The 57671-nt window shown below is 37.2% G+C and carries 54 protein-coding genes, 1 pseudogene and 1 other annotated feature (2 of these 56 cut by a window edge); of the genes and pseudogenes, 43 read left to right on the forward strand and 12 right to left on the reverse strand.

From position 1 onward, the window contains the following. The 4 genes from CZ490_RS01850 to CZ490_RS01865 form a co-directional block, all read left to right on the forward strand. A protein-coding gene (locus tag CZ490_RS01850) for a carbamoyl phosphate synthase small subunit (RefSeq protein WP_077617284.1) crosses the window boundary here: on the forward strand, positions 1–1014 show its 3' portion. Its footprint begins 63 nt before the window's first position; the window shows 1014 of its 1077 coding nt (coding positions 64–1077); the start codon falls outside the window, past its left edge; its stop codon occupies positions 1012–1014. After that, positions 1007–4129, forward strand: a complete 3123-nt coding sequence (locus tag CZ490_RS01855) for a carbamoyl phosphate synthase large subunit (RefSeq protein WP_077617285.1) — start codon at positions 1007–1009, stop codon at positions 4127–4129. Before CZ490_RS01850 ends, CZ490_RS01855 begins: the two co-directional genes overlap by 8 nt. Next, positions 4126–5076 (forward strand): ornithine carbamoyltransferase, encoded by a 951-nt coding sequence (argF, locus tag CZ490_RS01860; protein ID WP_077617286.1) that lies wholly within the window; start codon positions 4126–4128, stop codon positions 5074–5076. Before CZ490_RS01855 ends, argF begins: the two co-directional genes overlap by 4 nt. A 115-nt stretch (positions 5077–5191) precedes the next feature. Further along, on the forward strand, positions 5192–5371 hold the full coding sequence (locus CZ490_RS01865) for a YjzC family protein (RefSeq protein WP_077617287.1): 180 nt from the start codon (positions 5192–5194) through the stop codon (positions 5369–5371). Positions 5372–5433: 62 nt separating this feature from the next. Here CZ490_RS01865 and CZ490_RS01870 read toward each other — a convergent pair whose 3' ends face one another. Beyond that, entirely contained in the window at positions 5434–5622 is a 189-nt protein-coding gene (locus CZ490_RS01870) for a YjzD family protein (RefSeq protein WP_077617288.1), read from the reverse strand. A 151-nt stretch (positions 5623–5773) separates the two neighbouring features. Between CZ490_RS01870 and CZ490_RS01875 the strand changes: the two genes are divergently transcribed. The 3 genes from CZ490_RS01875 (at position 5774) to CZ490_RS01885 (ending at position 8227) form a co-directional block, all read left to right on the forward strand. Next, complete coding sequence (locus tag CZ490_RS01875) at positions 5774–6502, forward strand: alpha/beta hydrolase (protein ID WP_077617289.1); 729 nt, start codon at positions 5774–5776, stop codon at positions 6500–6502. Positions 6503–6592: 90 nt separating this feature from the next. Continuing rightward, positions 6593–7153 carry a hypothetical protein gene (locus CZ490_RS01880; protein ID WP_077617290.1) on the forward strand — a complete coding sequence of 187 codons (561 nt, stop codon included), beginning with the start codon at positions 6593–6595 and terminating at the stop codon, positions 7151–7153. A 117-nt stretch (positions 7154–7270) separates the two neighbouring features. Further along, positions 7271–8227 (forward strand): BMP family ABC transporter substrate-binding protein, encoded by a 957-nt coding sequence (locus CZ490_RS01885; RefSeq protein ID WP_077617291.1) that lies wholly within the window; start codon positions 7271–7273, stop codon positions 8225–8227. A gap of 28 nt (positions 8228–8255) precedes the next feature. Here the strand turns inward: CZ490_RS01885 and CZ490_RS01890 are convergent, their stop codons facing one another. Continuing rightward, positions 8256–8525, reverse strand: a complete 270-nt coding sequence (locus CZ490_RS01890) for a hypothetical protein (RefSeq protein WP_077617292.1) — start codon at positions 8523–8525, stop codon at positions 8256–8258. 269 nt (positions 8526–8794) lie between these two features. Between CZ490_RS01890 and CZ490_RS01895 the strand changes: the two genes are divergently transcribed. The 14 genes from CZ490_RS01895 to CZ490_RS01960 all read left to right on the forward strand — a co-directional run bounded on the left by CZ490_RS01895 (position 8795) and on the right by CZ490_RS01960 (position 25666). Further along, positions 8795–9727, forward strand: coding sequence for a beta-ketoacyl-ACP synthase III (locus CZ490_RS01895; RefSeq protein WP_077617293.1), 933 nt, complete (start codon positions 8795–8797; stop codon positions 9725–9727). 69 nt (positions 9728–9796) lie between these two features. Next, a complete protein-coding gene (gene fabF, locus CZ490_RS01900) occupies positions 9797–11035 on the forward strand; it encodes a beta-ketoacyl-ACP synthase II (protein WP_077617294.1) in 1239 nt (412 codons plus the stop codon). A 228-nt stretch (positions 11036–11263) separates the two neighbouring features. After that, a complete protein-coding gene (locus CZ490_RS01905) occupies positions 11264–11902 on the forward strand; it encodes a DUF2268 domain-containing putative Zn-dependent protease (protein ID WP_234987152.1) in 639 nt (212 codons plus the stop codon). Positions 11903–12700: 798 nt separating this feature from the next. Next, positions 12701–13714, forward strand: a complete 1014-nt coding sequence (locus CZ490_RS01910) for an ABC transporter ATP-binding protein (protein WP_077617295.1) — start codon at positions 12701–12703, stop codon at positions 13712–13714. 3 nt (positions 13715–13717) lie between these two features. After that, positions 13718–14713, forward strand: a complete 996-nt coding sequence (locus CZ490_RS01915) for an ABC transporter ATP-binding protein (RefSeq protein WP_077617296.1) — start codon at positions 13718–13720, stop codon at positions 14711–14713. Between the two features lie 53 nt (positions 14714–14766). After that, a complete protein-coding gene (gene opp4A, locus CZ490_RS01920) occupies positions 14767–16482 on the forward strand; it encodes an oligopeptide ABC transporter substrate-binding protein (protein WP_077617297.1) in 1716 nt (571 codons plus the stop codon). 36 nt (positions 16483–16518) lie between these two features. Further along, a complete protein-coding gene (gene opp4B / locus CZ490_RS01925; protein WP_077617298.1) occupies positions 16519–17484 on the forward strand; it encodes an oligopeptide ABC transporter permease in 966 nt (321 codons plus the stop codon). 12 nt (positions 17485–17496) lie between these two features. Continuing rightward, positions 17497–18405: an oligopeptide ABC transporter permease gene (opp4C, locus tag CZ490_RS01930; RefSeq protein ID WP_077617299.1), complete on the forward strand. Its 909-nt coding sequence runs from the start codon at positions 17497–17499 to the stop codon at positions 18403–18405. Positions 18406–18894: 489 nt separating this feature from the next. Further along, positions 18895–19875 (forward strand): ABC transporter ATP-binding protein, encoded by a 981-nt coding sequence (locus tag CZ490_RS01935; RefSeq protein WP_077617300.1) that lies wholly within the window; start codon positions 18895–18897, stop codon positions 19873–19875. Then, a complete protein-coding gene (locus CZ490_RS01940; protein ID WP_077617301.1) occupies positions 19872–20891 on the forward strand; it encodes an ABC transporter ATP-binding protein in 1020 nt (339 codons plus the stop codon). Before CZ490_RS01935 ends, CZ490_RS01940 begins: the two co-directional genes overlap by 4 nt. A gap of 103 nt (positions 20892–20994) precedes the next feature. Then, complete coding sequence (locus CZ490_RS01945; RefSeq protein ID WP_077617302.1) at positions 20995–22671, forward strand: peptide-binding protein; 1677 nt, start codon at positions 20995–20997, stop codon at positions 22669–22671. Between the two features lie 197 nt (positions 22672–22868). After that, the gene (locus CZ490_RS01950) at positions 22869–23819 is read left to right on the forward strand and encodes an ABC transporter permease (RefSeq protein ID WP_077617303.1); all 951 of its coding nucleotides are present in this window, start codon (positions 22869–22871) and stop codon (positions 23817–23819) included. Between the two features lie 12 nt (positions 23820–23831). Then, positions 23832–24746, forward strand: a complete 915-nt coding sequence (gene opp4C / locus CZ490_RS01955; RefSeq protein ID WP_077617304.1) for an oligopeptide ABC transporter permease — start codon at positions 23832–23834, stop codon at positions 24744–24746. Positions 24747–24916: 170 nt separating this feature from the next. Further along, positions 24917–25666: a YjbA family protein gene (locus CZ490_RS01960; RefSeq protein WP_077617305.1), complete on the forward strand. Its 750-nt coding sequence runs from the start codon at positions 24917–24919 to the stop codon at positions 25664–25666. 59 nt (positions 25667–25725) lie between these two features. On the opposite strand, the gene trpS is transcribed toward CZ490_RS01960, so the two are convergent. Beyond that, positions 25726–26715 (reverse strand): tryptophan--tRNA ligase, encoded by a 990-nt coding sequence (gene trpS, locus CZ490_RS01965; protein WP_077617306.1) that lies wholly within the window; start codon positions 26713–26715, stop codon positions 25726–25728. 83 nt (positions 26716–26798) lie between these two features. Continuing rightward, positions 26799–27047 (reverse strand) — a binding site (T-box leader). Positions 27048–27218: 171 nt separating this feature from the next. Here trpS and CZ490_RS01970 point away from each other — a divergent pair. The 6 genes from CZ490_RS01970 (at position 27219) to CZ490_RS01995 (ending at position 34523) form a co-directional block, all read left to right on the forward strand. Next, positions 27219–28856: a peptide ABC transporter substrate-binding protein gene (locus CZ490_RS01970; protein ID WP_077617307.1), complete on the forward strand. Its 1638-nt coding sequence runs from the start codon at positions 27219–27221 to the stop codon at positions 28854–28856. Between the two features lie 103 nt (positions 28857–28959). Next, positions 28960–29895 (forward strand): ABC transporter permease, encoded by a 936-nt coding sequence (locus tag CZ490_RS01975; RefSeq protein WP_077617308.1) that lies wholly within the window; start codon positions 28960–28962, stop codon positions 29893–29895. Positions 29896–29898: 3 nt separating this feature from the next. Then, complete coding sequence (locus tag CZ490_RS01980; RefSeq protein ID WP_077617309.1) at positions 29899–30816, forward strand: ABC transporter permease; 918 nt, start codon at positions 29899–29901, stop codon at positions 30814–30816. 12 nt (positions 30817–30828) lie between these two features. Further along, positions 30829–31896 (forward strand): ABC transporter ATP-binding protein, encoded by a 1068-nt coding sequence (locus tag CZ490_RS01985; protein WP_077617310.1) that lies wholly within the window; start codon positions 30829–30831, stop codon positions 31894–31896. Then, entirely contained in the window at positions 31889–32827 is a 939-nt protein-coding gene (locus CZ490_RS01990) for an ABC transporter ATP-binding protein (RefSeq protein WP_077617311.1), read from the forward strand. The genes CZ490_RS01985 and CZ490_RS01990 overlap by 8 nt, the downstream gene beginning before the upstream one ends. A 496-nt stretch (positions 32828–33323) precedes the next feature. Next, positions 33324–34523, forward strand: a complete 1200-nt coding sequence (locus CZ490_RS01995; RefSeq protein ID WP_077617312.1) for a putative glycoside hydrolase — start codon at positions 33324–33326, stop codon at positions 34521–34523. Between the two features lie 47 nt (positions 34524–34570). Here the strand turns inward: CZ490_RS01995 and CZ490_RS02000 are convergent, their stop codons facing one another. Continuing rightward, entirely contained in the window at positions 34571–34756 is a 186-nt protein-coding gene (locus CZ490_RS02000) for a hypothetical protein (protein WP_077617313.1), read from the reverse strand. 130 nt (positions 34757–34886) lie between these two features. On the opposite strand from CZ490_RS02000, the gene CZ490_RS02005 reads away from it, so the two are divergent. The 5 genes from CZ490_RS02005 to pepF all read left to right on the forward strand — a co-directional run bounded on the left by CZ490_RS02005 (position 34887) and on the right by pepF (position 40384). Then, positions 34887–35462, forward strand: coding sequence for a GNAT family N-acetyltransferase (locus CZ490_RS02005; protein ID WP_077617314.1), 576 nt, complete (start codon positions 34887–34889; stop codon positions 35460–35462). A gap of 243 nt (positions 35463–35705) precedes the next feature. Beyond that, entirely contained in the window at positions 35706–36101 is a 396-nt protein-coding gene (spxA, locus tag CZ490_RS02010) for a transcriptional regulator SpxA (protein WP_077617315.1), read from the forward strand. 328 nt (positions 36102–36429) lie between these two features. Continuing rightward, the gene (gene mecA, locus CZ490_RS02015; protein WP_077617316.1) at positions 36430–37098 is read left to right on the forward strand and encodes an adaptor protein MecA; all 669 of its coding nucleotides are present in this window, start codon (positions 36430–36432) and stop codon (positions 37096–37098) included. 133 nt (positions 37099–37231) lie between these two features. Then, the gene (locus CZ490_RS02020; protein ID WP_077617317.1) at positions 37232–38422 is read left to right on the forward strand and encodes a competence protein CoiA; all 1191 of its coding nucleotides are present in this window, start codon (positions 37232–37234) and stop codon (positions 38420–38422) included. Between the two features lie 138 nt (positions 38423–38560). Next, a complete protein-coding gene (gene pepF, locus CZ490_RS02025) occupies positions 38561–40384 on the forward strand; it encodes an oligoendopeptidase F (RefSeq protein ID WP_077617318.1) in 1824 nt (607 codons plus the stop codon). A gap of 36 nt (positions 40385–40420) precedes the next feature. On the opposite strand, the gene CZ490_RS02030 is transcribed toward pepF, so the two are convergent. From CZ490_RS02030 to CZ490_RS02045, 4 genes are all read right to left on the reverse strand, one after another. Next, positions 40421–40600, reverse strand: coding sequence for a hypothetical protein (locus CZ490_RS02030; RefSeq protein ID WP_077617319.1), 180 nt, complete (start codon positions 40598–40600; stop codon positions 40421–40423). 281 nt (positions 40601–40881) lie between these two features. Beyond that, positions 40882–41718, reverse strand: coding sequence for a ClpXP adapter SpxH family protein (locus CZ490_RS02035; protein ID WP_077620906.1), 837 nt, complete (start codon positions 41716–41718; stop codon positions 40882–40884). Positions 41719–41901: 183 nt separating this feature from the next. Further along, positions 41902–42516: a lytic transglycosylase domain-containing protein gene (locus CZ490_RS02040; RefSeq protein ID WP_077617320.1), complete on the reverse strand. Its 615-nt coding sequence runs from the start codon at positions 42514–42516 to the stop codon at positions 41902–41904. Beyond that, positions 42513–43112: a CYTH domain-containing protein gene (locus tag CZ490_RS02045; protein ID WP_077617321.1), complete on the reverse strand. Its 600-nt coding sequence runs from the start codon at positions 43110–43112 to the stop codon at positions 42513–42515. Before CZ490_RS02045 ends, CZ490_RS02040 begins: the two co-directional genes overlap by 4 nt. Before the next feature lie 164 nt (positions 43113–43276). Here CZ490_RS02045 and CZ490_RS02050 point away from each other — a divergent pair, with 164 nt between their 5' ends. The 4 genes from CZ490_RS02050 to CZ490_RS02065 all read left to right on the forward strand — a co-directional run bounded on the left by CZ490_RS02050 (position 43277) and on the right by CZ490_RS02065 (position 46244). Next, the gene (locus CZ490_RS02050) at positions 43277–43654 is read left to right on the forward strand and encodes a UPF0738 family protein (RefSeq protein ID WP_077617322.1); all 378 of its coding nucleotides are present in this window, start codon (positions 43277–43279) and stop codon (positions 43652–43654) included. 23 nt (positions 43655–43677) lie between these two features. Further along, positions 43678–44313 carry a GTP diphosphokinase gene (gene yjbM, locus CZ490_RS02055; protein WP_077617323.1) on the forward strand — a complete coding sequence of 212 codons (636 nt, stop codon included), beginning with the start codon at positions 43678–43680 and terminating at the stop codon, positions 44311–44313. A gap of 14 nt (positions 44314–44327) precedes the next feature. Next, positions 44328–45122, forward strand: a complete 795-nt coding sequence (locus tag CZ490_RS02060; protein WP_077617324.1) for an NAD kinase — start codon at positions 44328–44330, stop codon at positions 45120–45122. Between the two features lie 222 nt (positions 45123–45344). Then, on the forward strand, positions 45345–46244 hold the full coding sequence (locus tag CZ490_RS02065) for an RluA family pseudouridine synthase (RefSeq protein ID WP_142255322.1): 900 nt from the start codon (positions 45345–45347) through the stop codon (positions 46242–46244). A gap of 212 nt (positions 46245–46456) precedes the next feature. Here the strand turns inward: CZ490_RS02065 and prpE are convergent, their stop codons facing one another. Together prpE and CZ490_RS02075 are read right to left on the reverse strand one after the other, a co-directional pair. Next, positions 46457–47194, reverse strand: a complete 738-nt coding sequence (gene prpE, locus CZ490_RS02070; protein WP_077617326.1) for a bis(5'-nucleosyl)-tetraphosphatase PrpE — start codon at positions 47192–47194, stop codon at positions 46457–46459. Between the two features lie 172 nt (positions 47195–47366). Next, positions 47367–48545, reverse strand: coding sequence for an FtsW/RodA/SpoVE family cell cycle protein (locus CZ490_RS02075; RefSeq protein ID WP_077617327.1), 1179 nt, complete (start codon positions 48543–48545; stop codon positions 47367–47369). 249 nt (positions 48546–48794) lie between these two features. On the opposite strand from CZ490_RS02075, the gene mgtE reads away from it, so the two are divergent. Further along, positions 48795–50177 (forward strand): magnesium transporter, encoded by a 1383-nt coding sequence (gene mgtE / locus CZ490_RS02080; protein WP_077617328.1) that lies wholly within the window; start codon positions 48795–48797, stop codon positions 50175–50177. Between the two features lie 24 nt (positions 50178–50201). After that, positions 50202–52049 (forward strand): monovalent cation:proton antiporter family protein, encoded by a 1848-nt coding sequence (locus CZ490_RS02085; protein ID WP_077617329.1) that lies wholly within the window; start codon positions 50202–50204, stop codon positions 52047–52049. A 113-nt stretch (positions 52050–52162) separates the two neighbouring features. On the opposite strand, the gene fabI is transcribed toward CZ490_RS02085, so the two are convergent. After that, entirely contained in the window at positions 52163–52942 is a 780-nt protein-coding gene (gene fabI / locus CZ490_RS02090) for an enoyl-ACP reductase FabI (RefSeq protein ID WP_077617330.1), read from the reverse strand. 270 nt (positions 52943–53212) lie between these two features. On the opposite strand from fabI, the gene CZ490_RS02095 reads away from it, so the two are divergent. From CZ490_RS02095 to CZ490_RS02110, 4 genes and pseudogenes are all read left to right on the forward strand, one after another. Continuing rightward, complete coding sequence (locus CZ490_RS02095) at positions 53213–53419, forward strand: helix-turn-helix transcriptional regulator (protein ID WP_077617331.1); 207 nt, start codon at positions 53213–53215, stop codon at positions 53417–53419. Positions 53420–53440: 21 nt separating this feature from the next. After that, positions 53441–53818 carry a permease gene (locus tag CZ490_RS02100; protein ID WP_142255323.1) on the forward strand — a complete coding sequence of 126 codons (378 nt, stop codon included), beginning with the start codon at positions 53441–53443 and terminating at the stop codon, positions 53816–53818. 457 nt (positions 53819–54275) lie between these two features. Then, a complete protein-coding gene (locus tag CZ490_RS02105) occupies positions 54276–55508 on the forward strand; it encodes a bacillibactin exporter BcbE (RefSeq protein ID WP_077617333.1) in 1233 nt (410 codons plus the stop codon). Positions 55509–55514: 6 nt separating this feature from the next. Further along, a pseudogene (locus tag CZ490_RS02110) lies at positions 55515–56857 on the forward strand (amino acid permease). On the opposite strand, the gene CZ490_RS02115 reads toward CZ490_RS02110, so the two are convergent. Beyond that, positions 56854–57483 carry a LysE family transporter gene (locus CZ490_RS02115; protein WP_077617334.1) on the reverse strand — a complete coding sequence of 210 codons (630 nt, stop codon included), beginning with the start codon at positions 57481–57483 and terminating at the stop codon, positions 56854–56856. The pseudogene CZ490_RS02110 and the gene CZ490_RS02115 overlap by 4 nt on opposite strands. Before the next feature lie 86 nt (positions 57484–57569). On the opposite strand from CZ490_RS02115, the gene CZ490_RS02120 reads away from it, so the two are divergent. Beyond that, positions 57570–57671, forward strand: the 5' portion of a protein-coding gene (locus CZ490_RS02120; protein WP_077617335.1) for a hypothetical protein. The gene runs 147 nt beyond the window's last position; 102 of the gene's 249 nt are visible here — the first part of the coding sequence; it begins with the start codon at positions 57570–57572; its stop codon lies beyond the right edge, outside the window.

The raw sequence follows: 57671 nt of genomic DNA on the forward strand, positions 1-57671 counted from the left end.
CAGGAGACCTTTGCGAAAGGGGAGGTAGTGTTCTTTACCGGAATGACTGGATATCAAGAGGTTTTGACGGACCCATCCTATAAAAATCAAATCATTGTTTTCACTTATCCACTAATCGGAAACTATGGAATAAACGAATTCGACTTTGAAAGTAAAAAGCCGCATGTTGCGGGTGTCATCATATATGAAACAAAGGATTCCCATTCTCACTATAACGGTAAGCACTCGTTAAAACAGTATTTAGCAAAATGGAATGTACCTTTACTTACCCATGTAGATACTCGAGCCGTCGTAAAAAGAATTAGAGTGGAAGGTACCATGCAGGCAGTAATCAGTAATGAACCTTTCGTTAAGGTAGAAGCTCAAACCACTGTCCTCAATCCGGTTAAGGATGTAACGTGTACCCAGATTGAAACATTTGGCTCAGGAGACATGCATATAGTCTTGGTGGATCTTGGCTATAAAAAATCAATTCTACAATCACTTCTTGATAGAGGATGTAAAGTTACAATCGTACCGTATACTACTTCCCATAAAGTAATTGAGGAGCTACATCCAAATGGTGTTGTCTTATCAAACGGACCTGGTGATCCAAAGGCAGTTCAAGACTATCTACCGACAATTCGAAAGATACTTGAACAATTTCCCACACTTGCAATTTGTTTAGGTCATCAGCTAGTCGCTTTAAGTCTAGGTGGAGATACAAAGAAATTGAAGTTTGGGCACAGAGGAGCAAATCAACCAGTTACAGATCTTGTAAGTAATAAGGTGTTTATCACATCCCAAAATCATAGCTATGTGGTTGATGAAGATAGCCTTACAGGAACAGGATTACAAGCGCGTTTCAAAAACAGCAATGATGGATCAATTGAAGGAATGGCGCACTGTGAGTATCCAATCTTATCTGTTCAATTCCATCCAGAGGCCCACCCAGGGCCGGCAGAGAGTAGTTGGATCTTTGATGAATTTATCGGTAAAAATTGTAATAGTAGGAGAGAAAAGATATATGCCTAAGGATCATTCTATAAAATCTATTTTAGTAATTGGCTCTGGTCCAATTGTAATTGGGCAGGCAGCAGAATTTGATTACTCAGGAACACAGGGCTGTCGAGCATTACGAGAAGAAGGCTATAAGGTCATCTTAGTAAATAATAATCCCGCAACCATCATGACTGATGAAGTAAACGCAGATCTTGTGTATTTTGAACCGTTAACTGTTGAAAGTATAGAGAAAATCATCGAGAAAGAACGACCAGACGGTTTGCTTGCTTCACTTGGTGGTCAGACGGGGTTGAATTTGGCCTTCAGTCTAAGTGAAGAAGGAATCCTGGATAAATACAATGTAAAAGTACTCGGAACTCCAATAGAATCGATTAAAAAAGGCGAAGACAGAGAAGCTTTTCGTAATCTAATGAATGAATTAAGTGAACCTGTTCCAGATAGTGTAATTGTTACAACCGTCGAAGAAGCAATTTCGTTCGTTGAGCAGGTTGGATTACCAGTTATCATTCGACCAGCCTATACATTGGGGGGAACAGGAGGAGGCATTGCGTTAGAACACCAACAACTAATTGAACTGACGAAAAATGGTTTGTCCGAAAGCCCGATTACTCAATGTCTAATCGAAAAAAGTATTGCAGGCTACAAAGAAATCGAATATGAGGTGATGAGGGATAAGAAGGGTACCTGCATTACCATCTGTAACATGGAAAACATCGACCCAGTTGGAATCCATACCGGTGATTCAATTGTTGTTGCGCCCTCACAAACACTTACCGATGAAGAGTATCAAATGCTTAGAGCTGCTTCCATAAAAATCATTTCTGCTTTAGGAATTATTGGAGGTTGTAATATCCAATTTGCATTAGATCCTTTCAGTAAAAACTATTATTTAATCGAAGTAAATCCACGTGTTAGTCGTTCTTCTGCACTAGCATCAAAAGCCACTGGCTACCCAATTGCTAAAATGGCGGCAAAACTTGCGGTCGGCTATACATTAGACGAATTAGTGAACCCTGTAACAGGAAAGACGTTTGCGAGCTTTGAACCAGCCTTAGATTACGTTGTAGTGAAATTCCCGCGCTTTCCATTTGATAAGTTCATTGATGTGCCAAATACACTTGGAACACAAATGAAAGCGACAGGCGAGGTAATGGCTATTGACCGTAATTTAGAAAGTGCCATTCAAAAGGCAATTCACTCATTGGAAGGTGATAATAAGAGCTTACGTTTACCTAAGGTAGAAAGTTACTCAAGTGAAGACCTCCTTCAATTAGTCGGAAAAGGAAGTGAAAACCGATTCTTTGCGGTGCTTGAACTTCTAAGAAGAGGAGTGACAGTTGAAGAAATTCATACAATATCCAAAATTGATCTGTTTTTCTTACACATCTTTAAATCACTTGTTGAATATGAAGGTCAGGTTGTTCAAAAATCACTAGACGGTATGTCAGTTGACTTCTTACAGGAGTTAAAAGAAAAGGGGTATTCCGATCAACATATTGCTTATCTCCTAGGAGAAGAAGAAGCCACGGTTCGAGCAAAACGCAAGGAACTTGGTATTATTCCGAGTTATAAATGTGTAGATACATGTGCAGGTGAGTTCGCAGCTCAAACCGCTTATTATTACTCAAGTTATTTTGGTGAAAATGAGATAGAGGTTTCAGAAAAACCAAAGGTATTAATATTAGGATCGGGACCAATTCGAATCGGTCAAGGAATTGAATTTGATTACAGCTCAGTTCATGGAATATTCGCATTGCAAGAGGAAGGCTACGAGACGCTGTTATTGAATAACAATCCGGAGACAGTGAGTACTGACTATGAAATAGCTGATAAATTATTTTTTGAACCATTAACACTTGAACATGTATTAAATGTTATCGAAGCGGAAAAAGTTGATCAAGTGATGGTTCAGTTTGGAGGTCAAACCGCGATTAATCTTGCAAAAGGATTAGAACAAGCGGGTATCACTATCGTTGGAATTACACATGACATCATTGACCAACTCGAAGATCGTGACCGTTTTTATCAGCTATTAGAAAAGACGGATGTTCCACATATCCCAGGTGAGATTGCTGATAATGCACAGGGATTGGTGAAGAAAGCTTCTAAAATTGGCTATCCGGTTTTAATCCGTCCATCATATGTAATTGGTGGGAAAGGCATGATTATCGTAAATGACGAGATAGAGCTGGTAACTTTATTAAACGAAATCCAAAACGAAACATATCCACTTCTAATTGACGCATATGTACCAGGCTTAGAAATTGAAGTTGATTTACTTTCTGATGGAGAAGAAATTCTAATTCCGACGATTGTAGAGCATATCGAAAAGGCAGGCGTCCATTCTGGTGATAGTCATGCGATAATGCCTGCTGTTTCGTTATCTGAAGACGACAAGAAAACAGTTGTCTCTTATGCTAGTAAGATTGTTCGAGAACTACAGTTTAAAGGTATCATGAATATCCAGTTTGTTATTAGTAACAAGCAGATTTATGTTCTTGAGGTTAATCCACGTGCAAGTAGAACAGTCCCAGTGATAAGCAAAATCACAGGTATTCCAATGGCACAATTAGCTTCAAAACTTGTACTCGGTAAATCTTTAGATGAAGTAATATCTCAAAAAGGCTTATTACCAGATTTACCGTTCTATGCGGTGAAGTATCCGGTATTTTCAACCTATAAACTCATTGGCGACCCGACTGTAGGCCCGGAAATGAAGTCAACAGGTGAAGGGATTAGCATTGCAGAGACGATTAATGAAGCATTAACTAAGGTGTTTCATAGCTACATCCTATCAAGAAAAGGCGCAGATGAAATTGTTTTTGATACGGATTTAATTCCGGACGATTTGAAGCAAAAAGCTAAAGAACTAGGCCTAAAAATGTGTGCAGCTGAAAGTATCACACAATGGAGCAAAAGTGAAAAAGCTTTAGCATTTGTGAGTCTATCTAAGGAAAAGAAGGCAAAACAGAATAAATTAGAAGCAAGTCAACAAAGAATTCAGGTATTTACAGAGAAAGAGACATTTCAAGCATTTTTAGAAGCCCTGCGTGATTCTTCATTTTCGGTTATGTCTATACAGGAGCGTAGACATGCAAATATAAAGAAAGAAGTGATAAGCAAATGACTACTACGTTTAAACATAAATCCCTAAAAGGAAAGGACTTACTTACACTTATTGATTTAACAGGCGAGGAAATAATAGAACTATTGAATTCAGCAATTGAACTTAAACAGAAACATAAAAATGGGGAAGAAACACCCTATTTAAAAGGAAAAACGCTAGCGATGATATTTGAAAAGCATTCCACGCGTACTCGAGTTTCGTTTGAAGCAGGAATGCTCCAGCTAGGGGGCAATGCAATCTATCTTAATAGCAATGATATGCAGCTAGGTAGAGGTGAAACAATTGCGGATACAGCATTGGTATTGTCTGAGTATGTTGATGCAATTATGATTCGTACGTTCGGTCATGAAAAGATTGAGGAACTTGCAAAATTCGCAAGTATCCCTGTTATCAATGGCTTAACAGAAGATTTCCACCCGTGCCAGGCACTAGCTGATTTACTTACTATTTATGAACAAAAGAAATCCTTCAAAGGAAATAAACTTGTTTATGTTGGAGACGGAAATAATGTAGCCCACTCACTGATGATTGCAGCTGCAAAGGTTGGATTAGATTGTACGGTGGTATGTCCACCCGGGTACTCTCCAAAATCATTTATTGTGGATAAAGCTAAAGAAATAGCAATTGAAACAGATGCAATTATCGAGGTTAGCCATGACCCAGTCTTGGGCCTTCAGGGGGCAGATTTTATTTACACAGATGTTTGGGCTAGTATGGGACAAGAAGAAGAACAACAAGCTAGACTTCAAGCGTTCATGCCTTATCAAGTAAATTCAGCGCTGGTAGGTGCAGCCAATAAAGATTATTCGTTCATGCACTGTTTACCTGCACATCGTGGAGAAGAAGTTAGCGCTGAAGTAATCGATGGCCCACACTCTGTCGTTTTTGAACAAGCAGGAAATCGCCTACATGCTCAAAAAGCTGTATTGAAAGCAATTTTGGAATAAGATAAATCAAAAAGCCTCAGTCTTCTCTGAAAAAAGGGACTGAGGCTTTTTTTCATGATTTTAGTGGAGAGTGGGAATAGTAATCGTGTACTACTACTAATAAAGGAGGATTATGATGGGGCAAAGTCATGAATTTCGCGCAGGTCAAAAAGCACCGAATAATGGGATTTATGTTGAAATCGGTGAGCAGGGAGATATGGTTAAGAACCCAAAAAGTGTTAAATTAAGTGCCGGTGACCCATTCCCCGAAAACTCAAACCACAACCGCAAATGGTCATATAAAAGAAAGCCTTAATTTGCATAGCATGCCCAAAATGATAAAAAACAAAAAAGACCCAAACAGGGTCTTTTTTGCTTTTAATGATGGGGTTCCTCTACAGGCTCATTTGGAATTATAGCACCTAGAGTAACAATAAGAGCTGTAACAATAACAGCTACAATTGTAGAAGTACTAAAAGAATATGTAGCAACGTTCATTGATCCAACCACATATGCAGCCATTTGGATTAAGAGGAATGTCCAAAAAAATGTCCAAAAATAACGCAATTTGTTCACCTCATAAACACTTTATAAACTCAGTTTACCACAATTGTAATCGGTTAGAAAAGATATTTATGGGCATTTCCCCCTTTCAACATATTAATTTCAACATACACTGATAATGAAGGACGAAAATCAGGAGTAGGAGAAGGGATCAATGATACAGAACAAACTTTTTTTTAAGCTTGATACGGAGTGGTCTGCTCTTCATTTGCCAAAACGTCCAAATGGATTTGCTGTATTAATATTGGGTGATAAGAATAGCTTTGTGGAAGAGAACTCAAGCTATTGGATTCAAAACTATGCAAGGTCTCAAATCCTAGAATACTTGAAAGATGAAGGCTATACTGTATTCTACTCGAACCTTTATGGTGCAAACTGGGGAAATCCAGGCTCAGTCAAATTAGCAACACAACTGTATCATATTGTAATGAAACGAGAAATTCTCAATAAGCGTATCCATATCCTTGCAGAAGGAATGGGAGCATTAACTGCAATGCAAGTAAGTAAAAAACTTAAAGGCGAGATAAGATCGATGGCTTTCATAAATCCATGCATTGATTTAGCTGCGCATATTGAAAATGAAAAAAACAATAAGTTTTTTTATAAAAAGTTGATTAAAGAAGTAGCTCACGCCTATCAACTTGAGGAACGGGAAGTTGAAACAAATATAAATAAATTGATAAAGTGGGACAATAACTCATTTCCGGATATTCCTATTAAAATTTGGTCTAGCACAAATGAAAAGACATACACTCCTGAAATTCATAGTAAGAAATACGAGAGTAACAAAATGGTTACGTTAAGCTATCACATAAGTGAGAACACATATGCATTTAGTCGCTCAATCGGTAGCTTTTATAAAGAGAACGAAAAGGTATTATAAAAAGTCCCTTCTTCTTCTAAAAGAATAGGGACTTTTTGCTAGGCCATTCGCATACGATACTGTAACAAATTGTAATGGGGGATGTTACAAGTGAAGAACGTCATACTATTCGATGCTTTGTCGTTTGTAGGATATGGTCTCTGTCTAAAGATGGTTGACGAAGAAATTCTTGTATGGGGAATCGATAAAACACCAAAGGAAAATAGCCTTGAAGAGGAGAGAATGTACCGTATTGGTCGTAATGCCAATTTTCAATTTGTCGAGTATCCAAAGAGCATGTTAGATCAAACAATGTTTAAGCAAGTAGACGCTGTAATCTATCCTTGGTTGGGTCCATACTCAATAGAACGGAATAAGGTAAAAGATGAGAAACTTCACTCCGTAATTTCACATTGCAATGAAACAAAGACTAAGCTCATACTAGTATCTTCAAACCTGGCAACGAATGAATCCAGTGATGACTTAGCTATTGCACTAGATGAGGATTGGTTCTCAAAGATTGATATTAAAAATAGTTTGTGTGATCACCAAAAGATTCGAACGAAAAATACAGAATTTTTATTTACATTTATTGAATTTTCGAATAATAATATAATTGAAGGAACGCGAAAAAAGGATGAGCATTTAGAATGGGTCTCACAGAACTTTTAGTATAATAATTATTTTCCTTTTAAAAATGTCTAAAGTACACTAAAATAAACATAACTCAAAGTCGCAAATTAGATTTAATTAGGATGTTATTGTTTTGTTTTTGAAGGAGCTGTAGTAATGCGAAATCTGTTTAGGTGGGTGACACTCTTATTCCTTTTCACTATCCTCGTATCTTGTGGACAATCAGATTCTACTACTGGGGTAAAGAAAGTGGGTCTACTTGTACCAGACACGATTAATGACCAAGTGTGGGGCACAAAGGGGTATAAGGGGTTATTGCAGATAAAATCACAATTTCAAGTTGATGTTTATTATAAAGAGGCTATCACGACAGAGGTTGCGACAAGAACTGCAGTGGATGAATTTGTTAATAAAGGCGTTAATCTTATATTTGGCCATGGCAATGAGTATGTTTCCATTTTTAATGAGATTGCTGATGAGTATCCTGATGTTCATTTTGTCTTTTTTAACGGAAATACGAGAAAAGAGAATGTTACTAGCTTAAACTTCGATGGGCATGCTATGGGCTTTTTCGGTGGTATGGTTGCTGGCAAAATGACGGAAGCGAACAAGGTTGGGGTAATCGCTGCTTTTGAATGGCAGCCAGAGATTAATGGTTTTTATGAAGGTGTATTATTTCAAAATGATGATGTTGATGTAGATATTGGATATGTCCAGAACTGGGATGATGACGAAAAAGCACTTCGGATTGCGGAAGAAATGATTTCAGATGGAGTGGACATCATCTATCCTGCTGGAGATGGCTACAATGTCTCCGTTATTGAAAGACTTAAGGAAGATGGTCTTTATGCGATAGGCTATGTATCGGACCAATCTGATTTAGGGAAAGAAACGGTTTACACAAGCACGGTTCAACATGTTGATCAACTGTATGTGTTGGTTGCAAATAAATTTAATGAAGGTGAACTTAAATCAGGAAATCTCTATTTTGACTTCCAGGATGAGGTCATTTCATTGGGGACCTTCAGTCCGAAGATTGACGATTCGTTTATAGAAGAATTGAATCAGTATATACAGGAATATAAAGAAACAGGTAATCTACCTTCTAACTAAAAGAAGCTGTCGTATTAGTGACAGCTTCTTATTTTTTTCGAAAATAATCCAAGAGCGGAGACAGTTCTTTTAATAGAGGTTTTAAATTATCAATTGAGGTCATAATATCACCTAATTGGTTCAATAATTGAGTGTAATCAGCCCCATCTGTTTGGTTAACATGCGTATGTTCTTCTGAATTATTCCATTCCATTCGTTTAGCGCGTTGTCCAAACATAAGCCGATCGAACGGATCAGACTTTGGAGATTCTTGGCTTTCCTCTTCTTTTATATCGAAATCCTCATGCTCATTACTCATCTTTAATCACCAACTTACTTTAGAGATTTTTACAGATCAGTTTTACTATATTCATATGTATCACCACTTAAAATGAGATAGGCCTGTAACACATAAAATACTGGGTGAAAGCGGATTCTTATAAAAATAAACGCTTAAATGTTGATAACGATTAAAAAATGAATTAAAATTAGTACCAAGTCATAATAATTGATAATAAGAATGGTGAAAAAAATTAAAGCTTATTCCATAAATTATGTTTATCGCAAAATAAAAAAGGAGATGTTTATATGGGTGTAGGAATAATCGGAATCAATCGATTTGTACCTGAAAGAGTTGTTACGAACAAAGATCTTGAAAAAATATTAGATACATCAGATGAATGGATACGGACAAGAACAGGAATAGAAGAACGTCGAATTGCAGATGATGATACAAACACATCAGACATGGCATTTGGAGCAGCAACTAAAGCGATTGAGGATTCAGGAATCAGTCCTGAAGAGATAGATTTGATCATTGTAGCTACAGTTACTCCTGATCATCCATTTCCATCTGTTGCATGTATGATTCAAGAGCGTCTTGGTGCAAAAAATGCAGCAGCGATGGATATTAGTGCGGCGTGCGCAGGATTCATGTACGGAATTATCACTGGGAAGCAATTTATTGAGAACGGTGATTATAAGCATGTATTAGTAGTAGGTGTTGAAAAACTCTCTAAAATCGTTGACTGGAGCGACCGTAATACAGCTGTATTATTTGGTGACGGTGCTGGAGCAGTTGTTCTTGGCGAAGTTTCTGAAGGCAGAGGTATCCTATCCTATGAATTAGGGGCAGATGGAACAGGTTCTAAGCATTTGTACCAGGATGAACATATCATCATGAACGGTCGTGAAGTCTTTAAATTTGCAGTAAGGCAAATGGGAGAGTCGAGTGTAAATGTAATTGAAAAAGCAGGATTAAAACGAGAAGATGTTGATTATTTAATCCCACACCAAGCAAATATTCGAATCATGGAGGCCTCAAGAGAAAGACTTGAGCTACCAGTTGAAAAAATGTCAAAAACAGTGGATAAATTCGGAAATACATCCGCAGCATCGATTCCTATTTCAATCGTTGAAGACCTCCAAGCAGGAAAAATTAAGGACGATGACGTAATTGTAATGGTAGGATTTGGTGGAGGACTAACATGGGGTGCCATCTGCATTAGATGGGGTCGCTAACCTTAAAACATAAATTGACGATACGAACAACTTAAATTTTAGTAGAACTTAGGTGGAAGGTGAGAGAATATGGAAAAGAAACGTGTTGTAGTAACTGGTTTGGGTACAGTTTCACCACTGGGGAACGATACGAAAACAACTTGGGAAAACGCAAAAAACGGTGTGTCTGGAATTGGACCGTTAACAAGAATATCCATTAAAGGATTACCTGCAAAGGTTGCAGCGGAATTAAAAGATTTTAATCCTGAAAATTTTATGGATAAAAAAGAAGCACGTCGTATGGACCGCTTCACACAATATGCACTTGCAGCATCCTTTATGGCAGTAAAAGATGCGAATCTTTCAATCACAGAGTCTAACGCACCACGCGTAGGAGTATGGATTGGTTCAGGAATTGGTGGAATGGAAACTCATGAAGAACAGCATAAGATTTTCCTAGAAAAAGGCTATCGTCGTGTAAGTCCATTCTATGTACCAATGATGATTCCAGATATGGCAGCAGGTCAAGTTTCAATCGCTCTAGGTGCAAAAGGAATAAATTCATGTACGGTTACAGCGTGTGCAACTGGTACAAACTCGATTGGTGATGCATTTAAAGTTATCCAACGTGGTGATGCAGATGTGATGGTCACTGGTGGAACGGAAGCGCCAATCACCGGTATGTCATTTGCAGGATTTATCTCAGCACGAGCATTATCATTAAATCCAGACCCAAAAACAGCAAGTCGTCCCTTTGATAAAAATCGTGACGGTTTTGTAATGGGTGAAGGGGCAGGAATACTTATTCTTGAAGAACTTGAACATGCACTAGCGCGTGGAGCCAATATATACGCAGAAGTTGTCGGTTATGGTTCAACTGGAGACGCATATCATATTACTGCTCCAGCTCCAGGAGGAGAAGGTGGAGTTCGTGCAATGCGTCAAGCGATTGAAGATGCTGAACTAACACCGAACGATGTGGACTACATCAATGCACATGGAACGAGTACAGACTACAATGATAAATTCGAAACGGCTGCAATCAAGGAAGTATTCGGCGATCACGCATATAAATTAGCGGTTAGTTCTACAAAATCAATGACAGGACATTTACTTGGAGCTGCTGGTGGTGTTGAGGCAATCTTCTCAGTACTTGCAATCAAAGAAGGAATTATTCCACCAACGATAAATTATGAAACACCAGATCCAGAATGTGATTTAGACTATGTCCCAAATAAAGCAAGAGAGCAAGAAGTAGATGTTGTATTAAGTAACTCACTTGGTTTTGGTGGGCACAATGCAACACTATTGTTTAAAAAATATCAATAATCATTTCTACGTAAGAGTCGGGCCAATGGTCTGGCTCTTTTTTAAATGACTTGAATACAATGTATTGGTGTCTCTTTCGAAAGGAAGTGTAAAAATGGGGTAATCCATACTGAAGAATGGATAAAGGAGTCTCATAAGAATCCAGTTATACTTTGTAAAAAGTTAAAAAAATACTTTCCGGCTAAAATTACGGAACAGGAAATTTATCATCATTTGAAAATGCACGGTATGTATAGAACAGTTGATGAAAACATTTATCATTGCTTGCCTAAAAATGTATGGAAACAAGTAGATGATGCGTATAAGATTTTGCAAAAGAAATGGAACGGTCCTCCAGTTCCCATTTTTGTTTTCCCAGCAGACGAAACAAACACAAGAATTAAAAAGGACTTTAATGGTAAATCAGGTCTAGCTTTTAAAGACAAATTATTTCTGTTTGTTTCAAAGCATAATACACAAAGTGAAATAAAAGCAGTTTTAACACATGAATACAATCATGTTTGTCGTCTGAAATATTACAAAAAAGCTGAAGCTAATTATACGATTTTAGACACAGTGATATTAGAAGGACTCGCAGAAAATGCGGTCCGTGAGCACTGTGGCGAATCAGAATTGGCGAGTTGGACGAACTATTATTCCGATGAGCGCCTTCATAAGATAGTAGAACAACTCATCATTCCAAACCAGAATGTAAAAAGAAATGAACGAAAATACCCCGATCTTCTATATGGAAAAGGATTCTACCCAAAGATGGTGGGCTATTGTGCAGGCTATTATTTAGTTAAGCAATATATGAACTCTACCAAACTTCAAACAAATGCGATTCTAGGACTTGAATCAGAAGAGTTTGTGAAAGAGTATCTTTGACTGCAGGTGAATCCTGTGGTTTTTTGTTTGTACGAAAGAATGGGCGAGTGGGGTGTCGTTTGGTGAAATGTGGAAAAATGATTGAGGAGAATTGCGGGATAATGTTGTGCGTTTGGATAAAACAGGAAAATAACGCGGCATAACCACTGATTAAGATGTCGCATTTGGAATAATCAGGGAAATACTATGTCATATCATCGAGTTAAGGTACCACATTTGGATAAAACAGAAAACATGTTAACGTAACTTAAACATACCAACAGGCAATATTAAGAAAATAGTTTCTAGCCAAAGAGAAAGAGTATCCCTCTAGCAAGAGGGATACTCTTTTCAATAATCATATAATCACTAATATACATACAAGATGAGCCTTCACTTTATGATTAATTCCGGCTTTTTGAAGCAATTGCCTTAAAAGGGATTCACAACGACTAAGTTGAATAAGGGGATTTTTTACTTCCATACCATATTAAGTTTTCCAGATTTCACCATCCATTACGTAGTCGCCTTCAAAATTTTTCACTTCAAACATGTGAATTTTGTATCTCAGACTCTATGTTTTCAACCAATTCTAATAATAACTTGTATGTACAACTTGTTAGAAAATTCTAATATAATATATTTTTATAATATATTTAAATAATTAGACTATACTAAATAATAGGTTAAAGCCCTTATTTTATAAGGGTTACACTATAAGTTGAAAAAATTGTCTTGCAATTATAAAATTATAGTAATAAAATTCTTATTACACATAAAAATATTTTTTCTAATCTTGTAGAATTTGGGGTGTCTTTTATGCAACGGCCAACTAATGAAGCACCTTTGCTAGAAGTGAAGGGGTTAAAAACTGGATTTAAAATAGATGGGGAAATATATCATGCAGTTGATGGTGTCTCTTTTGAGGTTAAACCACGTCAAATTGTCGGAATTGTTGGAGAATCTGGATGTGGGAAAAGTGTTATGTCAATGTCTGTTATGAAACTCTTACCCGTAGGGATTGGGGAGATTACAGACGGAGAGGTTGTTTTTCAGGGGAATAACATTGAAAAACTATCAGAAACTCAAATGAATAAAATTCGTGGAAGAGATATTTCAATGATTTTCCAAGAACCGATGACAGCATTGAATCCTGTTTTTACAATTGGATTTCAATTGGAGGAAGTTCTATTAAACCATCAAAAAATTTCAAAAAAAAGAGCTAGAGAGATAAGTATCGATCTTTTAACACAAGTAGGGATTTCTCGACCGGACAGTATCGTAGATGAGTATCCTCATCAACTGTCAGGAGGAATGCGTCAACGCGTAATGATTGCGATGGCAATCGCATGTCAACCAAAGTTACTCATAGCGGATGAACCTACAACAGCACTTGACGTGACGGTACAAGCGCAAATTCTTGAACTCTTAAAGAGTATCCAAGAAAAAAACGATATGTCAGTCATCTTAATTACCCATGATTTGGGTGTAGTAGCTGAAATGTGTGATGAAGTAATTGTTATGTATGCGGGTCAGATTGTGGAAAGAACAGATGTAGATACACTTTTCTATAATCCAAAGCATCCTTATACGAAGCTACTAATAGAATCGATTCCAAAGTTACATGAAAAAGTTGAAACATTGGGGTCAATTGAGGGGATTGTTCCTTCTTTAAAAAACATGCCACGTGTAGGATGTCGATTTGCTGACCGTTGTCCAGTCGCAATGCCTGAGTGTAAAACTATTACACCTGCATTAGGAATGGTAGAGGATGGACATGAAGTCTCCTGTCTACTATACAAGACTAGTCAACCTGTAAAAGAGGTGAGATAAGAAATGGCTAATCAAACGTTAGATAAGAATAATGAAAATGTATTATTAGAGGTTAAGAATCTTAAAACCTACTACCCTATTAAGGGCGGGTTTATGAGAAAGACAATAGGACATGTGAAAGCGGTTGATGATGTTTCGTTTGAGATTAAAGAAGGTGAAACATTAGGGCTTGTTGGAGAATCAGGTTGTGGAAAGTCTACGACAGGGAGAACTCTCCTTCGTTTACTAGATGCTACAGAAGGTCAAATTCTACTAGATGGAAGAGACATTACGAAGCTAAAAGGAAAGCCATTACGTGAAATTAGAAAAGATTTTCAAATGGTGTTCCAGGATCCATATGCTTCACTAAATCCGATGCAAATGGTTGGTGACATCATTGCAGAACCAATCATCAATTACACAGGGAAGTCTCTAAAAGATTTAAAAGAAGAAGTAATGGATCTCCTTAAAAAGGTGGGACTACCAGAGGATGCTTATTATAAATATGCGCATGAATTTTCTGGTGGACAACGTCAAAGAATCGGTATTGCTCGTGCATTAGCGTTAAGACCAAAATTGATTATTGCCGATGAGCCAGTATCTGCTTTGGACGTTTCAGTTCAATCACAAGTACTTAACCTATTAAAAGAATTACAAGATGAGTTCGGCTTAACGTTCCTATTCATCGCCCATGACCTAAGTGTCGTTAAACACATGAGCGATCGAATTGGAGTTATGTACCTTGGTGGAATTGTTGAATTAGCAGAAAAGGATAGCATGTACGCAGAGCCGCTTCATCCTTATACACAAGCTTTAATTTCAGCCATTCCTGAGCCAGACCCTAGAAGGAAAAAAGAAAGAATCGTTCTAGAGGGAGATGTACCAAGTCCAGCGAACCCGCCGAGTGGTTGTCCATTCCATCCGAGATGTCCGATGGCTATGGAAGAGTGTTCTATGGCAAAACCTGAATTAAAGGAGGTGAAGCCAGGACATAGAGTGGCTTGTCATTTATACAAATAAGTTTGGCAGGTAATTTACAAAACATACATTAAAAATACGGGGGGAAAACCAATATGAAAAAGTCAGCATTGTGGACGATCGCATTAATGCTAGTAATGTCATTATTCCTAGCTGCTTGCGGTGGTAATGAAGAAAAAGCTGAAAAAGAAAATGATAACACAGGTTCTGAAACATCTGAACCTAAAGAAGGCGGAAAAATCACACTTGCAGTTGACCAAGCTCCAGAAGGTGTTTTTGAATCTGCTTATTACAGAAGTGCAATTGATGCACAAATCCTTGGTTTCACAGGCGATAGCATTTACAAAGTAAATGATAACCTAGAGTATGTACCGAATCTTGCTACATGGGAAATCAGCGAAGACAAATTAACGTATACTTTCAAATTTGAAGAAGGCGTTAAGTGGCATAACGGTGAAGAATTAACTGCTGAAGATTATGCATTTGCTTTAGAAACAATTGCTCACCCAGATTATGATGGTTCTCGTTTCAACTATGTTGAAGGAATCAAAGGTGCAAAAGCGAAAAAAGATGGACAAGCTGAAACAATTGAAGGTGTTAACGTAGTTGACAAGTATACAGTTGAGATTACTTTCGAAGAAGTAAAAATCAACAACTTAGAAAATCTATGGTCAGATCCAATGCCTAAGAAACATTATGAAGGTGTTGCGGTTGCAGATCTTGGAGAATCTGAGGAAGTTCGTACAAACCCAGTTGGTCTTGGACCATTCAAAGTGAAGAAAGTAGTACCGGGTGAATACGTAGAATTAGAGCGTTTTGATGAATATTGGCAAGGTAAGCCACTACTTGATGGTGTTGTTATTAAAGTTATTGATCCTTCTCTAGCTAACGGTGCATTCCAAAATGGCGAAATCGACATCATGGAAATCGCTCCAGCTTCTGTAAAAGAATTAGAAAACATGGATCATGTTCGTGTTGAAGAAACTAGTGGTACTGCTTACTCTTATATCGGTTTACGCTTTGGTCACCGTGATCAAGAAACACGTACAAACGTTGCTGATTTTGATAAGTTTGAATCAAAAGAATTACGTCAAGCATTATTACACGCAATTAATCGTCAAGCAATGATTGATGGATTCTTATCTGGTAAAGGTAAAGTATTTAACACTGTTATTCCTTCTGCATTCTGGATGGCAGCTGACGATTCAGAATTAAACCAATATGAGTATGATCAAGAGAAAGCAAAAGAATTATTAGCTTCTGCTGGATACAAAGATGTAGATGGTGATGGATTCGTAGAAGATCCAGAAGGTAACCCATTCTCTATCAAATTTGGTCACTATGCAGGTAACGCAACATTTGAAGGTCGTGCACAAGCGATTATTCAAAGCTGGAATGACATCGGAGTTAAGACAGAGTTATCAACAGGTTCTTTAGTTGAGTTCAACCTATACAACGAAATGAAAGACAACGATGATAAAGAACTAGAAGCATTCTTCGGTTCATGGGGAACAGGTGCTGACCCAGATCCATCTGGACTATGGGCAAATGACGCTGAATGGAACTATGGTCGTTGGGTAAATGAAGATAACCAAAGACTTCTTAATGAAGGCTTAAGTGAAAAATCATTTGACCAAGAGTACCGTGGACAAGTATATGTTGAGTGGCAAAAACTATTCAACGAAGAATTACCAGCATTACCATTATGGGAAAACATGGACCTTTATGGAATTAACAAACGTCTAGAAGGTGTACATGTAAATGCAGTTGGATTCCAAACTGATGTTCATAAGTGGTATGTAACTGACTGATTGCAATAAGATTTTTAAGGATAAGGAGCAAATAACATGCTGCAATACTCACTTCGAAGAATACTAGGCATGATTCCATTATTACTCCTTGCCTCCATTGTGGTATTTTCCCTGGCAAAAATGATGCCAGGGGACCCTTTTGGGGGAGAGATTGATCCATCCAATACAGATCCGCAGTATATTGAGGAAATGCGCGAAAAGCTGGGTTATAATGACCCAATCTATGTGCAATATTGGAGATGGGTTACTGACTTTGTTCAGGGGGATTTTGGAAAGTCTACAGCACATAAAATGGATGTCTCTGCGTTAATTGCGCAACGGATTCCGAATACATTGTTTTTAGCGGTTGTTTCATTGATTTTTACGTACATTTTTGCCTTTTTCATGGGAATGTATGCAGGGAGAAAACCGTATACTCTTGGAGATAATTTGATTGCTGGCTATAACTATGTGGGATTAGCAATTCCTTCTTTTGTTGCGGGGATTGTAGCAATTTATTTCTTCTCGTTTCAACTTGGTTGGTTCCCGTTTAGTGGATCTGTGGAAGTAGGGGTCGATGAAGGTACGTTTGCATATTTTGCAAGTAAAATTCATCACGTTTTATTACCAGCACTAGTACTTGGTCTAATGGGTACTGCATCATACACACAATTTTTACGAAATGATATTATTGAAAATAGCCGTAAAGACTTTGTAAGAACAGCAAGAGCAAAGGGTACAAAAGAATCAACAATCTATAATAAACATATTTTACGAAACTCTATTATTCCGTTAGTAACATTTTTAGGATTTGATATTGCAACATTAATTGGTGGAGCGGTAATAACTGAAACAATCTTCACATACCCAGGTATTGGACATCTCTTCTTAGAATCTATTAACTCAAGAGATTATGCTGTTATGATGACGATCACAATGTTACTTTCATTTCTAACACTTTTCGGAAATCTTATCGCAGATTTACTTTATGGTATAGTTGATCCGCGTATTCGATTGGATTAAGGAGGAGAAAAAATGGAAGTAGTTACAAATACAAATATGAATACACCTAAAAACGAAACAAAGGGTCTTTCTCCTTGGGCAATAGCAAGAAGGAAATTCATGAAAAATAAACTAGCTATGATTAGTTTGATTTTTCTAATCCTAATCACTTTAACTGCCATTTTTGGCCCTATGTTTAATGATAGAGATATTGTTCGTGTTGATTACATGAACATGAGTAAAGAACCATCTGCAGAAAACTGGCTCGGAACAGATATAAACGGCCGAGACATTTTTGCTAGAATGTTACATGGTGGTAGAACCTCATTAATGATTGGCTTTTCGTGTATGTTTTTTATCACTTTAATTGGAACAATTGTTGGTTCTGTTGCCGGATACAATGGTGGAAAAATAGACCGATTACTGATGCGTTTTACAGACTTCGTATTGGTATTCCCATTCATGATTTTTGTAATTGTATTAAACTCAATTCTAGTTGGTAAAATATCAGGCGCATGGACACTTATTATTGTAATGAGCTTACTCAGTTGGGGTGGAGTTGCCCGTATTGTTCGGAGTAGGGTATTAGCAGAAAAAGAGAATGAATACATCCTTGCTGCGAAATCGATTGGGACTAGACCATCAAAAATTATTGTTAAGCATTTGCTGCCCAATGTATCATCAACAATTATCGTACAAGCTACGCTAATTTTGGCAGTTATGATTGTTGCCGAATCAGGCTTAAGTTTCCTTGGATTTGGTGTTCCGTCTAATGTGCCAAGTTGGGGAAATATGCTTTCTGAGGCAAGAGACTCAGATGTACTTCGTAATAAAACCTGGATGTGGGTTCCGCCTGCAACAGCAATTACACTTACAATATTATCAATTAACTTTATAGGCGAAGGGTTGAAGGATGCCTTAAATCCTAAATCTAACCGTTAACCAGATCTATCACACAATGTGATGGATCTTTTTTTATATATAAAATTCACTGAATCAACGCTTTTAAGCAATAAAGTCCTATATTGGAAAAGCAATAAAACTTGTTTATTAAAAGGTTTAATTTGTATGAAATTTATCTAAACCTCTTAAAATCAACTTTCAAAAGAAATAATAGTAAAAATTATAAAAATTATCTTGCAATTTCAACATAGTAATAATAGAATTTTAACTAGATTAGGAGAATAACAACTTTTCAGTTTTAAAAGTAAATTCAATCAATTTTAAAATTTACTTGAATTTGTAATCTTTCTGTAATAAAATTTAGTTGATTCTTTTGTCAGATAATTTAGCTTTTTCAACACTTTAAAGCTTTATCCTGATAAACTAAAAGGTTGCTAGAAATTATTCTTAATGATTCTCTGAAAATATTATTTTTCGAATATTGGGTGAACTTATTTTAAGTTCTGATAAGGATGGTGAACCAATTTTATGGCCGCGTTACTAGAAGTCAAAAACTTAAAAACATACTTCTATAAAAAGAAATCAGTTATACCTGCCGTAGATGGCGTTGATCTCAAGATAAATAAAGGTGAGACTTTAGCAATAGTAGGTGAGTCAGGATCTGGTAAAAGTATTACATCGCTTTCTATCATGAAACTTGTACCAAGTCCAGCAGGTAAAATCGTAGAAGGTGAAATCATACTCGATGGTAAAAACCTAGTCGATTTATCTGAAGCTGAAATGTGTAAGGTCCGTGGAAATGATGTATCAATGATATTCCAGGAACCAATGACATCACTCAATCCTGTCTTAACAGTTGGTGAACAAATCATTGAGGTACTTATGTACCATCAAAAAATGACGAAGGCTGAAGCTACAAAGAAAGCGATTGAAATGTTAGAAATGGTTGGTTTTTCAAGAGCTGCCGAATTAATCAATGATTACCCTCATCGATTATCAGGTGGTATGCGTCAAAGAGTTATGATAGCGATTGCGATGAGTTGTAATCCTAAGTTATTGATAGCAGATGAGCCTACAACTGCACTTGATGTGACAATCCAAGCTCAAATACTTGATTTAATGAGAGACCTAAGTCATAAATTCGATACTTCTATACTCATCATTACGCATGATTTAGGGGTCGTATCTGAAGTAGCAGATAGGGTTATCGTTATGTATTGTGGTCAAGTAGTTGAAGAAGCAACAGTTGATGACTTATTCAATGAACCATTGCATCCCTATACAATTGGACTAATGGGTTCTATACCATCAATTGAAATTGAATCAGATCGATTACAGTCTATTAAAGGGAATGTCCCATCTCCAGAGCATCTACCTAAAGGATGTCGCTTTGCACCTAGGTGTCCAAGTGCCTTTGACAGATGTTTCGCAGAAATGCCTGAGTTGATGAGTAATAATGGACGGACAGTCCGTTGCTTTCTACACGATACGAAAGGGGACAAACAATGACTGCGCCATTAGGTAAGGGAGTACAGGATACAGTAATTAAAACTACAGAGCCCATTCTAGAAGTCAAAAATTTAACAAAACACTTTCCAATAAAAGCAGGAATTTTCCAACGTACAGTTGGTCATGTGAAAGCAGTCGATGGTGTTTCCTTCTTTGTAAATAAAGGTGAAACATTAGGGATAGTGGGAGAATCTGGCTGTGGAAAATCCACTGCAGGTCGAACATTAATACGCTTATATGAACCTACTGGAGGAGATATCCTCTTTAAAGGGAAAAATATATCCAAAATGTCTGAGGGTGAACTTAGACGTAGTGTTCGAAAAGATATCCAAATGATATTTCAGGATCCATATGCATCAATAAATCCAAGGAAGACATTAGGATCAATTATCTCTGAACCAATGATTACTCACCACCTTTATAACCGTCAAGAAAGACGTGAAAAACTCAGTGAATTATTAGAAATGGTAGGTTTTAACCCATCATTTATTAATAGATACCCACATGAGTTTTCAGGTGGACAAAGACAAAGAATAGGTATAGCGCGAGCCTTAGCTCTTAATCCAGACTTGATTATTGCAGATGAAGCAGTTTCGGCACTTGACGTGTCTATTCAAGCTCAAATAATTAATATAATGCAAGATTTACAGGCTGAATTAGGATTAACTTATATTTTTATCTCGCATGACCTTAGTGTTGTTCGACATATTAGTGATCGCATTGCGGTTATGTATTTAGGTAAAGTAATGGAGCTAGCACCGAAAAAGGATCTATTTGAGGAACCGCTTCATCCTTATACTCAAGCGCTCCTCTCTGCAATACCTGTTCCTAGAAAAAAAGGAGTTCAGGCGAGAGAAAGGATTGTACTTAAAGGTGAATTACCTAGCCCAGCAAACCCTCCGCAAGGGTGTGTATTTCACACACGCTGCCCAGCTGCTACTGATATTTGTCGGAATGCAGTTCCAGAATTTAAGGAAGTGAAGAAAGATCATTTTGTTGCTTGTCACCTTTTCTAAAGTGGCAGTTACAAATAGATAAATCACTGAAGGGGGGAGATATACCTAAAAATGCAGCAGGTCAAAAATGTAAATATTCACAAAATGATAGGGGGAAAAAAAGATGAAGTTAAGTAAAAAACTATTGCAATTTTTAGCTTTAGCACTTGCATTGTCTCTTTTCTTAGCAGCTTGTTCAGGCGGCGGAGAAGAAGCTAACAATGAACCTGAAGAGAAGGAAGATCCACCAGCTACTGAAGAGCCAGCTAATAACGATCCAGTTGAAGGCGGAGATTTAATTATCGGTTCTACTGGTTCTCCAACAATGTTTAACCCACTATATTCTACTGATGCTTCAAGTAGTGATATTGAGGGAATGATTTTTGACAGCTTAATCGGTTCTGACCTTGAGTTTAACCCAGTAACTGATGGTGGCTTAGCAGAGTCAGTTGAACAGTCTGATGATGGATTAACTTTCACTGTAAAAATAACTGATAAGGCAAAGTTCCATGATGGTACTCCTTTAACAGCTGATGATGTTGTATTCACATACAGCATTCCATTAAGTGAAGAGTATACTGGTCCACGTGGTAACTACTTTGAATCTTTAGAAAGTGTTGAAGCTACGGATCCTACAACAGTAGTATTCAAGTTAAAACAAAAAGATGCTCAATTCCCTGTAGTAGGTCTTAGCTATGGAATCTTACCAAAGCATATCCTTGGCGATGTTCCAATTGCTGAATTAGGAGAGCATGAGTTCAATACGAAGAACCCAATCGGTTCTGGTCCATTCAAGTTTGTTGAGTGGAAAGACGGAGAATATGTAAAAGTTGAAGCTAACCTAGATTATTGGGATGGACGCCCATATTTAGACACAGTTACTTATAAGCTAGTTCCAGATGCAAACGCTATGCTTGCACAAATCCAAAATGGTGATGTTCATTACTATGCTGGTCTTGCACAACAAGACGTTCCTACAGTTGAAGGATTCGCTGATGCAGCAGGTATTCGTCTTGAAAGTGGAATGGCACTATCTTATACATTCTTTGCTGGTAACGAACGCCTTGAGTTCTTTAAAGACAAAGCTGTAAGACAAGCGATTACACATGCAATTGACCGTGAGTCTATTGTTGAAAACGTAATGAATGGTCTTGGTGAAGTAGCTCACGTTCCAGAAAGTCCATTAAGCTGGGCTTACAATCCAGATGTACCAAAGTTCGAATATGATGTTGAAAAAGCTAAGAAAATGTTAGACGATGCTGGATGGGTAGTAGGTGCGGACGGCATTCGTGAAAAAGATGGTCAAAAACTATCATTTAACGTAGTAACAAACCAAGGTAACAAAATTCGTGAAGATATCGTTGTAATTCTACAACAACAATTAAAAGAAGTTGGAATTGAAGCAACACCTGAAATCATTGAATTCAGTGCTTTAATTGCAAAAATTGAGCCAGGAGTTTGGGACTTTGATGCAATCGTATTAGGTTGGAGTCTAGGAACAGACCCAGATCCAAGTGGTATCTTCCACTCTAAGTGGATTGAAACTGGAAATAACTTTATCGCTTATTCTAATCCTGAGTTAGATGCATTAATGGATGCTCAATTACAAGAATTAGATAGAGAAAAGCGTGCAGAGATGATTGGTGAAATTCAAGCAGGTCTTGCTGAAGATCAACCATATACATTCTTATACTATCCAGAAGAGTTCCGTGTTCTACCTGCGAACTTAGAAGGATATGAATTCCATGCGAAAAACCAATTATATAACATTAACAAATGGTGGTTAAAGAAAGCTGAATAATAATTGGGAATAAGCACTAACAAGAGGAATGTATTGACATTCCTCTTGTTAAAAAGAATATGCAACACAGTTTATAAGACTTACTTACAATGTAAGTAAGTCTTATAAACTGTTATCAGGGTATATCATTTCTCTCTTTTTTATAACAACAATACTACTAGCTACTGAATAAAAATCTATTAGAAGGAGAATAGATGATGGTTTCATATATCATTCGACGAACGTTGATGGCTATTCCCTTGTTATTCGGAATTACCATACTATCATTTGCAATTATTCAAGCTGCACCTGGTGGCCCTACAGCAGTACTAATGGACCCAACTATGAGTCCAGAAAACCGAATAAAGTTTGAAGAAAAATACGGTTTAAACGATCCAGTCCATGTTCAATATATAAGATGGGTTGGAAACATGGTCCAAGGGGACTTTGGAACTTCATTATTACGTCAGGGTGTACCTGTAACGGAAATGATTATGAACAGACTTCCAAACACTGTACTACTGATGCTTGTTTCTACTATTCTAGCAATGATAATTGCGATACCGTTTGGGATAATGTCAGCAATGCGCCCATATTCAAAACTTGATTACGGTGTAACAGTTACCTCATTTCTAGGGGTTGCAACTCCGAATTTCTGGTTCGGTCTAATTTTAATCATTATCTTCTCACTTCAATTAGGATGGTTTCCAACAGGTGGAACCCATACAATGAATGCACCGTTTAGCCTTTGGGATCGAATACACCATCTAATTTTACCAGCATTTGTACTAGCAACTGCTGACATGGCGGCACTAACCAGGTACACAAGGTCAAGTATGATGGAAGTGCTACATCAGGATTATATCCGTACAGCAAGATCAAAAGGGTTTAAGGAAAGTAAAGTTGTAATTAAGCATGGAATCCGAAATGGAATGATTCCAATTATTACGATATTTGGACTTATGCTACCATCATTCATTGGTGGAGCAGCGATTACGGAAAATGTATTTAGCTGGCCAGGGCTTGGCAGATTATTTATCGAGTCTGCATTTAACCGTGATTATCCTGTCATTATGGCATTAACTGTATTATCAGCGGTATTTGTTGTCATTGGAAATTTAATTGCAGATATCTTGTACGCGATTTTTGATCCGCGTATTGAGTATTAAGGGGGGGGACATATGGCACAACTTAACGTTAACACATCTCAAAATGAACTTGAATTAAACCCCAACCTTAAGGAAAAGCCCGATACCTTAACGAAGATATTTTTTAGGAAGTTCCGTAAAAATAAGCTTGCAGTATTCGGTGCAATCGTATTGCTTATAATTATTGCAGCTTCTTATTTATCGCCAATCATTGCACCATATGCATACGATCATATTGATCTCATGAAAAAACTAAAAGCACCTGGTGGAGAATATTTATTAGGTACTGATCGGTATGGCCGTGATATCTTAACAAGACTATTATATGGTGGTAGAGTTTCACTTACGGTTGCTCTTGCATCCGTGCTGGGGGCTATTATCATCGGAACGACTGTAGGAGCAGTTGCTGGGTATTTTGGAGGGTTAATAGATGCCGTTTTAATGCGTTTGGTAGATGTTATTATATCCATTCCTAGTTTCTTTCTATTGATTACAGTTGTTACAATTTTTAAACCAAGTGTAACAAACTTAGTGTTAGTATTTGCATTGACAACTTGGACTGGGACAGCCCGTCTTGTCCGTGGTGAATTTCTGTCATTACGCTCAAGAGAGTTTGTTCTAGCTTCAAAATCCATTGGAACAAGGGCATACAAAATTATTTTTAGTCACATCTTACCTAATGCTATGGGACCAATTATTGTTGCTGCAACTTTATTAGTCGGTCAAGTAATACTAACAGAAGCGGCATTAAGTTATTTGGGCTTGGGTGTTAATCCACCGACGCCTACTTGGGGGAACATGCTGCAAGATGCACAAAGTTTGACTATTATGATTCAAGCACCGTGGTATCCAATTTTCCCTGGTGTACTGATTTTAGTAACTGTTCTATGCTTTAACTTTGTTGGGGATGGATTACGAGATGCGTTAGATCCAAAAGTAAATGATTAGAAAAAGCCAAGATGCCATTCTTGGCTTTTTCTTTTTACCTTTGACATAATTGATGTGAGGATTGAAACCATTTTTAAGTACTTTCTAACAATACATGAATATTTTGGAATAAAACTTACATCTTCTGCCTATACTGTTGAACAAACGCACTTTGAAGTGAGGGGTAGAAAATGTTGTTTCTTCATGATATTTGGGTAAATTGGTTTGAAGGTGAAGAAAATGGTTACAACGTTTGCCACTTCCATGAATGGCGCAAGGATGATAGTGTTGAACTGTTAGACCAGGTACCTTTACTTAAGATTGAGTCTCCATTGTTTAACTACATTGAAAATGATTTAATGGAACTACCACAGCAACTATTAATGGATGTTTACCAAAAAGCGTATGTTCGTAAAAATCATGAACGAATTCAACAAGATTATTGTTTTGTTGTGACAGATGGCCATGGAATACTTGCGGTAGACACAATAGGCTATAATATCCCTATTCGGAAGAGCCGCTTAATTCCAAGGCAAGAACAACTCGTTTATGAGATGGTAAATAGTCATGAAGCAATTCCTTATTCATTTGATAGTAATGAAATCAACAAGGATAAGGAACACCATATTTTATCTCCTTCGCCGATTGAAATGGCAGGTCTAACCCGGAAGGAAAGACAACTTAAGCAACTTTTGTTTATGGCGTTAGATCAATTGGCATCAACTAAAAATGTGGCCGAGATAAGATATTGGTATACGGAGTGGAATCCTTCGAGATACCGGGAAATTCAAGAAATGCATTTTGAAGAAGTATGGCAAAACCTCTATGAAGAAACGAGAAACGGTTGGACAAGCAAACATGTTCAACTTTGTGAAAACCTAATTAAAGGTCAACCATTTTTTGAAAAGCTTTGGGAAATTGAACATGAATCAAAAGTGTAAAAAAAAGGATTTGTTTTCGAACAAATCCTTTTTTCTTTTTAGGCATTGCGCTTTTAATTCTATTTTCTTTTTCTTCCAAGTCCCATTGCTCTTTCCATTTTTTTAACGGTTTTATATGCAGTTTTATTTGCTTTTTCAGCACCAGCATCAAGGATTTCATCTAACTTTGGTGAATTTAAGATTTCATAGTATCGTTCTTGAATTGGGAGAATCTCGTTTAGTACAACCTCTGCTAAATCTGATTTAAATACTCCGTACCCTTTTCCTTCATATTGGGTTTCAATTTCTTCAATTGACTTGTTACTAAATGTTGAATAAATCGTCATAAGGTTAGAAATCCCTGGTTTATTTTCCTTGTCAAATTTAACAATACCGTCTGAATCCGTAACAGCACTTTTAATTTTCTTCTCAATCTGCTTTGGTTCATCGAGTAAAGCAATATACGCTTTTGGATTTGGATCAGACTTACTCATCTTTTTGGTCGGATCTTGTAAAGACATGATTCTTGCGCCATCTTTTGGAATTCTGCTATCCGGAATGGTGAAGATTTCACGGTATTTTTTGTTGAATCTTTCTGCTAGATCTCGTGTTAATTCAATATGCTGCTTTTGGTCCTCACCAACTGGTACAAGGTCTGTATTATATAGAAGAATGTCACCAGCCATTAGAGGAGGATATGTTAACAATCCGGCCACAACGGCTTCTTTACCATGAGATTTATCTTTAAATTGTGTCATTCTTTCAAGTTCTCCGATATATGATACACATTGTAACATCCAGCCTGCTTGAGCATGTGCTGGAACCTCTGATTGAATAAAAAGTGTAGCTTTTTCTGGATCAAGCCCGATAGCAAGATAGAGTGCAGCTAGGCTTCTAATATTCTTTCGGAGTTCCAAAGCTTCTTGAGGTACTGTAATTGCATGCTGGTCAACAATACAAAAGAAGCAATTGTACTCGTCTTGTAGTTCGATGAATTGCTTCATCGCTCCGATATAGTTTCCCAGTGTCACTGAACCACTTGGTTGAATTCCTGAAAAAATCGTTTGCATTTTGTTTCTCTCCTTTTAAACAGGCTTGAAGAAGTGAGTGGATTCGGACAAAATAAAAAACCATTCGAACCTAACAAATTAATGTTAGGGACGAATGGTTACCGCGTTGCCACCCTAGTTATTTTATACCCATGTTTAAATACGATATAAAATCTCTCGACTCCTTGTAACGTAAGGATGACGCCTTTGCCTACTTGTAATTCAGCAAAGAAGCTCCAAAGTCCATTCCATATGTCCCACTATCTGTTTACACCGACCACAGACTCTCTGCATGAGGTTTAGCACCCCAAAAGTGGATTTCCATATGTACTACTCTTCTTCATAGCAAGTTATTTTATATTACATTCATTATAATTCTTTCAGTTTGAAATGCAAGTATTGTTGTGAAAAATAAATGAAAAATCAAACGAAGCCAATACGCATAAGAAGGTATGTTTTGAAACAACATAAGTATCGTATATCTTTGCGAAAGAAAAAAATTACATATTTAGGAGGTCATCTATTTGAAAAAAATATCTTGGCTATTATGCCTTCTGTTCGTAAGTGCTCTTGTCCTTTCGGGCTGCGGAACCTTTGATAATGGAGACAAAGAAGGAGGCGGAGCTAAAGAAGGAGAGGCAAAGAAAGACTTAAGAATTAATATAAGTTCTGAGCCTCCTACCTTACATCCTGGTTTAGCGACCGATTCAACGTCTGGAGTGGTACTCCAGCATGCTTTTGAAGGTTTGACACGCATAAATAAAAACGGGGAACCAGAAGAAGCAATGGCGGAAAAAATTGATATTTCAGATGATGGAAAAACATATACATTCACAATTCGTGATGCGAAGTGGACAAATGGTGATCCTGTGACAGCACACGACTTTGAATATGCGTGGAAATGGGTATTGGATCCTGCGAATCAATCCGATTATGCATCACAAATTTACAATTATGTTGCAGGGGCAAAAGAAGCATACAATACTCCTGATATTTCAATTGAAAAAATGGAGAATGTAGGTATTAAGGCAATTGATGATAAGACTCTAGAAGTTACATTAGTGAATCCAACTGCTTATTTCTTAGAGTTAACTGCCTTTTATACTTATTTTCCGGTAAACAGTAAAATTGCTAAAGACAATCCAAATTGGGCGGATCGTGTTGATGAATCCTATGTATCAAATGGTCCATTTTTTATTGCGGATAAATCAGCAACTATCACACTCGAGAAGAATAAAGACTATTGGGATGCAGATTCGGTTAAGCTCAACAAAATTACAATGGATATGATTAACGATCCAAATACAGAGTACCAAAGCTTCAAAAAAGGTGAACTTGATTGGGCAGGTGCTCCAACGTCAGCATTACCGACTGAAGTGATTCCTACTTTACAAAAAGAAGGAACACTACAAAAAAGCGTAATTGCAGGAACGTACTGGTATAAATTCAATATTAATAAAGAGCCGTTTCAAAATGAAAATCTTCGAAAAGCTCTATCTTATGCAATTAACCGAAAAGCAATTGTAGATAATATTACACAAGGTGGACAAATTCCAGCAATGGCATTAGTTCCTTCCACAATTATTAAAGAAAATGAGAAAGGATATTTTAAAGACAACGATACGGAACTGGCAAAAGAGCATTTACAAAAAGCGTTAGACGAGCTTGGATTATCAGATGCTTCCCAACTTCCGCCAATTGCTCTTTCTTATAATACTTCAGAAGGGCATCAAAAGGTCGCACAGGCGATACAAGATATGTGGAGAAAAGAGCTAGGAATTGAGGTAACTCTTAATAATGCTGAATGGAATGTATTCCTAGATAACATTGACCAAGGAAATTTCCAAATAGGTCGTGCAGGATGGTTAGCTGACTTTAATGACCCTGTTAACTTCCTAGAAATTTTCACAGTACCACAAGGAAATAATGATACTGGTTGGACAAATGAAACGTTTAATAATCTTCTTGCACAAGCTTCTGAAGAAACAGATGCGGATAAGCGTCTTGAATTATTGAAAGAAGCTGAACAACTAGTAATCAGTGAAATGCCATTTGCACCGATCTATTTTTATACGAATAACTGGGTGCAAAATGAAAATCTAAAGGGCGTTGTTATTACTCCATTGGGAGATGTCTCATATAAGTGGGCTTACTTTGAGTAATTCGAATTAAGTGATCACCCAAACAAATAAAAGTAAGGTATATAGCAAGGCTATATACCTTACTTACTGAATTAATAGGTGATTGCTATGGGAGGTGTATAGCGTGGTGAAATATATCCTTAAAAGATTAGTCTATATGGTCATATCGCTTATCTTAATAGTTACTGCTACATTTTTCTTAATGCAAGCAGCCCCAGGCGGGCCCTTTACGAAAGAGAAGGATGTACCTCCAGAAATTGAAGCAGCCCTAAATGCCCATTATGGGTTGGACCAACCTTTATATAAACAGTATTTTGACTATTTATATGATGTAGCAAGATGGGATTTTGGACCATCCTTCAAATATAAGGCTATGTCAGTTAATGAAATAATTAATAATGGCTTTCCTATATCACTCTTTTTAGGGCTTGAGGCTATTTTAATAGCAATTGCGTTCGGAGTTATATTAGGAGTGATTGCAGCTCTTTATCATAATAAATGGCAAGATTATTCTGCGATGATTGTTGCAGTATTTGGGATATCTGTTCCAAGCTTTATTTTAGCGACAGTATTACAATATATATTTGCCATTAAGCTTGATCTTTTTCCAGTAGCAAGATGGGAATCCTTTATGCATACCATTTTACCTGCGATTGCATTGGCTTCCTCACCGATGGCCTTTATTGCTCGATTAACACGTTCAAGTATGCTTGAGGTTTTAAGTAATGATTACATAAAAACAGCTCGTGCTAAAGGATTAGCGAAGGGAACGATTACGATAAAGCATGCAATCCGTAATGCGATGCTGCCCGTTGTCTCCTATATGGGACCTTTAACAGCAGGAATCTTAACTGGTAGCTTTGTGATTGAAAAGATTTTTGGGATACCTGGATTAGGAGACGAATTTGTAACAAGTATTACTAACCGTGATTACACGGTAATCATGGGAGTCACTGTTTTTTATAGTATCTTACTATTAGTGTCTGTTCTCCTTGTCGATATTTTGTACGGATTTATTGATCCTCGCATCAAGCTATCTGGCGCGAAGGAGGGAGAGTAAAAAATGCAGAATATACCAAAGGAATTGTTTACGCCTGCAGCAATAAACGAGAATGAGGCTGAAAAAATTTCAAAACCTAGTTTGTCATTCTGGAAGGATGTTACTTCTAGATTTAAGAAAAACAAACTCGCATTAACGGGTATCGTTCTTTTAGTCATTTTATTAATTATGGCCATATTTGGCCCAATGATGAATGAATTTGATTACCGTACTACCGACCTTGCTCATGCCAATGAGGCACCTTCGAGCGTACATTGGTTTGGCACAGATGAACTTGGTAGGGACGTTTTCACAAGGACATGGCAAGGAGCAAGAATCTCGTTGTTTATTGGACTAGCAGCCGCAGTTATTGACCTCATAATCGGTGTTTTATGGGGTGGAATTTCTGGTTATATGGGCGGAAAAGTAGATGAATTTATGATGAGGTTTGCTGACATCTTATATGGTGTTCCATATTTGCTATTAGTCATTTTACTTATGGTTATTCTTGAACAAGGTTTAGGTACGATGATTCTTGCAATGACAATAACAGGGTGGATTAATATGGCACGTATTGTTAGAGGTCAAGTCTTACAGTTGAAGTATCAGGAATATGTACTTGCTGCCCAAACGCTAGGTGCTGATGTTAAGCGTATCATGTTTAAACACTTAATTCCAAATTCCATGGGACCGATTTTGGTGACGATGACCTTGACAATCCCGAATGCCATTTTCACTGAATCCTTTTTAAGTTATCTCGGTTTAGGTGTTCAGGTTCCGTTGGCTAGCTGGGGAACAATGGCCTCTGAAGGGCTACCTGCTTTTGAATATTATCCTTGGCGTTTGTTTTTTCCAGCTACTTTAATCTGTGTGACCATCTTTGCTTTTAACGTAATTGGTGATGGGATGCGAGATGCATTAGACCCAAGGCTGCGCAAGTAAGGGAGTGACGAAATGGACAAGTTATTGGAAGTGAAAGACCTTGAAGTGTCGTTTAAAACGTATGCGGGTGAGGTAAAAGCAGTCCGTGGTGTCAATTTTGATTTGTATAAAGGCGAGACCCTAGCTATTGTTGGGGAATCAGGCTCAGGAAAAAGTGTTACCTCTCAGACCATTATGAAGCTCATTCCTATGCCTCCAGGTAGAATAAGTAAAGGTCAAATTCTATTTGATGGGGAGGATCTTGTTACAAAGACGAATAAGGAAATGGAAAAGATTCGAGGGAAAGATATTGGGATGATATTCCAGGATCCGATGACTTCCTTAAATCCTACTATGAAGGTCGGCATGCAAATTATGGAGGTTTTGATTAAACATCAAAACATGTCAAAAGGGAATGCAAAAGACCGTGCGATAGAATTACTGCGTCTCGTTGGGATTCCTAGCCCAGAGAAGAGAGTCAATCAGTATCCACATGAATTTAGTGGAGGGATGAGACAACGTGCAATGATAGCTATTGCTTTGGCATCAAGTCCAAAATTATTGATTGCAGATGAGCCGACTACAGCGCTAGATGTAACAATCCAGGCACAAATCTTAGAGTTAATGAAAGATCTTCAAAGAAAGTTGGAAACATCTATTATATTTATAACTCATGATTTAGGTGTCGTGGCAAACGTTGCTGACAGGGTTGCTGTAATGTACGCTGGAAAAATCGTTGAAACAGGGACCGTAGATGAAATTTTTTACAACCCTAAGCATCCATACACATGGGGATTATTATCATCAATGCCAAGCTTAGACAACGATGATAGAGCTGAATTAATGGCGATTCCAGGGTCTCCTCCTGACCTCACAAACCCGCCAAAAGGTGATGCGTTTGCACCGCGTAATCGCTACGCAATGAAAATAGATTACGAAATGGAACCACCTATGTTCAAAGTTTCGGAAACACATTACGCAGCAACATGGTTACTTCATCCAGATGCGCCAAAAGTGGAACCTCCCGAAGCGGTAAAGCGTAGAATGAAAAACTTCCTATCCGCAAAGCAACACAGGAAGGATGACAAATACAATGGCTGAAAAACAGAAATTAGTGGAAATCAAAAATTTAAAGCAATATTTTAATGTAGGTAAACCAAATATAGTAAAAGCGGTAGATGGAATTACCTTTGATATATATAAAGGTGAAACACTTGGATTAGTTGGTGAATCGGGCTGTGGCAAATCAACCACTGGCAGAACAATTATTCGTTTGTATAGTGCGACAGACGGGGAAGTATGGTTTAACGGAGAGAATGTTCATGGCAGAAAATCTAGGAAGGATTTAAAAAAGTTTAATCGGAAAATGCAGATGATTTTTCAGGATCCGTATGCTTCTCTTAATCCTAGAATGACTGTCGCGGATATCATTGCGGAGGGTATTGATATCCATGGGCTTGCCAAGAACAACAAGGAAAGAATGGAACAAGTTTACTCCCTTCTAGAGACGGTCGGCTTAAACCGTGAACACGCTAATAGATATCCACATGAATTTTCTGGAGGACAACGACAACGAATTGGGATTGCACGTGCTTTAGCGGTAAAACCAGACTTTATTATTGCTGATGAACCCATTTCTGCCCTAGATGTATCCATACAAGCACAAGTCGTAAACTTAATGAAAAAGCTTCAAAATGAAAAAGGACTAACCTATCTTTTTATTGCTCATGATTTATCAATGGTTAAGTACATAAGCGACCGAATTGGTGTTATGTACTTCGGCAAGATAGTAGAGCTTGCTGAAGCTGATGACTTATATAAGAATCCGATTCACCCATATACAAAATCATTGTTATCTGCCATCCCGTTGCCTGACCCGAATTATGAGCGAAATCGAAAAAGACTCGTATATGATCCGCAAGAACACGGTTATACAGAAGACGAAGAGGTAAAGCTCCGCGAAATTACACCAGGGCATTTTGTTGCTTGCTCTGAAAAAGAATATAAGGAATATAAAGCGAAATATAGTTAAATGGCCTTTTATGGGGCCATTTTTTTATCGTGAGGTTAGTGAGGCTTTAGGAATTCTTGAGCCAGATGAAGCCTCGAACTTGTTGTGAGTTTGGCTCTTCGCATCTTCATGAAGTGGATGAAGACCCAAAAAGCTCGGTAGTCGCGTTCATCAGACCATCATACTTGCGATGAAGTGGAAAGTGAAGCAGAAGACGAGAGAGAATCTCCTTCATAACATCACTAAAGAGAAAACGAATCCTCTGTATAGTCAAGTTAAACAGGCAAATCCTATCCTGTCCTATTTGCCTTTGGGCCTCCATCACATCTACATCTACAATTTATACGGAATTACCAGTTATAGCACAGAAAGTAATTATGGAAACTATAAATAGTTGGACAATAATATCATATATATGAATATAGATTGAGTAATCGAGAAATTTGTCTGAATTTGTATTATTTCCTGGAAAATTCATTTACAATGACTATAAGGACTGAAGGGGAAGGAGGAAGTCATGAAAAAAATTATTACACTTCTAGTGACTGTGATTGTGGTAGGAGTTATTTTTACTTATGGAACTGGAGTAGCAGAAAGTGATATTTTGGATGTAGAAACTCATCCAAAAAGTGAATTGGTTATATCTAAAAAAGTGATCCCTGAGACTTTGAAGCGGTTTGAATTTAGTTCTGGTTTTCAATTTGAATATCCGGATGCAATAAGAGGAATATATGTGACTGCTCACTCAGCGGGTGGAAATCGTTTCCCACAGCTCATTCAATTCATTGAGAGTACGGATCTAAATGCAATGGTAATCGATGTTAAGGATGACTTTGGATATTTAACTTATGTCCCTCCAAAAGATTCAAAATACCAAGAAATAAGTAAAGACTATATTAAAGATCCGACCGCTATGATTAAACAGATGGAGGAAAAGCAAATCTACCCAATTGCAAGGGTAGTTGTTTTTAAAGACTCTGTATTAGCTCAAAAACGACCCGATTTATCTTTCAAAGATGGTGACAAAGTGTGGGCGAACGGGCGAGGTGAAGCTTTCGTAAATCCATTTTTAAAGGATGTTTGGGATTATAATGTAGGGATTGCTATTGAAGCAGCTAAACTTGGTTTCCAAGAAATTCAATTTGACTATGTTCGATTCCCGGAAGGATTTGAAAAGCGTGACCGCTCATTAACCTATAGTATGGGAGAGTATGAAAAAGCAGATTCTGATTTCGTACAAAAACGTGTAGAAGCGGTAACAGATTTTGTTGAATATGCGAAAGAAAAATTAGAACCTTACAATGTGAAGGTATCGGTTGATATTTTTGGCTACACTGCCACACTTCCAGAAGCACCTGGAATCGGTCAAAACTTTTCCAAAATCTCTGAACATGTTGATGTCATATCTTCAATGATTTATCCTAGCCACTGGACATCATATTTTGGAATCCCACGCCCTGACCTTGAGCCATATCGATTGGTTTCAGAATATGCAAAAGTAGAAAATTTTAAGCTTGACCAAATTGAAGATAGACCTATATCTAGACCATGGCTACAAGACTTCACTGCCAGTTGGCTTGGTAAAGGGAATTACACGGTATATGGTAAAGAAGAAATCGAAGCCCAAATTAAAGGCTTACAAGACCAAGGCATCAACGAATTCTTACTATGGAACGCGGCAAACTCGTACACAAAAGGTGTTGATTATACACCGTAATTTAGACCAATTAAAAGGCTAGCCCGAAGTATGGGCTAGCCCTGTTTTTATTTTTTACGCCCACCAACGTTTTTCCAACCAGCTTTTACATTTAAATCATTGTTAACAATCGTAGATCCCTTTTTCCCACCAAAGACTCTTTCGCCAAGACCATTTGCCATAACACCCATCAAAGCTGTAATACCGATGACTAGAACTGCAATAAGACCTAAATCGATTATGTAGCTTGACATGTATATCCCCCTTAATGAAAACGCCTTCTATCTCTATTCTATTCTAAGTTTCCATTTATTAAAAGAGGGAAATTTACAAACACTAATGCATACACTATTGATGACTTATAACGATATAAGGAGCAGATGTATGAACTGGTACGAGAAATTAAATCAGTATTTCCCGATTGAAGAAATGAAATCAAAAGAACATATGGAAGCACTCTTAAAAGAAAAGGGAGACATTTACCACAAAGACGAAGGGCCCTATCATGTATTGATGTATGTCGAGCTTGAGCGTTTTATCTTTATTGACTATCTGTTCGTTTCAAAAGAGTCACGCGGACAAGGACTTGGCCATAAGCTCATTGAAAAACTAAAGAAAAAAGGAAAACCGATTATTCTTGAGGTTGAACCAGTCAATTATGAAGATACTGATACAGAGAAAAGATTAAAATTCTATAAACGAGAAGGATTCAAACATGCTACTTCCATAGGGTATGAACGGAGATCATTAGCAACAAATGAATCAAACCAAATGGAAATCCTGTATTGGTCTCCAACAAATGAGTCCGAAGAACTTGTATATAAAGCAATGAGAAGGACATACGACGAGGTCCACACTTATAAAGACCGGGAGTTTTATGGTGAAACTTACCAGGATGTTGATCAAGTATTATCATTTAACGATAATAATGATAATCGAGATATCTTAAAAGATGTGTAAGTTTTCTAGTGATAGGAGTTGTAACTTCCTATCGCTTTTTTATTAGAAACCACTGTATAGCAAGGTTCTTTTCAATCCAAAGTTTTCTTTAAAATTGTCTATCTTTCTCATTAAAATTAAGGTATAATAATTAAAGAAATTACTTAATTAAATTAATTTTAATTTAATCATATTTAAAACATCCATGACCAATCATGCTGATTGTTAAGTAATAATCTACTTTTTAAGGGAGTGATAAGGTTAATGGTTACTCTTTATACTTCTCCTAGCTGTACTTCTTGCCGTAAAGCAAAGTCATGGTTAGAGGAAAATCAAATTCCATATCAAGAAAGAAACATTATTTCTGATACTCTTTCACTCGAAGAGATTAAAGAAATTTTACGTATGACGGAAGATGGAACAGATGAGATTATCTCAACTCGTTCTAAGGTATTCCAAAAATTAAATGTAAATCTAGAGACAATGCCTCTACAAGATTTATACAAATTAATTCAAGAAAACCCGGGGCTTCTACGTCGGCCAATTATCATCGATGAGAAGAGACTTCAGGTTGGCTATAACGAGGACGAAATTCGTAGGTTTTTACCAAGAAAAGTTCGTACCTTCCAATTGAAAGAAGCACAGCGCTTAGTAAATTAACATCATGAAAACTTCTACTATAACTATGTAGAAGTTTTTTTTCTTATTTGGTCATTTTACTCGTCTTCTTCTGTGATTCGTATTATAATGGAACATAAAATAGCAAGTACCCGAATAACCGGGCAATATAACTGTTTTTTAAAAATTAACCCTTTTTATTTCCATTCTCATAGCTTTTAACATAAAATAAATTATACGTACAAGATATAGACTTTTTTCGTAGCATTGGGTTATTCTACAACTAATATGGGAAAAGTGAATAAAAGAACATCTGGCTCGGGGGTATAACGTCCCTTCAAAATCTGAGCAAGAAGGGAGAGGTTCTGTAATGGAAATCGAACGAATCAACGAACATACAGTAAAATTTTATATTTCATATAATGACATAGAGCAGCGTGGGTTTGAGCGTGAGGAAATCTGGTATAACCGGGAGCGAAGCGAAGAGCTCTTCTGGGAAATGATGGATGAAATTCATCAGGAAGAAGAATTCACGATTGATGGACCACTATGGATCCAAGTCCAAGCGTTAGAAAAAGGGCTAGAGGTACTTGTAACACGAGCACAGCTTTCGAAAGATGGAAACAAATATGAGCTTCCCGTTGGTGACGATAAAATGCCAGTCGATGAAAAAATCGAATCGTTACTTGACCAGCAATTCCAATCCAAGTATGAGGATACAGACTTTGTTGAAGAATTTGATGAAGAAAATTTCCAATTCCTAATTCGATTTAATGATTTCGAAGATGTAATCTCATTAGCACATCGAATTCAGCTAGGTGGCTTAAATAATTCTTTGTATTCCTTTGAAAACAAGTATTATTTATTTATCGAATTTAATGAGGAAATCTATACAGAGGATGAATTAGAGAATATGCTTAGCATTGTCCTTGAGTATGGACACGAATCAGCACTGTCTATTCATCGAATTGAAGAATATGGAAAGAAGATTATGAATGAAAATGCATTAGAGGAAATGGTTAAATATTTTTCATTATAAGTAAAAGTCGATTTCATTATGTGGAATCGACTTTTTTGTTCCTTTGAAAAAAGTTCGGAATTTTTAGTTTGTACAACCTATTTCATCTATGCTATTTTTAAGTGGCAATAAAAAATGATTAGGAGATGATGCCATGTTTGTTGCCTTACGTAAGAATGGGGATTATGTTTCGTTAGTTGAAAAATGGAAGCGCTCAGATTTGCTTGAGCTCAGAAAGGATGAGACTTTTCTTTGCCCAGCATGCCAAAGTAAGGTTCAGCTAAAAGCGGGTATGAAAAAGACTCACCATTTTGCTCATCTAAAAGGAGCAGAGTGTACGATTAAAACTGAACCCGAATCTGAATATCACCTTGATGGAAAGCGCCAGCTTTTTCATTGGTTTCAAGCACAAGGATATGATGTAAAGCTTGAGCCGTTTTTATCAGAAATTTCACAACGACCAGACCTATTAGTTGTAACTCAAGATAGACGCTATGCAATTGAGTATCAATGTTCAGGGATTGATTCTGCCCTATTTAAAAAAAGATCGGATTCATACCGACAGATAGGTATTATTCCACTTTGGATTTTAGGTGCAAAATGGTTTAAGCGAATGTCAACCTATTCGGTTCGCCTCTCATCGTTTCAGTGGCTTTTTGCAACATCCTTCAATCAACCTATTCCACCAAGCATCTTATTTTACTGTCCAAACACTTCTACATTTATAAAATTATCAAACTTACAACCTTTCACATCGAGCGAAGCCTTTAGTTCCATTCATTTTTATAAAGAAGATGTCGTATCTTTTTCAAGGCTAATAGCCCCCAACAAAACTACATTTCCATTACTTCCATTATGGGTAAGAAAAAAACACAAATGGAGAGCTAATTATTCTGTCTATTCAACCTCTAATTTAGCTACATTGCTGACTACTTTATATGAAAATCGAATACCACCATCATTATTGCCAGCAGAAGCTGGGGTGCCACTTACATCGGGTTATTGGTTCCATACGCCTCCAATGGTGTGGCAAATGTGGATTTTGCTTGACCTCTTACTCCCACTAAAGGTAGGTACTACGTTCTTCTTTTCAAGTGTAATGGGCGTAATTTCAGAGCGTATTTCTTCAAAGGATCTAATAATCAAACAGCTTCCATTACTTTTTCATTCTCGGTATTCTCATGCAGTTGAGGAGTACCTTCTTTTCCTAGTATCTGTAGGAAAACTTACAAAGTTAAGTAATACAAAATATAAAAAAATTGGAGAATTACAAATACCTTCTACATTGGAGGGAAGCCTTAAGATGGATGAGGCAATTCTTAAGAAGAGTGGAAACTCTTGCTAAGCATGAAAAGAGTGAATTGGTAAAACATAATATGGGCAAATACTAAATTCAAAAAACTTAAACTTTTTACTGTAAAAAAGGAGATAATGAGTAAGATATCGAATATTTTTAAGAGACTAGATATAGGAGGTATATAAAATGTCTGACCAAACAACTGTAAAAAAGCTCCCAAATCGTAAAGAAATTGCTGAGCAAGATACGTGGAAATTAGAAGATATTTTTTCTTCAGATGCAGAATGGGAAAAGGAATTTAAAGAAGTTAAAGAGATGATTCCCGGGGTTGCTGAATTCCAAGGCAAACTTGGCGATTCTGCAGATAAGCTTTATGAAACGCTAGCATATCAAGATGCAATTTCATTACGAATGGGTAAACTTTATACATATGCACATATGCGATATGATCAGGATACAACAAATTCGTTCTATCAGGGATTATATGATAGAGCTACAAACCTTTATACACAAGTAGGGAGTGCACTATCATTTATCGTTCCTGAGATCTTATCTGTTGATGAAGAGAAAATTAAATCCTTTTTAGCAGAAAAAGAAGAGTTAAAGGTGTATGAGCATGCATTAGATGACATCAATCGTGAACGTCCGCATGTTCTTTCGGCAAAAGAGGAGGCATTACTAGCACAAGCCTACGAGGTAATGGATTCTTCGAGTAACACATTTGGAATGCTTAACAACGCTGATTTAACGTTCCCAACAATTAAGGATGAGAATGGGGAAGAAGTCGAGATTACACACGGCCGTTACATTCGATTCCTTGAAAGCTCAGACCGACGTGTACGTGAAGAAGCTTTCAAAGCAGTATATGATACTTATGGCAACTTTAAAAATACGTTTGGAAGCACATTAAGTGGAACAGTTAAGAAGGATAATTTTAATGCGCGTATCCGTAACTTTAAATCTGCTCGTGAAGCAGCGTTAAGTAGCAACAATATTCCTGAAACGGTCTATGATAATCTAGTCAATACTATTAATGATAATCTTCACCTTTTACATCGATATGTAGATCTTCGTAAAAAGGCTTTAGGTGTAGATGAACTTCATATGTATGACCTGTATACACCTCTTGTAAAAGATGTGAAAATGGAGGTTTCTTATGAGGAAGCGAAGGATTATATCCTAAAAGGGCTTGCTGCATTAGGTGAAGATTATTTACGCGTATTAAAAGAAGGCTTTGATAATCGTTGGGTGGACGTTCACGAAAATAAAGGGAAGCGTAGCGGGGCTTATTCGTCTGGAACATACGGTACAAATCCATATATTCTTATGAACTGGCAAGACAATGTAAATAACCTTTTCACATTAGCCCATGAATTTGGTCACTCTGTTCATAGTTACTATACTAGAAACAACCAACCATACACATATGGAAACTATTCTATCTTTGTTGCGGAAGTAGCATCTACATGTAATGAAGCATTGTTGGGAGATTATTTATTAAAAAACATTGATGATGACCAAAAAAGGCTCTATCTTTTAAATCATCAGTTAGAAGGCTTTAGAGGTACTGTATTCCGTCAAACGATGTTCGCGGAGTTCGAGCACATGATTCATATGAAAGCACAAGAGGGAGAGGCATTAACTCCTGACTTGTTCACAGAAATGTACTATGATTTAAATAAAAAATATTTTGGACCAAATATTGTTGTGGATGAGGAGATTGGACTAGAATGGTCTCGAATTCCCCATTTCTATTATAATTATTATGTGTATCAATATGCGACCGGTTATAGCGCGGCAACGGCATTAAGTAAGCAAATTTTAGAAGAAGGCAAGCCGGCCGTGGATCGTTATATTAACAATTTCCTAAAAGCGGGAAGTTCTAATTATCCAATTGAGGTACTAAAAAATGCAGGTGTAGATATGACTTCTGCGGACCCAATCAAAGAAGCATGCAAGGTGTTTGAAGCAACCTTAACTGAAATGGAAAAGTTATTAGAAAAGCAGTAAATAATACAAGGGCATCCATTTTGGGTGCCCTTTTACCTATGGTCGAAAACCTCTAAATCGATTGCGATGATTATAAATAACGATGGTCACTAGTAATGATAAAAATAAAAGCGGAGTTGTGATATATAGGGGGATTAGTTTCATTAATCCTAATAAGTTTAGGCCAAAGGTAATAATAACCATAGTACTCCCGATTATCAAACCAATTTTCCTCATCATAGAACCCTCCTTACAATGAATGTAAGTTGTTTATAGTCTATTTTTATGTCCAAGCAAACGAATTAAGAATAGGAATTTGACAACTTTGTGAAAAAATGTACATATAGTTGAAAATGGTTATCAATCCTGCTATTATAAAAACATGAAGTAATCACACAAACAACACCCCTTTGTTTGAAGTGAGATTTCTCCCATCCCCTTTATTGAATATAAAAAAAAGACTTGGAGCACTAGGTTCCAAGTCTTTTTTGTATTGTGAAAATGAGCACTTCTCGCATTTATTCTACATATCTCCAGAAGGTGCCGTATTTAACGGGAACTTGTTCGACTTTCTGCTTTAACAAGAGCTTCTTCATTTCACGTTCAACCTCTGGTATCGGTATGTCGTATAGAACAGATATTTCTTTTGATGCAACGAATTTAAAGTATTTTAGAAATTCCTCTAATGGTGGTGGGGGAGTAGGCTCAATTTTTTCACCGAGCATATCATATATAATATGGACATACATGTCATATGGGTAACATCCAGTGATTTTTAATCCCTCTTCTTCAATATTCTCATTAAAGAAAACCAGTGTTGGAATCTCATCTACTTCCATTTCAGAGGTGATTTTTAAGTCACATTGAAATGCTTTCGCCGCACTAGAAGAATGGAGGTCATTTTCAAATTCAGTCACATCTAGTCCAACTTCTTCTGCACAGGCCATTAGAACATTTACATCAGAAATATCGCGTTTATCTAGGAAGAGATTTTCCTGAAGTTTACGTAAAAACCGAATACCGGCTCTTTTACCTTGCAGTTCTGCAGCCTTAATTGCAATAGATACAGAATGCGGTGCAGAAATAGGATTTTCAAGCCATAAACTTCCATCACAAGACATCCCTGATCTACTAGCAGTACGCTCCCAAACCTGTGCCATGTCTAGCGGCTTTTTCTTCGATTGTATATTTAAGGAAGCAAGGCGGCCACTTAAAATATGGCGAATTGTAAAATACTTTCCATATTCAATTGTGAGTTTTTTTAAAATGGGTTCCAATGCCCAACAATCAGGACAAAGTGGATCAATAAACATATAGATTTCCAATGGACGGCTAGATGAATGATTGAACCCCATCTTTTCATAATGTTTCAAGACCTTACCCCTTTCTACCTGTCAGGAGTGATTATCATATGTTGTGTAATAACATTTTATCAATGGTAGACATTTAACTCAAATAAAGCGCACTTTTAAAGAATTGAAAATATTGGAAAAGGATAAAAAAGAAGCTCTTCCTCATTAAAATAGGAAGAGCAGGTTTTATCCAATATAGGATTCTGTTACTTTTCTCACATAATTTTGTGTTTCTTTAAAGGGGGGAATCCCACCATACTTATCAACATTTCCTGGACCTGCATTATAAGCTGCAAGAGCAAGCGTCACATTTCCGTTATATCGGTCTAACATGTCTCGAAGATATTTCGTCCCTGCCTCAATATTCTGAGATGGGTCAGTTAAATTTGTAACCCCCAAACTTCTTGCCGTAGCAGGCATTAGTTGCATTAAACCAGTCGCACCAGCATGGCTTTTAGCATTTGGATTAAAATTTGATTCATGTTTAATCACAGAGCTTATTAAATTTGGATCTACATTGTATTTTTGGGCAGCATTCTGTATCAATCCATCAAAACTGTTAGGAATTGCCGCTTGTTTAGGACTTGAAAATGTTATCGGCATATACTGTTGATTAGTTAATAATGCTGTTGAATTAACTTTCGTGCGGATGCTCTCAGTTGGCGAACTAGATGAACTAGACATCAATTGTAACAGCATGTCCTTAAAATTGGCGCCGTCATTATTCGACGTTTGGGAATCTGTTGTAGAAACATTTCGTAACGCCTGAAGTTCAAGCAAGACCTTAAAATCTATTTTCATCTGTGTTCCTCTCCTAGTAGAATATGCTTTTTCCGCTCATAAAACCTTCGAATTTTATTATCGGTTTTACGTATCGGTATATGGTATTGTTTTAGTAATTCAATAAATAACTGCTTACCAATTTCCTCATCTGTTACTTCATATTCTACCTCGTAATCAACCTGGTTTAAATAGTAACTCTTATCCAATACGAGCAGGCCTTCTTTATACTCAACTTCAGCGCGTAGCGTTTTAAGTGAGCCAAAGTAGGTAATATCCATTGGATCAATCATTAAGTTATTTAATATAGTTTTAATGTCACCTTCAACAATAGGTCCGCCATTAAGCATATGCTTAGCTTCTTGCTCAGTTAACGGTTGGTGAGTCTCGAGCAGACCACGTTCGACAGGTTGCTTTAAAGTGAGTATATATGTCCCTTTTTTCTCACGGATACGTAATGCAGCTCCATTATCCTTCAAGGAAAATTGGGGTGTATCAAAATAGTAATTTTCTTGCACTACCTGTTTGTCTTCATCGATAGAGAAGACGGACAATAATCGATGATACTCTTCTTCTTCTAGTATATTTTTAAATTCAATCTCAAGCTCTTGTACCATAACTTCAACGCCTTTATTACAGTTTTTTATATTATATCATTAAGGAGAGCAATTTTTAGAATTTGAATAGCAGTTTCTTTAAAGAATTCATGTACATATGATAAAATAAGTGTGGATTTTGAAATAATGTGGTGTAACCCGATTTATGAAAAAGGAGCTTATTGATGCAGAAACGTATTGAAATTAGTCATATTAACGATTCGAATAACAAACTAGAGCTTATGGCAGACAACACTGAATTTGAAACTGCTGGATTACGAGCTAGTGGTCAAATGCTGGTTGACTCTGATTCATTAGCATTCATTTACAAACTTGAAAATGACCAGGAATTTATATACGTGAGCTTGCCATCAGCTGTATGGCCGTCCCTAAAAAATGTGATTTCTGAAAAACAACAAGTTATTTTACACTTAAAGGACATTGAAATAGAACTCATTGATATTATTCCAGAACTAGAATACCTACTACAAAACATTGAGGGTAATTCAAATTACGGAGATGAAATGGTTGGGCTTGTCGAGAAAACATTCTTGTCTGAATAAGGATATAAAAATGGGGGTGTATTATGATTAAAGATTGGGATCTTTTTTTGGCTCCATACAAGCAGGCTGTTGATGAGCTGAAAATTAAGCTTAAAGGAATGAGAACTCAATTTGAAATGCAAGGTACCCATTCCCCAATTGAATTTGTAACAGGTAGAGTCAAGCCTATCCATAGTATTTTAGATAAGGCTGCAAAGAAAGATATTCCTTCTGATAAACTTGAAGAGATACAGGACATTGCTGGCCTGCGAATGATGTGTCAATTTGTGGATGATATTAAGCGTGTTGTTGAACTTTTACGGATGCGCAATGATATGGAAATCATTGAAGAACGAGATTACATCTCCCAAAAGAAAGAAAGTGGATATCGTTCATATCATCTCGTCATCCAATATCCCGTCCAGACCATTGGGGGAGAAAAGAAAATATTAGTAGAAATTCAGGTTCGCACACTTGCAATGAATTTTTGGGCGACAATTGAACACTCTTTAAACTACAAATATAGTGGTAGATTTCCAAAAGAGATTGAACTTCGCCTACAACGTGCAGCAGAGGCAGCCTTCCAACTTGATGAAGAAATGTCTAAAATTCGTGGCGAAATTCAAGAGGCACAAGTTATCTTCTCAAGAAAAACAGAAAGTAATGATAAATCATTATAGATAGGGTGTAAATAATGAAATTTGCAGTAACTTCGAGAGGTGACTCGAACTCGAATACATTAATGCAGAAAATAAAAACGTATTTAATGGATTTCGGGCTCACATATGATGAAGACCAACCAGATATTGTAGTAACAGTTGGTGGAGACGGAACATTGCTGTATGCTTTTCACCGATATAGAAGCCGGTTGGATAAAACAGCATTTGTTGGGATCCACACTGGACATCTGGGTTTTTATGCAGACTGGGTTCCTGAAGAAATTGAAAAACTTGTAATTGCTATAGCAAAGACTCCATATCAAGTAGTGGAATATCCATTACTTGAGGTTTATATTCGCTATATTAATGGTGAGCGGGAATCGAGATATCTTGCATTGAATGAATGTACGGTAAAAAGTGTTGAAGGCTCACTTGTTATGGACCTTGAGATCAAGGGGCAGCTATTTGAAACTTTCCGTGGGGATGGATTATGTATTTCGACACCATCTGGAAGTACTGCGTATAATAAAGCGCTTGGCGGGGCGATTCTACATCCTGCAATTGAGGCTATTCAAGTTGCGGAAATGGCCTCAATAAATAATAGGGTGTTCAGGACAATTGGTTCACCTTTAATTTTACCTAATCATCACACCATTCTAATGAAGCCTGTAAATGACGTTGATTTTCACATTACTATCGATCATTTAACCCTTTTACACAAGGATGTGAAATCGATTCAATGTCGTGTGGCTCCAGAGAAAGTGCGTTTTGCTCGTTTTCGACCTTTCCCATTTTGGAAAAGAGTACGTGATTCATTTATTTCTGACTGACAGAAATGCGGAGGCGAGCGTATAGCGACGTACGGACTGAGGCCCACAGGATGTGGGTCACACAGACGTTGCCACAGGACGTGGCGTTATTAGTCTGTGTTCCTCAAAGGAGATAAAGGAAACACGGTGAGCGAAGTGAGCCGATGTTGAGCTTATTGTACGAAGGGTGTCTCGCTAGTCGCTGCGAGCTGTAGCTGAACAAATTGGAAAGGAAAATAAATCGTGTCGGCTTTTACACTTGAATGGCAGATATCTACACAGGATGCTGGAAAATTAATACGAGATTTTTTAAAAGAACAGGCCATTTCCAAAACTGCTCTAGTTGATATTAAATTTGCTGGTGGTGGCATTTTCATAAACGACAGGCCAGTTACAGTTCGTTATAGTCTCTCGAAGGACGAGGTACTCAAGGTGGTTTTTCCCCCGGAGGAACCAAGTCACGAGTTAAAACCTGAGAAGCTACCATTGCACATTGTGTATGAGGATTCATATGTTTTGGTTGTCAATAAACCGCCTTATCAACTCTCTATTCCATCAAGGGAGAGCTCAAGTGGAAGTCTTGCAAATGCGTTGTTATCTTATTATCAGTCCACAGGACTTGGTGCAACTGTCCACTTAGTAAATCGACTCGATAAGGATACCTCGGGTCTACTCCTGGTCGCTAAGCACCGACACATTCATCATCTATTATCGGAGCAGCAAAAAGCGGGTTGTTTGAATAGGACTTATGAGGCAATCGTTCATGGCGTCTTGGCCGATGAATGTGGAACCATTGATGCTTCAATTGGAAGGAAAGACGATAGCATCATTGAACGTCAGGTTCGAGAGGATGGACAGAAGGCGGTTACTCATTTTAATGTGTTGGAGAGGTTTGGTAAGTATACACGTGTGGAGCTTCAACTAGAAACTGGAAGGACCCATCAGATTCGCGTTCATCTCTCACATATCGGTCATCCAATTGTAGGAGATGATTTGTATGGGGGAGAACGAACAGAGATTGATCGACAAGCACTCCATTGTCGGAAGCTATGTTTTCGCCATCCGATGAATCAACAAGAGAAGGTTTTCACTGCAGAATTGCCGGATGATATGAAAGAATTATTAGAAAAGGCGACCATTTGAATATGGTCGCTATATTTAGGTACGAGTCGTATTTGAGTTTTATTCATGAGTGAGGCTACTTTGGAGAACATAGGAGTTTCATGTGCCACTAGAAGCGTCTCACGGTACAAGCTAAGCGAGAAAAAGGAAGAGCATGTACTGCAAGAAGAGCCAAGACATACATGCTCAGTTGAATAGAAAATATGCAAATTCTATTAAGATGTCTAAGTTCTCTACCCGAACTCTCGAAATTTCTCTGCTACCAACGGTATTGACGAAGGAACTTGAACTATGTCCATTTCCGGATATCTAAAAGCAGTCAAACGTCCGCCAAAGACACAACCAGTATCAATATTAATCGTATTGTTCACTCTTCGAGGTTCTTTAACCGGTGTGTGCCCATAAACAATCAACGCCGAACCCTTATATTGCTTTGCCCAATCCCGTCTTTCTGGAGTCCCATCTGGATTTTTTTTACCGGTGATGTCACCGTACAATACAAAGGTTTTTACCTTTTTATCAGTACGACCAATATAGTCCTCTCGTATTCCTGCATGCGCGATTACTAGTTTTCCCTTATCAAGCTGTTTGTAAAGCGAAGCACCATCATATAGCTCAATGAATTGATTTTGAATGGATTGTTGGTCATCTTTATTTAATGCTTCATATTCTGCAACGGTTGTTTCCAAACCATGAGTCGTTTGAACCTTGTTCCCGATTAAGTATCGGTAAAGTTTATTACAATGGTTACCTGGTACGTAGAATGCCTTGTTCGCTTGTACTACTAGCTGATATACCACTTCGATTACACGTAAAGATTCAGGACCTCGATCGGTCAAATCTCCAACAAATGCAAGTTTTCGATCATTATGTAGTGGAATCCCACTTTCCCATGAATAACCAAGCTTCATCGTTAATTCTTCAAACTCTTGAAAACATCCATGTATATCGCCGATTATATCAAGTTTCATCTTTAAGCACCTTTCTTTAAAAAATCACGCCATACTCCCTATTATAAGGAGAATGGCGTGATTTTATTTTAAAAGATTAGTGTCTAGCTACAGCGCTTAGCCGCCGGTGGGGTACTAATGCTTACCGGACTTGCATTGGAAGTTCTACTTCAAAAGCGTTTTGGCCTTCATATTAATCGAACATAAATTTCTTTGTTCTAGATCGAACATTCAGCACAATGCCAATTGCAATCATGTAAGTGGCAAGGGAACTCCCCCCATAACTAATGAAGGGTAGTGGTAGTCCTGTAATTGGCAAGATACCAACTGTCATTCCAACATTTTGGAACACTTGGAAAGTAATCATTCCAATCACACCCGCACAAAGATAACTTCCGTATGGATCATGACTTTCTAATGCAATATGAATCATTCTGTAAATTAATAAGAAGAATAAAGAAATAATAATACTGGTTCCAATAAAACCGAATTGTTCCGCAACCACGGCGAAGATAAAATCGGTATGACCTTCAGGAATTGTCACCTCAGACTCCTGGAAACCTTTTCCTTGCAATTGACCAGATCCAATTGCAAGTAATGAACGGACTAATTGGTGGCCTTCGTTACCAGCAGTTCCAAAAGGATCGAGCCATCCATAAAAACGACTCATCTGATAGTCCTTAATAATATACGTAAAGAAAAACTCTGGAAAATTAAAGTAGAGAAAAACACCTGTCGATACTGTTAAAACAGCCGTAAATATCGCTACTAGAATTATTCTCCATTTAATACCAGCAACTAGAATCATTGTTGCAATGATTGACATAAACACCATCGTCATCCCCATATCTGGCTGTAACACTAATAAACCGATTGGTGGGGCAGAGGCTAAAATAATTTTTCCAATTAGGAGTAAATCATCACTTACTGTGTTAATCGGATATTTTTCACGATGATCGACAATGATTTTACTTAACACAATAATTAAAATAATTTTCATTAATTCAGATGGTTGGAAGCTTCCGGCACCCGGAATGTTGTACCAGCTTGTAGCACCTTTCGTTTCATCAGCAAAAGGGAGGTCGAAGATATACTTTTCAACAAAAAGTCCGAATAATAATACCATCCCAAACCCATATAGGTACCAGGAAATCATTTTAAATCGGTCAAAATCAATAACCATTGTTCCGATAATCGCAATAATTCCTATGACATACCATTGAAGTTGTTGCGCTGCGAAATTAATATTTTTAAGCTTTTCCGGTAAAAAGGGCTGTGCACTTTGAATTGCAATGGCACTGACGATGGCCATTAGAAATAAGATAAACAACAGTGTATAATCAATTTTTTGTGGATTACTTTCTTTATTCATGGATAAAAAAATCCTTTCTAAACAAGCACGAGTTTTATATTATATAAAACAGGGTATAAATCTTTATCACTTTTTAGATAAAGAACCAATTCTATCTTAGCTTATTTTTGAGTGATTGCAAATCATTACATTATGGAAAACTAAAAAATTATAATATACATAGGGCCCAAAAAGTAAATGGCTTATGTTACATTTTTGCAAATGTTAGGTTAAAGTTTTATTTTTGATTTGCAAGGGGGGAAACCGGATATGTTACAACATGAGGTAAATGAAAGAGAACAGCAGCAAATAGAAAATGAACAATTGCTTACAGCTCTTCAAAATGAGAATATCGATGAATTCCGAAACGTATTTTTAGATATACATCCATATGAAAGAGCAAAATTCTATTCGAAGCTACCGAAAGATGCTAGAATGCACCTATACCTTTTTTTGTCTCCAGCAGAAATGGCTGAGGTTTTTGAAAACCTTGAAATTGATGAGACTGAATATGAAGAGCTTTTGTCTGAAATGGACCCTAATTTTGTCGCAGATATGCTCTCACAAATGTATGCGGACGACGCTGTAGATGTCCTAAATGAATTAGATAAAGAACAGGTTGCTAGCTATTTGACAATTATGGATGATGAAGCTGCAGGAGAGATTAAACAGCTACTTCATTATGAAGAATATACAGCCGGTAGTATAATGACTACCGAATTTATTGCAATACATGCCAATCAAACCGTGAAATCGGCTATGCATATATTAAAAAAGGAAGCACCCAGAGCTGAAACAATCTATTATGTATATGTTATTGATGAAGAGAAACGACTTGTAGGTGTTATTTCGATACGTGACTTACTTGTCACAGATGATGACACAATGATTCACGAAATTGTGAATGACCGGGTTGTATCTGTCTCTGTTAGTGAGGATCAGGAAGAAGTAGCACGGCGGATGAAGGACTACAATTTCTTAGCTGTGCCAGTTGTTGACTTTCAAAACCATTTATTAGGGATTATTACAGTAGACGATATTATTGATGTTATGGATGAAGAAGCATCTGATGATTACTCAAAATTAGCTGGGATATCAGATGTTGACTCTGCAGATAAAAATATATTTACATCAGCAAAAAACAGATTACCCTGGTTAATTATTTTATCATTTCTTGGAATGCTAACAGCAAGCTTGATTGGTAGGTTTGAAGCTACATTAGATCAGGTGGCAATTTTAGCTGTCTTTATTCCGTTAATTGCTGGTATGGCTGGTAACACAGGAACGCAAGCATTAGCGGTTGCAGTCAGGAGAATTGCAATTGGTGAAGATGAAGATGAGAATAAATGGAAGTTAATCTTACGTGAAGCAGGAACAGGTGTCATAACTGGGACGGTTTGTGGAACGGTAATAATGTTCGTGGTTTATTTTTGGAAAGGTGATTTCTTTCTGGGGATCTTAGTTGGCATTTCAATTTTCATTACATTGATTGTAGCAACATTGGCTGGTGCACTTGTACCATTGCTCATGCACCGATTAAAGGTTGACCCCGCGGTTGCTTCAGGTCCATTTATTACGACAATTAATGATATTATTAGTATTTTAATTTATTTTGGATTAGCTACATTATTTATGAATTATTTAGTTTCATAATTGATTTTAATAAGGGGGTAAAGTATGGAACATGGTGCTTCAGTAACATCGTTAGTTATTGTAATGGTGGTGGCCTTTTTAACACCACTGTTATTACATAGGTTTAAACTTCGAGCAATTCCTGTTGTTGTAGCAGAAATTATTATGGGGATTATTATCGGGAAAAGTGGGTTTGATGTAGTAGAACCTGATATGTGGCTTGAAACATTATCTACCTTGGGATTCATCTTTTTAATGTTTTTAAGTGGGGTAGAAATTGATTTCACCTCGTTTGTAGGAGGAAAAAAGAAAGAAAAGCTCCCAAATGGTAAAATAGCTCCAAATACATTCCTTGTATCTATAATTGTTTTTGCTGGAATTTTTATATTATCGCTATTATTATCCATGATTTTTGTTTGGACTGGTTTTACAGATAATGCCTTTTTAATGACGTTAATCATTTCTACTATTTCTTTAGGTGTTGTCGTACCAACTCTGAAAGATGCCCAGATCATGAAAACAAACATAGGTCAGGTTATTTTATTAGTTGCAGTAGTGTCAGATCTTGTAACGATGATCTTACTTGCTGTTTTTGCTTCTATTTACGGTGGCGGAGAGAGCAATATGTGGCTTCTGTTAGTCTTGTTTGGTGCAGGTGTACTTTTGTATTTTGTCGGAAAGAGATTCCAAAATCGTTCCTTCCTTGAAACGATGTCAAAAGGAACAATTCATATCGGAATGAGAGCAATCTTTGCATTAATCATTATCCTCGTTGCACTATCGGAAACGATTGGTGCAGAGAATATATTAGGTGCATTCTTAGCAGGTGTATTAGTATCGTTGCTATCACCAAATCATGAAATGGTGCAAAAACTAGATTCATTTGGTTATGGTTTCTTAATCCCAATCTTTTTCGTAATGATTGGGGTTGAGCTTGACCTTTGGGCGCTTTTCCAGGATCCAAAGATACTCATGTTAATTCCGTTATTATTTATCGCCCTAGTTATATCTAAGGTGGTTCCGATTATCTATATTAGGCGCTGGTATGATTGGAGAACGACTCTTGGTGCAGGGGCATTGTTAACTTCAACGTTATCACTTGTTATTGCAGCAGCAACCGTTGGGGAGAAGATGGGAATCATTGATGACCGTATGTCTGGTGCATTGATCTTAGTCGCGGTTATCGCAAGTATTATTTCGCCAATAGGTTTTAAAAAGCTTTTCCCAAAACAAGAAGCCGAAGAACCTGTTATCCGTGTCGGATTTATCGGTGCAAATCAAATGACATTACCCGTAACACGGGATTTGAATTCAAACCTGTATGACACAACTATTTATCATACAAAACAAGAAAAAATTGATAAACGGCATTCTGATTCATTGTTTGAGATTGTCGAACTTGAGGATTATTCGGTTGAGAGCCTTCAAGCTTCAGACGTGTTTGATGTAGATATTCTTGTTATAACAACAGGGTCTGATGAAAGGAACGCTGAAATTGCAAAATTCGCCAAGGAAAATGGAGTTGACCGTGTAATTGCAAGAATCGAAACTGCAGGCCTCGGTGAGGAACTCAAGGAATTAAATATTGATGTATTCTCATTATTAATGTCAACAAACACATTACTACGTGCACTAATTGAGGCGCCAAGTATCATGACAATCCTGACTAATCAGGAACAATCGTTATATCAAATTCAAATGAATAATAGTTTATATGACGGAACGATGCTTCGAAATTTCCCGTTTACTGGGGATGTTATCTTTGTTCGTATCTTTAGAGGCAAGGACTCTATTGTTCCTCATGGAGATACAGAACTTCATCTTGGTGACCGACTGATTGTAACGGGATCAAGAGAGTATGTAGATGAATTGAAGGTAGATTTAGAATTCTAAAGGAAAAGAGGGCGAACCATTTATTGGTCGCCCTCTTTATTATTGTCAAACTTATATCACCTCGCCTCGAATCATATACAGATTAACGAGTGCCTTGGCGCATTTATTTCTAATTACCCGACAATATTATAACCAGAATCAACATAGATGATTTCGCCAGTAACGCCGCGTGATAGGTTACTCAGCATCGCTACAGACATATTACCGACGTCTTCCTTTGTAACATTACGTTGTAGAGGAGCCTTTTCTTCAATCATTTTCATAATATCATTGAATCCAGGCACACCTTTTGCCGCTAATGTTCTAATTGGACCAGCAGATATCGCGTTAATTCTGATTCCATCCTTACCAAGGTCAAAAGTAAGGTATCTTACGCACGCTTCAAGTGCAGCCTTTGCAACACCCATTACATTGTATCCAGGGAGGGCTCGTACTGCACCTAAATAGGACATTGTGATTATTGAAGCATCTTCAGCTAAATATGGTCGAGCAGCGTTTGCTGCGGCAACTAAAGAATAGCTACTTGTGTCTTGAGCAAATGCATATCCATCTCTTGATGTCTCTATGAAATCACCTTTTAAGTCATCTGCGTTTGCGAATGCTACAGAGTGAACTAGGCCGTGAATTGTTCCCACTTTTTCACCGATTTCAGTGAACGCTTGTGAGATACTTTCATCACTGTTTACATCACATCTAACAATCATTTCAGCAGGGTAGTTATATTTTTCCAATAATTTTTCTAACTTTTCGCGTGATCGATCCAAGCGGTAGGTATAGATTAATTTAGCACCGGCTTTATAGAGGGATTCCGCAACACCCCATGCAATACTTCTTTCATTGGCTACGCCCATAATGACAATATTTTTACCTTCTAATTGTAATAAATCTTCCATTGTTACCTCCATACTGCATAAGAAATTTTTTGCACTCTAATATTATTATACCTGGTTTTAGTATCTGATACTAACTATATCATTTTTTCTTCTTTTCCCCAAGTGGTTGGAAGTAGTTTTTAAAAATTTTGATAGGAAGTAATTTATTGCTAAAGCCACTACAGGTAGTGGGTTGTTTGAGTATAGGTTTATTTTGCTATTTTTGTAAAGGAAACTTGACGTAAAGTAAGCTTTACATTAAAATGGTATTACAACGAGGTGGTGAATGGGTTGAAGAATAGGGTCTCAGAGTTTAGAAAGAAACTTGGTTTTTCACAAGATAGGCTAGCTGATCGATTAGGGGTTTCTAGACAAACAATTATTTCAATTGAAAAGGGTAAGTACAACCCTTCTCTTCCTCTGGCAATGATTATTGCTGAATTATTTGATACGAGTGTGGAGAATGTTTTTATTTTGGAAGATGATGATTATAAGTAATAAGGTAGGGGGATGGTTTCAGTGAAATCTTCAAGAATTATGTTTATTGTTTTGGGTTTTTCCTTTTTAGTGATGAGTGGATTTACGGTTTTTGCAGGAATCATGGCTAATTCAACTCCACCTTCTGGATCTTATATGATGGTGGGAATGGCCATTATGTGTTTTTGTTTAAGTTATCTATATCCCCAATTCAAGCAAAAGGATGAAAGAATGCAGCTTATAAGATACAAGGGTATGGTGGTTACTTTCATTGCGACTATGCTTTACTTGATTTTCTTGAACATAGGGTTACAGGCTGAATGGTTTATTTTGTCAGCCATGCAGGTAGTTCACATTTTGTCTACATTAATCATCTGTACAGTGTTTATTTCTCTTGTTGTTTATTCTAAAATTTATTAATGGTTAATTTTTACAAGAAAAAAAGTAATCTAGCTGAAAATTACCACATAGTCCCCACATAAACTCCTCCCGATAGTGTGGCTTAATCAACTCACATATAGAAAAGAAATGCGTTTTATCCCATTTTTATGAGAGTGTGTCCTGCCATCACAGGATACACTCTTTTTTTGTGCATAGTAAACGAGGTTTAAGGTAAGGTTAATCTTGATATAACTTATTGCAGGGGGATTGTAAATTAATTAAGGTGCAGCTCTAAATTCAAGTGAGATTTTAAACTAAATTAACTTACCAATTTCTTTCAGTGTATTCGACTATTTTAAAAGGAAAATTAATATGAGCATAGGATCACACTAAGCAGCACAACATTTTCTGACACATATATGTGTTGGTCTGAATAAATGATTGAAATACGACAGGTGCATTTGATACTATTAGAATTCTCAAAGGAGATAGGAGAATGCAGAAAAAAGAGAAATGGGGCGTGCTTTCACTTGCATCTATCCCATTAGTCATGACCTTGGGAAATTCTATGCTAATTCCCGTTTTACCAATGATGGAAAAAGAAATCGGTATCACACCATTTCAATCAAGTTTAATTATTACTATATATTCAATTGTAGCTATTATCCTAATCCCGATTGCTGGCTTTCTTTCAGATCGAATTGGAAGGAAAAAGGTAATTATCCCAAGTTTAATTATTGCTGGTATCGGTGGACTAATTGCTGGCCTAGCTTCCTGGCTATTTGAAAGTCCATATTTGTTAATTCTAGTTGGGAGACTTCTACAGGGAGTTGGGGCTGCTGGTGCTTCCCCAATTGTTTTACCATTAGTTGGTGATATGTGTAAGACTGAGAAGGATGTGAATACAGGACTTGGCTTAATTGAAACCTCGAATACATTTGGAAAGGTACTAAGTCCAATATTAGGTGCAGTACTTGCAGCTTTGATTTGGTATATGCCTTTTTTTGCTTTCCCTGTTTTTTGTTTAATTTCAATCCTTCTCATTCAATTTATGGTCCAAGCACCTAAAAAAAATGATGTAGATACATCTAGCTTTTCATTTTTTCTAAAGAAAGTCATGCGAACTCTTAAGGAAGAAGGGCGCTGGTTGATTTGTATTTTCATCGTTGGCACAATATGTATGTATATTCTCTTTGGTATGCTCTTCTTCTTGTCATCTATTTTAGAAGACAAGTATGGAATTGATGGGATTATTAAGGGGTTAATCCTCGCTATACCACTTGGTGCACTATGTCTAGCATCTTTTATTACAGGAAAGAAACTTGACGATGACAAAAATAAAATCAAGTGGATTATTTTCTTCGGATTTTTAGTCACAACGGCAGCTGTTTTTGCAATCTGTTACACGGAAAATTTATATGTCTTTCTCGTTGGTCTAGTGTTTACTGGTATTGGAATTGGAGTAGCGCTCCCAAGCTTGGATGCTCTCATCACAAATGGAATAGAAAAAGACGAAAGAGGCACGATTACTTCAATTTATAGTAGTGCCAGATTCATCGGTGTTGCTGTTGGACCACCTGTTTTTGCAATTTTAATGAAGATTTCACATGATATATTGTTTTTCTCGGTTGCTGGGATTTCAGCAATTGCAACCATTCTTGTGTTATTTTTCATTAAGCCGCCAAAACGAGTACGAACTGATTCTTTATTCCAAAAGGTAAAGAGGTAGAGACATATGGCAAAGGAAAAAGAGAAAAAAATAAAGTGGTGGCAGCTTTCCCTTTTTGGGGTAGGATGTACAATCGGTACAGGTTTTTTTCTAGGGTCCAGTATTGCAATCCGCACAGCGGGCCCTTCTGTACTGATTCTATTTGTAATTGCTGCAATAGTGACCTACTTTGTATATGATGGTTAGCTAAACTAACTGCGAAGAAGCCTGAAAAAGGTGCGTTTCGTACGTATGCAAAACAAGCATTTGGAAAATGGGCGGGCTTTAGCATAGGCTGGATTTATTGGAGTGCAGAAATGCTAATCATGGGGAGTCAATTGACTGCCTTATCGATATTTACAAAGTTTTGGTTCCCAGGTATTCCTTTATGGGTCTTTGCAGCTATCTATGGTGTGTTAGGACTAGCAGTATTGTTAATTGGTACGAGTGGAATCAATAAATTAGAGAATGTATTTGCGCTTATCAAAATCTCCGCAATCCTGATGTTCATCGTGATTGCAGCCTTAGCCGTAACAGGTGCTATTGATGGAACTCGCGACCCTCAATTACCAACTGAATATTTCCCTAAAGGTATATTGGGTCTTTGGTCCGCTTTACTTTTTGCCTTTTATGCCTTTGGTGGAATTGAAGTAATGGGGTTAATGGCAACTCAACTTAAGGACAAAAACGATGCTCCTAAGGCTGGGAAGGTCATGCTTTTACTGCTGACGATTATCTATTTAGGATCTATTGGACTTGCTGTAATGCTTGTATCGTGGAATGTTTTTACTGGTGAAGAAAGTACATTTGTTGTTGCCTTAGATAACTACAATATCCCATTGGTAGCTGATATTTTTAATGGTGCACTCATAATTGGTGGTTTCTCTACCATGGTTGCTGCACTTTATGGTGTTACCAGTATTTTAGTTAACTTATCCGAAGATGGTGATGCCCCAAAGGTATTTTCAAAAAAAGGAAAACTAAAAGTACCCTTACCGGCATTTATTTTAACCTCATCTGGACTGTTAGCATCAATTATTTTTTCATTGCTCATGCCTGACAGCATTTACGAATATATAACAACCGGAGCAGGTCTAATGCTCTTATACAATTGGCTCTTTATCCTATTGTCTGCAAACCGACTATTAAAGCCTGGATTCGTCGGGAAGATGAAATACTACCTTGGTGTATTATTTATTCTATTAGCGGTTAGTGGAACTTTATTTAGTAAAGAAATTCGTCCAGGCTTCTTTATTAGTCTAGGATTTGTATTGATCATCGGTATCTTTGCTTTCTTTAAAAACAGAGGTGGGAAAAAGAAAGATGTCATGAGTATGGGTTCATTGTTTGAAAAGCTTGAAAAGCCTTAATGACTAAGCAATAGGGCTATACCCTGAATACCAAAGTATATCCCAAAGCCAATCAGTGAGAGACCAGAAATAATTGATATGAGTGCTAACAAACGAGATGTTAAAATTTTTCGGAATCCACTTGAAATAGTGGCCATTGTGACATCCCAAAGTAACAATCCACAAAATATGGCAGCACTATAAATAATGAGCTCACTATTGGTTGAAGTAGATGCTGTTTTCGCTAATACTGAGCCGTAGATGCCAAGCCAAAATAGAATCGTTAGCGGGTTTGTAATGGACATGATAAAGCCAGAAAGAAATGCTTTATAGGTTGGCTCTTGATTTCTGGCTTTTTGTAGATTGACTTTCCCGGCACCGAATAGGCTCTCAATGCCTGTGTAAAGCAATACGAAACAGCCAAATAGCCATAGGAAAGTCTGGATAAATGGGGTATTTATAAAAGATACAAGACCTAAATAGACGACTAACATATACACCCCGTCAGCAACGACTGCACCTACACCTACAAGCCAGGCATGAAGAAATCCATATTTAATCCCTCTATCTAATTGTGCTGCATTTACAGGACCAATTGGTGCTGCAAGACTGAGACCTAAAAGTACATAACTGAGAAGAATACCCATTATAATTACACCTCTTGAAAAGACTTGTCTTAGGAATTGTATTCAAGAGGGTAGACTTGTACCACTATTTTTTTGGAGGTCGGATAATGAACGAGCAATTAGACCAATTTTTACACTCTGTTGATGAAGCACTGAAAGCAGTTATTGAGTCACAAGGGAATGTTGACCAAGAACGATTTCAGAGGGCT

The organism is Litchfieldia sinesaloumensis, assembly GCF_900156865.1.
GTDB classification, from domain to species: domain Bacteria; phylum Bacillota; class Bacilli; order Bacillales; family Bacillaceae_L; genus Ferdinandcohnia; species Ferdinandcohnia sinesaloumensis.

Coding starts and splice junctions, on each gene's coding strand:
- CZ490_RS01985 (WP_077617310.1), top strand. CDS start 30,829: ATGGACAAGTTATTGGAAGTGAAAGACCTTGAAGTGTCGTTTAAAACG.
- CZ490_RS02005 (WP_077617314.1), top strand. CDS start 34,887: ATGAACTGGTACGAGAAATTAAATCAGTATTTCCCGATTGAAGAAATG.
- CZ490_RS01915 (WP_077617296.1), top strand. CDS start 13,718: ATGGCTAATCAAACGTTAGATAAGAATAATGAAAATGTATTATTAGAG.
- CZ490_RS01935 (WP_077617300.1), top strand. CDS start 18,895: ATGGCCGCGTTACTAGAAGTCAAAAACTTAAAAACATACTTCTATAAA.
- CZ490_RS01910 (WP_077617295.1), top strand. CDS start 12,701: ATGCAACGGCCAACTAATGAAGCACCTTTGCTAGAAGTGAAGGGGTTA.
- argF (WP_077617286.1), top strand. CDS start 4,126: ATGACTACTACGTTTAAACATAAATCCCTAAAAGGAAAGGACTTACTT.
- opp4C (WP_077617299.1), top strand. CDS start 17,497: ATGGAAGTAGTTACAAATACAAATATGAATACACCTAAAAACGAAACA.
- CZ490_RS02105 (WP_077617333.1), top strand. CDS start 54,276: ATGCAGAAAAAAGAGAAATGGGGCGTGCTTTCACTTGCATCTATCCCA.
- CZ490_RS01855 (WP_077617285.1), top strand. CDS start 1,007: ATGCCTAAGGATCATTCTATAAAATCTATTTTAGTAATTGGCTCTGGT.
- CZ490_RS02075 (WP_077617327.1), bottom strand. CDS start 48,545: ATGAATAAAGAAAGTAATCCACAAAAAATTGATTATACACTGTTGTTT.
- opp4C (WP_077617304.1), top strand. CDS start 23,832: ATGGCACAACTTAACGTTAACACATCTCAAAATGAACTTGAATTAAAC.
- CZ490_RS02040 (WP_077617320.1), bottom strand. CDS start 42,516: ATGAAAATAGATTTTAAGGTCTTGCTTGAACTTCAGGCGTTACGAAAT.
- opp4B (WP_077617298.1), top strand. CDS start 16,519: ATGCTGCAATACTCACTTCGAAGAATACTAGGCATGATTCCATTATTA.
- CZ490_RS01995 (WP_077617312.1), top strand. CDS start 33,324: ATGAAAAAAATTATTACACTTCTAGTGACTGTGATTGTGGTAGGAGTT.
- CZ490_RS01890 (WP_077617292.1), bottom strand. CDS start 8,525: ATGAGTAATGAGCATGAGGATTTCGATATAAAAGAAGAGGAAAGCCAA.
- CZ490_RS02035 (WP_077620906.1), bottom strand. CDS start 41,718: ATGGGGTTCAATCATTCATCTAGCCGTCCATTGGAAATCTATATGTTT.
- CZ490_RS02020 (WP_077617317.1), top strand. CDS start 37,232: ATGTTTGTTGCCTTACGTAAGAATGGGGATTATGTTTCGTTAGTTGAA.
- CZ490_RS01980 (WP_077617309.1), top strand. CDS start 29,899: ATGCAGAATATACCAAAGGAATTGTTTACGCCTGCAGCAATAAACGAG.
- opp4A (WP_077617297.1), top strand. CDS start 14,767: ATGAAAAAGTCAGCATTGTGGACGATCGCATTAATGCTAGTAATGTCA.
- trpS (WP_077617306.1), bottom strand. CDS start 26,715: ATGCAAACGATTTTTTCAGGAATTCAACCAAGTGGTTCAGTGACACTG.
- CZ490_RS02030 (WP_077617319.1), bottom strand. CDS start 40,600: ATGAGGAAAATTGGTTTGATAATCGGGAGTACTATGGTTATTATTACC.
- CZ490_RS01895 (WP_077617293.1), top strand. CDS start 8,795: ATGGGTGTAGGAATAATCGGAATCAATCGATTTGTACCTGAAAGAGTT.
- mecA (WP_077617316.1), top strand. CDS start 36,430: ATGGAAATCGAACGAATCAACGAACATACAGTAAAATTTTATATTTCA.
- mgtE (WP_077617328.1), top strand. CDS start 48,795: ATGTTACAACATGAGGTAAATGAAAGAGAACAGCAGCAAATAGAAAAT.
- CZ490_RS01950 (WP_077617303.1), top strand. CDS start 22,869: ATGGTTTCATATATCATTCGACGAACGTTGATGGCTATTCCCTTGTTA.
- CZ490_RS01875 (WP_077617289.1), top strand. CDS start 5,774: ATGATACAGAACAAACTTTTTTTTAAGCTTGATACGGAGTGGTCTGCT.
- yjbM (WP_077617323.1), top strand. CDS start 43,678: ATGATTAAAGATTGGGATCTTTTTTTGGCTCCATACAAGCAGGCTGTT.
- CZ490_RS02000 (WP_077617313.1), bottom strand. CDS start 34,756: ATGTCAAGCTACATAATCGATTTAGGTCTTATTGCAGTTCTAGTCATC.
- pepF (WP_077617318.1), top strand. CDS start 38,561: ATGTCTGACCAAACAACTGTAAAAAAGCTCCCAAATCGTAAAGAAATT.
- CZ490_RS01865 (WP_077617287.1), top strand. CDS start 5,192: ATGGGGCAAAGTCATGAATTTCGCGCAGGTCAAAAAGCACCGAATAAT.
- CZ490_RS02085 (WP_077617329.1), top strand. CDS start 50,202: ATGGAACATGGTGCTTCAGTAACATCGTTAGTTATTGTAATGGTGGTG.
- CZ490_RS01885 (WP_077617291.1), top strand. CDS start 7,271: ATGCGAAATCTGTTTAGGTGGGTGACACTCTTATTCCTTTTCACTATC.
- CZ490_RS02115 (WP_077617334.1), bottom strand. CDS start 57,483: ATGGGTATTCTTCTCAGTTATGTACTTTTAGGTCTCAGTCTTGCAGCA.
- CZ490_RS02050 (WP_077617322.1), top strand. CDS start 43,277: ATGCAGAAACGTATTGAAATTAGTCATATTAACGATTCGAATAACAAA.
- spxA (WP_077617315.1), top strand. CDS start 35,706: ATGGTTACTCTTTATACTTCTCCTAGCTGTACTTCTTGCCGTAAAGCA.
- CZ490_RS01940 (WP_077617301.1), top strand. CDS start 19,872: ATGACTGCGCCATTAGGTAAGGGAGTACAGGATACAGTAATTAAAACT.
- CZ490_RS01945 (WP_077617302.1), top strand. CDS start 20,995: ATGAAGTTAAGTAAAAAACTATTGCAATTTTTAGCTTTAGCACTTGCA.
- CZ490_RS01905 (WP_234987152.1), top strand. CDS start 11,264: ATGTATAGAACAGTTGATGAAAACATTTATCATTGCTTGCCTAAAAAT.
- CZ490_RS01990 (WP_077617311.1), top strand. CDS start 31,889: ATGGCTGAAAAACAGAAATTAGTGGAAATCAAAAATTTAAAGCAATAT.
- CZ490_RS02060 (WP_077617324.1), top strand. CDS start 44,328: ATGAAATTTGCAGTAACTTCGAGAGGTGACTCGAACTCGAATACATTA.
- fabF (WP_077617294.1), top strand. CDS start 9,797: ATGGAAAAGAAACGTGTTGTAGTAACTGGTTTGGGTACAGTTTCACCA.
- prpE (WP_077617326.1), bottom strand. CDS start 47,194: ATGAAACTTGATATAATCGGCGATATACATGGATGTTTTCAAGAGTTT.
- CZ490_RS01960 (WP_077617305.1), top strand. CDS start 24,917: ATGTTGTTTCTTCATGATATTTGGGTAAATTGGTTTGAAGGTGAAGAA.
- fabI (WP_077617330.1), bottom strand. CDS start 52,942: ATGGAAGATTTATTACAATTAGAAGGTAAAAATATTGTCATTATGGGC.
- CZ490_RS02045 (WP_077617321.1), bottom strand. CDS start 43,112: ATGGTACAAGAGCTTGAGATTGAATTTAAAAATATACTAGAAGAAGAA.